The organism is Caballeronia cordobensis (assembly GCF_001544575.2).
Classification (GTDB): Bacteria; Pseudomonadota; Gammaproteobacteria; order Burkholderiales; family Burkholderiaceae; genus Caballeronia; species Caballeronia cordobensis.
This window is the reverse complement of sequence record NZ_FCNY02000031.1, coordinates 1-55192: the sequence shown is the minus strand read 5'-3', so window position 1 is coordinate 55192 and position 55192 is coordinate 1. Positions and strand designations below refer to the sequence as shown.

Here is a 55192-nt window from a genome sequence, read left to right as displayed (position 1 = left end):
GGGCCGATGCAGCAATTCTGCCGGCAATATCCCGGCATCAAGGTAAATCTCGATCTCGGCGGCACCAATGACGTGATCCGCAAGATCTCGGAAGACGAAGGCGAGATCGGTCTCGTCTATAACCCGCCGCAGGAACCGAAGCTCGTGTCGCGCGCCATCAAACGCCAGCCGATGATGGCGATCGTCGGCGCGAGTTTTCCGCGCAAGGAACACAAGTCGATGACCGTGCACGAGCTTGCGCGCTATCCGCTCGCGGTGACGCACGCTTCATACGGCACGCGGCAGATGTTGCAGGCCGTCGAATACGCGGAAAAGCTGCGGCTCGACCCGGTGGTGACGACCAATTCCATCGCCATACTCAAGCAGTTCGTAAAATCGGGGCTGGGCATCACGGTGCTGCCCGCGTTCGCCGTGACGAGCGAAATGGAAGCGGGCGATCTTTTCGCGATCGACATCACGCATCCCATTCTCGCCGATGCTGAAGCGCATCTCGTCACGCGCGCGGGGCGCAGGTTATCGGTTGCATCGAACAAGATGCTTCAGTTCATGACCGCGCAGATGCGCGCGTTTCGCTAACCCGTCACAGGAGGACATAGCATGATCGACGATATCGACCGGAAGCATTTGCTACGCTGCATCGAACTCGCGCAGGAAGCGCTCGACGATGGCGACGAACCCTTTGGCTCGATGCTCGTCGCGAAAGACGGGCGCGTGCTTTTCGAAGATCGCAATCGCGTGAGCGGCGGCGATCACACGCGGCATCCTGAATTCGCAATCGCGAAATGGGCGGCGGAGAACGTGCCGGAAGCCGAGCGCCGCGACGCGGTCGTGTACACGTCCGGCGAGCATTGCCCGATGTGCTCGGCGGCGCACGCGTGGGTCGGTCTGGGGCGCATCGTGTACGCGGCATCCACGCAGCAGTTCACGCGATGGCGAGCCGAACTCGGCGCGCAGCCCGGGCGCGTGCGTGCTCTGGCGATTCAGGACGTCATCGACGATACCGTAGTCGAGGGTCCCGTCGAGGACTTCGCCGAACGCGTGAAAGCGCTGCATGTCGCGCACTATCGCAAGGCGAAGGCCTAGCGAGTGGCAACAGGTCGTCGATGCTCGCTCATCTATGGCGTGCCGTATCGATGAATCTTATCGCTGCGCAAGCGCAATGCAACGCAAAAAACCCGGCGGGGAATGTCCCGGCCGGGTGAAAAGCACGCCCTCGGATGGTTTAGAAGTTATGCCGTATGCCAAGCGTCACGGACAACTGGCGGTCGCTGTTCGAGTTCGGCAGGTTCGGAATCTGCGCGTAATTCGCCGGCCCGCCCGTTGCGGGATCGATGCCGAGTCCCGCGCCCACCGCCTTCTGCATGATCGCGACGCCATACAGCGCCGTACGCTTGGACAACGCGTAATTCGCGCCGAGGTTCACCTGGTGAAAGCGCGTCGATGAACCACCGTCCGGCTTCGCGTTGTTATAGATATACGCAAGGCCCAGTTGCAGGAATGGCGTCGCCGCATACGTGAGATTCACTTCGCCGATGTCGAAGGCAATATCGCGGCCCTGCGGATTCGCGCTGTCGGCGAAATACTGGCTATGCTCCAGGCGGCTGTGCGTATAAGTCAGCGCAATGGTCGCCGGCCCGATCGCATACGATGCGCCCGCGCCATACGCCTTCAATGCTTCCGCGTTCTGCAACTGGCAATACAGCGCCGTCGGATTCGAGCAGGCGAAATCGCCGATATAGCCATTCGTGCCGCCCAAAGCCGCATCGAGCGGATTATGCAAGTTCAGATAGCCCGCGCTGATCGACACGGGCAACCGCGTATAAGCCGCGGCAATCGCATAGCCGCGCCGTTGCGAGAAGTCCCCTGCCACACCGCCGAGACTATACGTGCCGCCGACCGAGAAGCCATTCCAGTCCGGGCTCGTGTACTTGATCGCGTTATTGAAGTTGAAGGCTTCGTTGAGGTTATCCACGTCGCCGATATGCGATCCGTACAGCGTCGCCCATGAATTGCTCGACACATACATGCCGAGGAAATCCGAGTACGAATCGTACTGACGTCCGAAGGAGAGCGTGCCGAATTGCTCCTGCGCCAATCCGACCCATGCCTGCCGGTTGAATAGCGCACCGCCCTGAACGAAACCGCCGCTACCCGTATAGAAGCTGTTTTCCAGGTTGAACTTCGCCTGCAGGCCGCCGCCCAGGTCTTCCACGCCGAGAAAGCCGAAGCGCGAAGGCACCAAATTGCCGCCCGAAAACGCGATGTTATGCCCCGAGCCGACGCTGCCGTCGGCGTTGGTGAACTGCTGATTGGTCGTATATGTCAGCCCGGCATCGACGGTGCCGTACAGCGTCACCGTGCTCTGTGCCGATGCGCTCGCGCATACGGCGAGCGCCGCCGTGGACAGCAACTGACGCGAGATCGTTCTAGTTATCATGCGAGCGTCCTCACGCGTAGTTGATCAGCACCGACTTGGTTTCGGTGTACATGTCGATCACCGCGCGTCCGAGTTCGCGCCCGAAGCCCGATTGCTTGAAGCCGCCGAAGGGCATGGCGTTATCGAGCAGCGAGTGGCAATTGACCCACACCGTGCCCGCCTTGATGCGCGGCACGAGCTTGTGAATCGCCGAAAGATCGTTCGACCAGATGCTCGCGCCGAGGCCATACGGCGTGTCGTTCGCCTTCGCGACCACGCTGTCGATATCGTTGAACGGCATTGCGACCAGCACCGGCCCGAAGATTTCCTCGCGCACGACCTTCATCGAATGATCGGTATCGACGAGCACGGTCGGCTTCACGAAATAGCCCGCGCCTTCCTTGCGCGCGCCGCCCGCGATCGCCCGCGCGCCTTCGTCGCGGCCCGCTTCGATATAACTCAGCACGCGATCCATCTGCCGTGCCGATACCAGCGGCCCGATCTGCGTCGATGCATCGAGGCCCCGCCCCATCGGCAAGGATTGCGCGATCGCCGCGACGCGCTCCATCACGCGATCGAATACCTTGTCGTGCACATAGACGCGCGAGCCTGCCGTGCACACTTGTCCCGAGTTGAAGAAGATCGCATTGGCGACGCCTTCCGCGGCCTTGTCGATATCGACATCCGGCAGCACGATCACCGGCGACTTGCCGCCGAGTTCGAGCGACATGCGCGTCATGTTATCGAGCGCGGCGTGACCGATAGCCTTGCCGGTAGGGGTCGATCCCGTGAACGCGATCTTGTCGATGCCGGGATGACGCGCGAGCGCCGCGCCCGCCGTGCGGCCAAGGCCCGTGACCACGTTCACGACGCCCTTTTCGATGCCCGCTTCCTCGATCAGCATCGCAAGACGCAACGCCGACAGCGGCGTGTCTTCCGCGGGCTTGAGCACGACCGTGCAGCCGGTTGCGAGCGCGGGCGCGAGTTTCCACGAAGCCATCAGCAAGGGGAAATTCCACGGAATGATCGCGCCGACGACACCCACCGCTTCCTTGCGCGTATAACCGAAGAAATCGTTCGAGGGGCTATACGGAATCGAGGCTTCGAGCGTGCTGCCTTCGATCTTCGTCGCCCATCCCGCCATGTAGCGGAAGCATTGCGCGGCCATCGACACATCGAGGCCTTGCGCGACCGTCACAGGCTTCCCGTTGTCGAGCGATTCGATCTCCGCGAGTTCGCGCGCATTCGCTTCGATCAGATCGGCGACGCGCAGCAGCAGACGTTCGCGATCCGTCGGCTTCATGCGCGACCATGCGGAATCGTCGAATGCGCGGCGCGCGGCGAGCACGGCGCGATCCACATCCGTTTCGTCCGCGCTCGGCACGCGTGCGAGCAATTCGCCATCGGCGGGATCGATGACATCGAGCGTCTTGCCGCTTGCGCTTTCGACCCATGCGCCGTCGATCAACATCTTCTTTTTCGACGCGAGAAACGCGCGCGTCGAATCGAGCATCGCAGGATGCTGGCTGTCATTCATGTTCTTGTCTCCTAGTAATGTTCCGGGACGGCGTTCACGCCGTTCTCCTGCAATTCCTTCACGAGCTTCGTGCGGGTGCGCGCGACATCGGTGAGCGCGGGACGGCGGTGCGCCGCGATCTCTTCCGCCGTATAAGGCCTGAACGATGCGGGCCGCGATTGCTCGTTCATCGTCGTGAGCAGCCAGTTCAGAACGTTCGCGAGGTCCGCGTCGTTCAATGCCGAATTGGCCGCGCCGGGCACGCGCATCACGAACGTCCGGCCTTCCGGCAGCGAGACGAAATGCCCGAGCGATTCGCGCAATGGCGGCACCTTGCCGGGAATGCCCGAGCCATCGGCGGTATGGCATCCCATGCAATTGAGCACCCAATCCTGACGCGCACGCGCCGCGTCCTGCGCCTGTGCCTGCGAAGCAGCCGCCGAGCCGAGCGCGGCGAGCATCGCGGCGGCGATGACCGCGCGCGGCTTCATAGCCCGAGGCCCTTCACGACCGCGTCGCGCCGCTGATGCACCGCGGTCTGATCGAGCGGCGCCGCGCGCCATGCCTTCACTTCGGCGGCATCGAAAGGCTTGGCCGAACCGTGCTGCGCGTTCAGATCGAACACGACGTAATTCAGCACATCGGCGATCTCTTCGTCCGACAGCGACGCGAAACTCGGCATCTTGAAGTTGTAGCTCTTCTCCTTGACCTTGATCGGGCCGAACATGCCGTACATCACCGTATGGCCCAATTGCGCGCGGCCCTCGGGTGAACCCGCATACTTGCCCGGATAGTCGACGAGCGGCGGCGCAAGTCCGTCCATGCCCTTGCCGCCCGCCTGATGACAGACCGCGCATTTGCCGTCGAACGACGATTTGCCGCCGGGATAATGCACCGTTTGCGCGAATCCCTGCGATGCGAGACTCATGGCGCCCGCGACGAGCGCCGTCATCCATACACGTGCCGTCTTCATTGCGTTGCCGCTCCCAACAGGACCGATACCGAGCAGTGGTAATTCGAATTGCCGTTCGCCATGCACCAGTTGATGTCGTTATTGAGCGACAGCTTGTAGAGCGGCTTTTCGCGTTCGTTGCGATTGCAGAAGCAGCGTCCGCAACTCGTCTTGCCGCAGCAGTCGTTGTACGACACGATGTAATCGGAGCCGTCGTGCGGATTGCGGCATGTGCCGATCCACGTGATCGGCGAAGGCGTCGTGCCCGGCGGGCAACTGCTCGACGTGCCGCCGCAACAGCTGCAAAGCCAGCCGTCGATCGCGCAATACTTCCAGTAATCGCAGCTCAGCGGATCGTCGCTTGCCGATGACCCCGGCTTCTTCGGTTCCGTCGCATAGGCGGTGCGGTCCACCGGCAACAACGGCACCATCGCCGATCCGACCAACACCTTGCCGAGCTTCGCCATCGCGCTGCGCCGCGAGCTGTGCTGCGCGACACCGCGCGCTTTATGTTCGAAGAATGAATCCAGCCATTTCATGGACGCTCACCTGTAGGAATGAATGATTTATCGGCGTCTTCAGGCGTGCTGCCCGACTTGGCCTTCATGGTCGTGATGGTCGTGATGGTCGTGATGCGCGTGATCGTCGTGCTTGCCGTGCACGAATTCCTGCAGCGATGCAACACCGCGCTCCTTCGCTTCGAACAGGCTTTCCAGATGCTCGCGCGTATTCACGAGACCCTTCGCGCGCACTTTGCCTTCTTCGTCGAGCAACACCGCATAAGGCAGCTTGCCGATCTGATAAGAGAGGCCGAGTTCCTGCGACAGCACATACGGGTATTGCGAGAGGCCCGCCTTGCGATAGAACGCGGCATGCTCCGCGAAATCGCCATCGCTCGCGAGCACGATGTCGGTCGCGCCTTCGCGTGCCTGGATCGACGGCAGCAAGGGCAGCAGCTTCTTGCACACGGGGCAGCTCGGCGACAGGAAGAACACGAGCGTGTTGCGCTTGGAGTTGGACAAGCCGCCCACCTTCACGGCGCGGCCGGCGATATCGCCGAGCTCGAAGACCGGTGCAATGGTGCCGACGGCCGGGCCTTTGTCGATCATGAGCGCGCCCGCGGGCATCATGCGTTCATAGAGAATGCCGACTTGGCGAACGAGTGCGAGACAGATCGCGCCGAGCGCGAGCAAAGCGGCCCACGACAATGCGGCCGAAATCATCAGGGCGGTTTGCATCATGAATTCCTCAGAGAATCGAGCTTGGGAAGATTGACCAGCAGCACGTCGAGCGTGAACCACGCGGCGACGGCGAAAAGCGTGCAGGCGGCGGCGCTCATATAGTCGAACCACACGAGCGAGCGCGTTGCTTCAGGGATAAGCGTGAGCGCGGTCAGCGCGGCAAGCGCGAAAGCACGCGCCACATGCCACCAACCGATCGATTTCGGCGTGCGTGCCGAGGCGATGAAGCCCGAGCAGCCGCAATCGATATCCGTATGGCCGCGCATCACGTTGATCGCGAGCGCCGCGCCGAAGAGCGTGAACAATGCGATCAACGCGATGGCGCTCGGCATGCGCGTATCGGCGAACAACAAGCCGAGCGCACCGGCGGTCTCCACGGCCGGAAACGCAAACGACAGCGGCGTGAGCGCGAACGACGGCAGCAATGCGAACGCTTCGAGCGATGCACGGAAGCGCGACGGATCGCGCCATTTGGGCGCTGCGCTCGCGAGCGAGACGATCGCCGCCGACGCGATGCTCACCATGAGAATGACAGGATCGATCATCGCGTCACCTCAAGGATTGAGCAGCAACGTCGACGTCGTGCCGAGCTGCTTTTCGACGTGCTGGCGCTTGCCGGTCATCGCATCCAGCACGACGAGATCGGAAGTCGGCGTGAGGCCGTAGAACAGCGGCTTGTCGTCGGTGCTGACCTGAATCGCAAGCAGCGGATCGATCTTTTGCTTCGCGAGATCCCAGCGCGCGACCCGCTTCTTGCTCTCGGTGTCGTACACCCAGACTTCCGTGCCCGGTTCCTTGTGCGAACCGTCGACGCCCTTATGCATCGCGACGTAAAGACGATGGCTCGCCACGTGCAGCGCGGTCTGCTGCAAGCCGCCCGGACGCCATCCGGCCTTGCGTTCCTGATCGCTCAACAAGGACCACGAAGCGCCGAACACCGGCGCATCGCCCGAGAAATCCGCCGTGCGCGCGTTGCCGTTGAAGGTGACGAAGAGATATTTGTTGCCGTCGCGCACCGCATTGACGAACGCGGGATCGCGATCGACATCGATGAACGCATCGGAGAGCTTGCGGCTCGCTTCCTTGCCCGCCGCATCGAGCCTGATCGTGAGCGCCTTGCCGCTCTCGCACAGCGCGGAGAAACGATCGTTGCCGCTCGGGTAGGCAAGCACGCAGGCATCGGTGTCGATCTCGCTCACGACCTTCTTCGCGGCCGTATCGATCACCGTCACCGATGTGGACGGCGTGATGTTCGATACATACAGACGGCTACCGTCTTCCGACAAGATCGTGTTGTACGGCGTCGGCACAGCCTGGCCGTGCTTGGCCGGAATGACGATTTCGCCGGTCACGTCGAGCGTCGTGTTGTCGATGATCTCGACCACGTCCGTGCGCGCGCCGTGACCGCCGCGCGCGAAGTAGGTCGTCGCGACATAACTCGTCTTGTGATCGGGCGAGATCGCGAATCCCGGCGCAAAGCCGCCGTCGATCTCGCCGACGAAGCGTTTCGTATCGCCATCGAAAACATGAACGCGCGCATCGGTCATGCTCGCGAACGATACGTCCGCCACGAACACGCGATGCGGGTTATACGGCGGCAACTTCGCCACCGTCAGTTCTTCCGGCTTCTCGGCCGCGTGCGCCTGACACGCAAGCAGTCCATACAGTAAGGCCCCCATCGCGGCGGCCAGCCGTCTCAGCTTCATCTGTGCTCCTCCTTGTTTATCGTCGAATTGACTCTAAAGACGACAATAAAAAAGAGCACTTCGGAACCGGCAGCGCGTGCGTGCCGAAATGGAGCATTCGAAAGCAAGCCGACAGAGAGACGCTTTTACGCTGGGATCGACAGGCGATAGCGATCCACGCCGCGCCAATGCGGCTTGCATTCATTTAGAAGGAAAAAGCGCGCCGCTTATCGGGCGCGCTGTGTTTGAGAGGGCAGCTCGCCGAACAGGCTTTTGTAATCGCTCGCGAAATGGCCGAGATTGGAGAATCCCCAGCGCATCGCGGCTTCGCGTACCGGCACTTCGTTCGGCGATGTCGTCGTCAGCACGCGTCTTACCTGCGCAAGACGCACGGCGCGCAGATAACTGACCGGATTCATCTGCGTGACGGATTGAAAGCTGTTTTGAACGGTCCGGCGGCTCACGCGCAGCTTCTCGCACAGGTCCAGCACGGATATCGGCTGCTCGGGGCGCGCGAGCACGAGATCGTGCGCGCGCTTGACGACATCGGCGCGGCACGCATAAGTCAGCCGGTCCTCGCGCGTCGGCACATGAAATGTCAGCAGATCGATCAGGCTTTCCGTGACGGTTTGCGTGAAGCGGTGCGCGCCATCGCCGGAAACGAAAGGATCAGGATCGGCCAGCACCGATTCGACCGCCGCGATGATGCGCTTGCCCGCGCGCGCGCCCGCCGCGCTCGGGATGCTCAACACGTGCCGGTGAAGAATTTCGTCCTGGACATCGACGCCTGCGATATCCGCCGCCGCGGACAGCAGCTTCGCATCGACGGCGACGCCGAGCATCGACATATTCGGCGGCGAATGCAACAGGAATTCCCGCGATCCGGGCGCGACGACGAGCGCGTTCTCGTCGACCTTGACGCCCTGAAATGAAAACGGCGCACCGCCGCCGAGCACGAGCCCGAAGGTAACGAAGCCCGCCGGCAACTGCCCGCGCTGAACAATGCGAACGTTCGCGGATTCCTGAAATACCTGCACGCCCGCGATCGAAACCTGCTTCACCGTGCTGCGAAAAGCGCCCTCGCCGACCTGGTCGTAACGCTGTTCCCAGCCCGTCAGCGCATGCGCGTGGCGGTCGGCGTCTTCAAAGGTTTCGAAATTGGCGTACATCCCTCCTCCTGCTACTTGCGTCGCCACTGATGCGACTGCTTATAGATTTTCATTTTCATGGCGTCAAGCTTCTCAATTCTTCTCCGGCAGCGGTTCGTTGCGCAATGCTAGGAATGCACGATTGAAAAACATGCGCGAGCGTGCATAGGCGCGAGTTGAGACATTACTTTAAGTTGAAGTTGACGAACATTTGCCGCACTGATGACCGCTGCCCTTTTCGGCGAATTTGACGCGGATTTACGCCGCATCGACACTGCGCACGTCGAAAAACCAGCATTCATCGGAGACGCACGATGCATTCATCCAGCACCACGAAGCCCGAAGGCAAGCGCTACAGATACGAGTGGTATGTCGTCGTGATCTGCATGCTGGCCTACGTCTTTTCGTTCATCGACCGCCAGGTGCTCGCGCTCATGATCGAGCCGATCAAGCGCGATCTCCATCTCACGGATACGCAATTCAGCCTGCTGCACGGGTTCGCGTTCTCGCTCTTTTATGCGGTGATGGGCATGCCGATCGCCTATCTCGCCGACCGTTTCGCGCGGCCGAGAATCATCGCGGCGGGCATTGCCCTGTGGAGCATCGCGACGGCGACATGCGGCCTGAGCCAGAGCTTCGTGCATATGTTCGCGTCGCGCATGAGTGTCGGCGTGGGCGAAGCGGCGCTGTCGCCCGGAACCTACTCGATGCTCGCGGATTACTTTCCCAAGGAAAAGATGGGCCGCGCGATCGGCATCTATTCGCTCGGCTCGTTCATCGGCGGCGGCATAGCCTTTCTCGTCGGCGGCTATGTGATCGCGCTGCTCAAGCATGCAAGCGCGTTCACGCTGCCGCTCGTCGGCGAAGTGCGCGCGTGGCAGCTTACGTTCTTCATCGTCGGATTGCCGGGTCTGCTCGTCGCGCTCGTCTTCATGCTGACGGTGCGCGACCCCGCCCGCAAAGGACTCGCGCAGGACGGCACGGGCAAGGTCAAACGCGTGGCGATGAGCGACGCGCTGCGCTTCATCGCGAGCCATCGAAAGACATTCTTCTGTCATTACGCCGGCTTCTCGTTCTATGCCATGGGCCTCTACTGCCTGATGGGATGGACCCCCGCATTCTATATGCGCCGCTTCGGTCTGACGCCCGTCGAGACCGGTTATATGCTCGGCATCGTGATGCTTGCCGCGAATACGACGGGCGTGTTTTGCGGCGGCTGGCTCAACGACTGGCTGCTGCGCCGCGGCCGCACCGATGCGCCGATGCGCGCCGCATGGATCGGCGCCGCGTGCATGCTCGTACCGGCTATCGCGTTCACGCAGGCTTCGAGCCTCGGCGTATCGCTTGCATGGCTCGTTGCGGCGATGTTCTTCGCGTCGTTCCCGCTTCCGACTTCCGCCGCGGCAATGCAGGCGCTCGCGCCGAATCAGATGCGTGCGCAGATATCGGCGATGTTTCTGCTCGTATCGAACCTGATCGGCCTGGGTCTCGGCACGACGCTCGTCGCGCTCGTCACGGACAAGGTGTTCGCCTCGCCGCTCGCGGTCGGCCACTCGATGGCGATCATCAACGCCGTGGCCATCGTGCTCGCCGCCGCACTGCTCTTCGCCGGATGCAGACAGTACCGGGCAAGTCTCGAACGCGAAGCGCGTGAAGCGCGCACGACGGTCGAGCCGGCATCCCCACGCGAATCGGCGCCCGCAGCGGCGGCGACGACCGCGTGAAATATCCGTCGAATTGATATCACGGGTTCTTTTTAATCTATTTTGTTTATCCGAGAAGGGACGATACGCTAGACACATCGTCCCTTGATCACTTCGGAAAGGCATCATCATGCAAGCTCAAATGTTCAAAGTTCGCGTCGATGCACTGCGCGAGGAAGCACACGGCATTCGCTCGTTCAGCGTCTCGCGGCTCGACGGCCTGCCCTTCGACAGCTACGAACCCGGCGCGCATATCGATGTCACGGGTCCGACCGGCATCACGCGCCAATACTCGCTGTGCGGCGATCCGTCTTGCCGCGACTCGCATGTTTTCGCGGTCAAGAAGGAAGACGAGTCGCGCGGCGGCTCGCGTTCGCTGCATGACGAAGTGCGCATCGGCAGCGAGCTGTCGATCGGCGCGCCGCGCAACCTGTTCCGGCTCGAAGAAACCGCGAGCGAGCATATTCTGATCGGCGCGGGCATCGGCATTACGCCCTTGCTTTCGATGGCATACCGTCTCGTCGCCATCGATGCGCCCTTCACGCTGCACTATTTCGCGCGCAGCGAAACGCATGCGGCATTTCTGCCCCTTCTCGCGCGCGCGCCGTTCGACCGCCATGTGAAGCTGCATTTCGGCGTCGGCCGCGAGGCGCTTTCGGATGAACTCGACGCCTTGCTGCGCGATGCGAACGAGCGCGCGCATGTCTACACGTGCGGTCCCGCGCCATTCATGGACGTCGTGGTGGCGTCGGCGCAGAAACGTCTTCCCGCCGATGCCATCCATCTCGAACGCTTCAAGGCCGAGCCGCACGCTCAGCCGGAAACATCGCTCGATACGTTCGATGTGAAAATCGCAAGCAGCGGCGAGACCGTGCGTGTCGATGCCACCACATCGATCGTCGATGCGCTCGCTTCGATCGGCATCGAAGTGGATACGTCATGCGGCGAAGGCGTCTGCGGCACCTGCATGGTGGATGTCGTGAGCGGCGAGCCCGAGCATCGCGATCATTGTCTTTCCAAGGCCGAGCGCGCGAGCAACAGCGTGATCTGCTGCTGTGTATCACGCTCCCGCTCGCCGGTGCTCGTGCTCGATCTCTGAACTCACCGTTTCCCGAAGCTTGCGAGGATATCTGCGATCAGGCCGCGCATCCATGCGATGCCTTCGTCTTCGTGGAAGTGCTCGTGCCAGTGCATCGTGACGGCGGCCGTGGGCAACTGCACCGGCAGCGCATAGATGCGGAAGGCGTCGTTGCGATTGAGGATATGCGCGAGGCGTTCGGGCAGGGTCGCGAACAAATCCGTCACCGAGAGCACGCCGGGCACGGCGACGAAGTGCGGCAGCGCAAGCGCGATATTGCGGCCGACGCCCTGCGCGCGCAACGCGTCGTCGAGCGCGTGATGGCTATGTTCGAGCGAACGCACCTGCACATGGGACGCCCGTAGAAAATCATCGAGATTCAACGTCTCGCCTGCGGGCAAGTCGGCGCGCTTTCTCGTCATGCAGACATACGCTTCCTCGAAAAGCAGTGCGTGACGCGTGCGCGGCAACAACGACGGCAGATTGCCGATCGCGAAGTCCAGGCGGCTCGAACGCAGCGCCTCTTCGATTTCCTCCACGGGCGAAGGCTCGATCAACAGCTTCACGCGCGGCGCGGTCTCGTGCAGCGCCTGGCAAATCGCCGGCAAATACGCCATTTCTCCCGCATCGGAAAGCGAAAGACGAAACGTGCGATTGCTCGTAGATGCATCGAAGCGCTCGGCGAAGCGCAACGCTTCGCGCACGGTATCGAGAGCGCGTCCGACGATCTCGGCCAGTTCCAGCGCGACGGGCGTCGGCTGCATGCCCGCGCGCGTGCGGATAAAGAGCGCGTCGTCGAAAAGCGTGCGCAGGCGGCCGAGCGAATAGCTCACCGCGGGTTGCGATAGCGCGAGCCGCTCACCCGCCTTGGTGAGGCTGCGCTCTTCCACGATGGCCTGAAAGACACGCAGCAGATTGAGATCGACATGGTCGAGGGAAGTCATTGCGGAACTCTCAAGATATCGGCCGCATTTATCGGGCAACCGTTTTTTAATCGATTTGACGCATGATCTTCGCAAAGCGAGACTGATGTCAACGAGAGGATGTGCCGATCCGCATCGCGCGCCTCTTAACCGATCAACCTCACCCCACAACGAACGATGAGTACATCGACCACCCACGTCATCGACACGAGCGCGCTGCATATGCGCGCGCAAGCCGATCGTATCGCGCCGTCGCTCTATTACGACGCCGATCTCTTCGAAGCGGAACTCGAACGCATCTTCTATAAAACATGGATCTGGGTCGCGCATGAAAGCGAATTGCCGAAACCCGGCGATTTCGTGACGACGACCATCGGCCGCCAGCCGGTTATCGTCGTGCGCGACAAGAGCGGCGCGGTGAACGTGCTGCAAAACCGCTGCCGTCATCGCGGCGCCACCGTGTGCGAAGAACACAAAGGCAATGCGAAGGGCTTCACGTGCCCCTATCACAGCTGGTCTTATGCGCTCGACGGCACGCTGCGTGCATTGCCCTACGGCGACGGCTACGAAGGCGTGTGCGAGAAAGGCGATCTGCCGCTCAAGAAACTGCGCGTGGGGATTTATCAGGGCTTGATCTTCGCGAGCTTCAACGAAGCGATCGAACCGCTCGAAGACTTTCTCGGCGGCGCGAAGTCGTGGATCGATCTGTTCATGAAGCAAGGCGCGGGCTATCCGATCAAGGCCAACGGCGAGCACAAGTTCAAGTTCAAAGGCAACTGGAAGATTCAGCTCGAAAACACGACCGATCTTTATCACTTCCCCGTGGTCCACAAGTCGTGGATGAAGTCGATCGACGATGAAACCGCCGCCGCCATCACGAGCTTCATGACGAGTGAAGACGCCTTCTGCCGTTCGCTCGGCAACGGCCACAGTCTCGCGGTGCTGGTGCCCGAGATCGTCGATCTCGACGAGGACGACGGCGCGCCCTTGCCCGAACGCTTCAGCGAACTCGCCGCGCAGCTCGCAGAAAAGCACACGCCCGAGGAAGTGCGGCGCATCGTGCGCTCGCTGATGGGCGTCGGCTTCAATCTGAATCTCTTTCCGAACCTCGCGCTTTCCATGGCGTTCTTCCGCGTGCTGCGCCCCATTTCCGCGCAGGAGACCGAGATTCGCCACGTCGCGCTTGCGATGGACGGCGGGCCGGAAGAAGCCAATCGCGTGCGCTTGCGCATTCACGAGCATTTCCAGGGTCCGTTCGGCTTCGGCAGTCCGGACGACGCCGAAGCATGGGAACGCGTGCAGCGCGGCTCGTATGCGGGCCCCGATGTGCCGATTCTCGTGAATCGCGGCCTGAATCGCGAGACCACCGCACCGAACGGTGAAAAAACCGCGCACGCCACCGACGAAACCGGCATGCGCGAAGCCTACAAACAATGGCGCGCAATGATGGAGCATGCATGATGGACGATCGCAACGCACTCTTCTCTCAACAGACCTTCGCGCGCGCGATCGAATTCATCTGGCGCGAAGCCGAACTGCTGGATCGCCGCGACTATGCCGCGTGGCTCGACTTGTGGGAGCCGTCGGGCTTCTACGTGGTGCCGATCGATCCGGAAACCACGGACTATGCCGCGACCCTGAACTATGCCTACGACGATCACGACATGCGCGAAAAGCGCGTTCAGCGCATGATGTCGGGCTACTCGGCTTCGGCATCGGATGCGGCGCGCACGGTGCGCACGGTATCGCGCTTCACGCTGTCGAGCGATAGCGCCGATCGTGTCGAAGTGAAATCCGCGCAGGTGATCGTCGCTTACAAGCGCGGCGTAGCGACGATCTTTGCCGCCGATCTCACGCACAAGATCAGCATGACGAGCGGCGAACCGAAGCTCGTCGAAAAGGTGATTCGCCTGATCGATTCGACCGAAGCACTGAGCGCAATCGGCTTTCTGCTCTGATCATTGGTGACGCATAAGCCTTCATGCAGGACGAGACAGCGGCAGCGCGAAGCGGCATTCGAGGCCGCCGCCTGCCGCGCGCCGCGCCCAGATGCGTCCTTCGTGGCGCGACACGATGTTCTTGCACAGCGACAAGCCGATGCCGTTGCCGCCCGCCTTCGACGAAGAGAAGCCGTCGAAGAGGCGTTCGAGCGCATCGTCGGGCACGCCGGGACCATTGTCGATCACATGCAGTTCGGCCATCTCTCCATTCATCGCGGTCGCAAGCGTGACGATGCCCGTCGATGGTGTCGCGCCCGTCAACGCTTCGACTGCGTTGAACGCGAGATTGAGCACGACCTGACCGATGAGCACACGCTCGCAACGTATCGGCAAGGGCTTCGCACATTGCTCGATCCTGACCGTCACGCCCTCGTCGCGCGCACGCAACTGGATGAAGTACGCGACGTCCGCGAGCACGTCGCGCAGATCCGCGTGCGCTTCGATAGGCTCGCGCTTGACGACGAACTCGCGCACGCTCTTGATGATGTGCGCCGCGTGCTCGGCCTGGCGATCCGCCGCGCGCAGGCCCCATATCGCGCTTTCGACGGCATCCGGTTGAGCGAGCCGCTGTATCGCGCCTTCGATGAAATTGCGCACCGCGGCGAGAGGCTGGCTCAACTCATGCGCGATTGCCGTCGCCATCTCACCCATCGCGTTGTAGCGCCCGGCGTATTCGAGCATGCGCGCTTCGTTTCGGCGCGCTTCCTCGGTCGCGACTTCATCGCTGACATCGCGAAAGTGCACCAGCGTCCCCTCTTCGATATCGATACGTCTGCACGTAATGCGAAGCCATCGCTTCGCCCCGTCGCGGCGCGTGATCGCATAACGTTGCGCGGGCGTCGAATGCAGGCGATCCGCGCTGCGCAACTGCGCGATCAGACGGTCGCGGTCTTCTCTCGTGCAATAGTCCAGCGCGACGCCGAGCGGCCCATTGCTCGCGACGCCGAGCACGCGCCGTCCCGATTCGCTGATGAAACTCACCTTGCCGCGCGGCGTAATGACGGCGACACCCTCGCCCAGATCCTGCATGTATTCGCGCAGGCGCGCTTCATAGCGGCGCAGTTTGCGGCGCATCGCGTCTTCCTCGCTGATGTCGCGAAACTGCACCATCACCACCGCGCGGCCGGAAAGCGGCACATAGGTCGCGATCGCTTCGGAAAGCATGTCCACGCCCGCGCGCGAGCGATAGCACCATTCATAGCTTTGCGGACCTTCCGCGACCGAGCGGTCCATTGCGCTCACTGCGATCTCGCGGCGATAACGGATGTCGTCGCGCGTCATGTCGTGCGCCTTCAGCGGCAGCAATTCCTCGACCGAAAACCCGAGCGCGACGCATGCCGCGCGATTCGCCCAGACGATCGCTTTCGTTTGCGCGTCGTGCAGCAGCACGCACTGCGTCAATGCGTCGAGCAGACGGCGGAAATCGTCTTCGGCGGGAAAGTCCATAGCGAGGCGCGACAAAGAAAACCGGGTAACGATAACCATAGCATCGGCGCGGGCCGCGCGCCCCTAAAGATTTCTTTAGAAGACCGGGATGCTTCACCCAATCGCGCGCACGCCTTCCCAATTGTGCCGGTCTTTTTGCGTTTCTAGACTGGCATCAACGTGAACAAACGAAAAGGAGACGCCCCATGTCAGCTTCCGCGAGTGCTGTCGCGATCCGCGACGATTTCTCGAATCAACCCGATGTCCTCACGCTCGACGACGTGATTGCGGAAATCGCGCAGCGCCGTGACGAATTCGATCGCCTTTCGCACATTCCACGCGATGTCATCGCGAAGTTGAAGCGCGTCGGCATCTATCGGGCGGCGACCCCTGAGCGCTTCGGCGGCGATGCGCGCGCGCCGGGCGAATTCCTCGAAATGATCGAACGTATCGCCGTGGCTGACGGGTCCGCCGCGTGGGTCGCGAGTTTCGGCTCCGCGAATCTCTATCTCGCCGCGCTGCCGCTCGCGACGCAAGCCGCGATCTATGCGGACGGTCCCGATCAGGTCTTCGCGGGTGGCCTTTTTCCGGTGCAGAACGTGCAAGCCGCGCCAGGCGGTTATCGCGTGAACGGTACGTGGAAATTCGCGAGCGGCTGCAAGGGCGCGGACTGGCTAGGCGTCGGTATCGGCACGGGCAAGCCGGGCGAAGCTCCGGGCAAGCCGCGCACCGCGGTGTTTCGTCCGCACCAAGTTGAGATCGTCGAGAACTGGAACGTGGTCGGCATGCAGGGCACCGGCAGTCACGATCTACGCGTGACGGACGAGTTCGTCGCGGAAGACTGGACCTTCGTGCGCGGCGGCGCATCGACGGTCGATGAACCGCTCTATCGCTATCCGACGATCGCCTATGCGGCGCAAGTGCTCGCCGTCGTGAACCTCGGTCTCGCGCGCGCCGCGCTCGATGTCGCGAATCAGATGGCGGGTGGCCGCAAGACCACCACGGGCGCGCCGCAGCTCGCGGATCGCGCTTATTACCGCATCGAGCTCGCCAAAGCGGAAGCGCAATTGCGCTCGGCGCGCGCGTTCTTCTATGAAGCGACGGACAACGTATGGCGATCGATCATGGCGGGCGATGACGTCACGCCCGATCAGGTCAGCCTGCTGCGGCTCTCAGCGACGCAGATCGCGCGCGAAGGCGCGGACGTGGTGAATCGCGCCTATCGGCTGGGGGGAACGATGGCGATCTACCGCACGCATCCGCTGCAACGGCTGATGCGCGACGCGATGGTCGTCACGCAGCACGCATTCCTCGGCGAGGGCAACTACGACGGCGCAGGCGCGGTGTTCGTGGGCGTGCCGCCGATTCCCGGCTATCTCTGATCATCATCGGCGCATAACAAAAGGAGCATCAAACATGGACGAAAAACGAAACCTTCCGCTGCGCGTGTTGTTCTGTTGCGGCGTCACGCAAAACTTCTTCGACTTGCCGCGCGAACAGATCGGCGAAGTCTGGCAGGCCTACGGCAAGATGCTGGCGGCGATCGAAGCCATGAACGACGTGCGCGTGCTCGGCGTGATGGATGACGACCGGCTGGTCGTGGGCCAGTCCGATGGCGCGCCGTGGACCTTCTACATCATGGCGGACGTCGCCGATTTCGACACGGCCGTGGCCGTATGCAATCTCTATCGCACCACACCCGTTGGCGAATATAACTTGTGGCGGTATGGAAAAATCGAAGCGCGTGTCGGACGTGCGCTGACCGTGCCGCCCGCAGTGAACAATGCGTGACGCCATGACGCAAACCACGATCGATGCCTTGCTCACGCGTCTTGCGATGCTCGAAGCGCAGAACGAAGTGCGCAAGATCGCAGCACGTTACATGGCGTTATGCGACGTGCCCCGCGCCGCGCTCGAAGGCGAAACGCTTGACGCGCTCTTCACCGATGATGCCGTGTGGGAGGGCATCGGCCCGCACTATGCGCACAAGTTCGGGCGGTTGCAAGGCCCCACAGCGATCGTCGACATGCTCCAATGCTATCTGCCGCCCGCGCCGCATTTCGCGACCAATGTGCATTTTCTGACGTCCGAGCATATCGAGGTCATGGGCGATTCGGCCAAGGGCCGATGGATCATGCTGCAAGCGTCGGAGTACGTCGATGCGAATGCCGAACTCATCGCCGCGCGGCTGGAAATCGATTTCTCACGCGGCGCCGATCATGCGTGGCTGATTCGGCACTTTCGTACCGAGCGGCTTTTCGACGCGCCATGGCAGGTGAATCCGCGAAAGGAGACGATGGCATGAGCGCATTCATCAGCGAGTTCGAGCTGCACGCGCGCGACGCCCAAGGCCCGAGCATCGCGATCAAGGACAGTATCGACATAGCAGGTTATCCGACGACGGCCGCTAGCCGCGCACTCGCGGATGCACCCGCCGCGACCGCGCATGCGGAAGTCGTCGAGCGCCTGCTCGATGCGGGCTGGCGCATCAAGGGCAAGGCCAACATGCACGAGCTCGCGTTCGGCATGACCGGCATTAACGACTTCACCGGCACGCCCGAAAATCCGCAAGACGTCACGCGCATTCCGGGCGGCTCGTCGAGCGGTTCGGCCTCCGCCGTGGGCCTTGCATTGGTCGATGCCGCGCTCGGCACCGATACGGGCGGTTCCGTTCGCGGCCCCGCCGCATGTTGCGGCGTGATCGGACTGAAGCCGACGTTCGGCCGCGTGTCGCGCCGTGGCGTCGCCCCGCTGAACACGACGCTCGATTGCGTTGGCCCGTTCGCGCGTGAAATGCGCGTGCTGATCGACGCGATGCAAGCGATCGATCCGACATTCGATGCGAGCATTGCGCAACGAGACGCATCGAAGATGCGCGTGGGTATCGCCGCCGTGAATGTGGATGCGGACATCAGCCAAGCGATCGATAAGGCCGTGCGCCGTGCTGGACTCGCGTCCTGCGGCATCGCACTCGATTCGATTGGCGACGCATTCAACGCGGGCCTCGCGGTCATCAATGCGGAGACATGGCGAGCGTTCGGTCATCTCGTCGATACGGGCAAGCTTGGCGCAGATCTGGTTGCACGTCTGCGCCTGGCATCGAACACCACGGCCGCCGATCTCGACAGCGCGGAGCATGTCAGAGGCATCTTCACTGCGGCAGTGGATCGTGCGCTCGATGAGGTCGATGTCATCGTGCTCCCTACCCTGCCCGCGTTTCCGATCACGCTGCAAGCCGCGCGCGCGGGATCGTCGGTCATTGCCATGTCGTCGTTGATCAGGCCGTTCAATCTCAGCGGTCATCCCGCGTTGAGCCTGCCGGTGCAGGTCGAAGGCGCATCGCTCAAGGCAGGCTTGCAGATCGTCGGCCGTAAAGGCGACGACGAGACAGTCTGCGCGGTGGCCGCCCATATCGAAGCTGCGCTCGCTCTATAAAGGAACTCGAACATGTCGAACAGAATCGTGCTCGTCACGGGCGCAGCGCGCGGCCTTGGCGCAGTCGTCGCGCGCCGTTTTCATGCTGCGGGCTATAAGGTCGCCCTCGCCGATATCGCAACCGATGCCACGCAAGCGCTCGCGCGTGCGCTGAGCGAAGATCAAAGCAGCGCATGCGCAGTCAAACTCGACGTCACCTCGAAAGCGGATTTCGAACGCGCGCGCGACGCGGTGCTCGAACGCTGGGGCGCCATCGATGTGCTCGTGAACAATGCGGGCGCGTCGAAGGTCATACCCGTGATGGAAATCACCGCCGAGCAATTCGATGACGTCATCGATGTCAATCTGCGCAGCGTGCTATTCGGTTGTCAGGTCCTGGGCCGCTATTTCGCGGATCGCGGCGCGGGACGCATCGTGAATATCGCATCGCTCGCCGGCCAGAACGGCGGTTCCGCGACCGGCGCGCATTATGCGGCAGCGAAAGGCGGCGCGATCACGTTGACCAAAGTATTCGCGCGCGATCTCGCGGCGTACGGCGTGACCGTCAATGCGATCTCGCCGGGTCCGCTCGATCTGCCCGTGGTGCACGAAAGCGTGCCCGCCGACAAGCTCGACAAAGTGATCGCGGGGATACCCGTCGGCCGTCTGGGCTCGGCGGATTACATCGCCGATGTCGCCGTGCTGCTCGCGTCGCCCGATGCGTATTTCGCCAATGGCGCGTGCTGGGACGTCAATGGCGGGCTTTACATGCGTTAGCGCGCGTTCAGGCGAGCCCGTCGTCGGGCGGGCTCCATACTTCGAGCACGTCGCGCACGAGCGTGGCGATGGATGCCGCGCCGAGCTTGTCCTTGATGCTCGCGCGGTGCACGTCGACGGTCTTCACGCTGATCGACAGATCGGCCGCGATGCGCTTGCTCGCCTTGCCTTCGATCACGCCGCGCAAGACATCCTTCTCGCGCGCGGTCAACGATTCGACGCGCTCGCGCAATTCGCGCTGCCGCTGATCTTTTGCGTGACGCTGCGTGGCGAGTTTCATCGCGCGCTGCACGCGATCGAGCATTTGCTGTGAGTTGTAGGGCTTTTCGACGAAGTCGATCGCGCCATGCTGAAGCGCTCGCACCGACATGGGTATGTCGCCGTGACCGCTCACGAAGATGATCGGCAAGGTCGCGCCGCGACGGTTGAGTTCGGCTTGCACATCGAAGCCGCTGGTTTCGGGCATGCGCACATCGAGTACGAGGCAGGCGGGCCGGCTCACGTCGAAGGCACGCAGAAATTCGGCGGCATTCGCGAATCCTTCCGACTTCACGCCGACCGAATCGAGCAGCCATGCGAGCGAGGTGCGCATGCCGTTGTCGTCATCGACGATATAGACCACGGGAGCGGGAGAGTTCATTGCGAGTGCTCGTTCGATGCATGCGTCTCGGACCGTGCGCGCCGGAAGATTCGGCTGTCTCATCGCAGGGGTCTCGTTTTTATGGAGCGTCAATGATAACCAGAGGAAATTCGCCGCGAAAGTCCCTTCTTTTACCCGGATCGAATGGGATAGGTAAAAGCTTTAGTGCGCTCGGTAACGACGCAGGGCAAGTCGGCTGATCGTGCCGATATGTTTTGTGCGGTTGAGCGCGTACGCTTGACTCACAACTTGATATACACAGACTTGAAAACGAATCGAACAGGAGACGCCGATATGTCCGCGATGCCCCGCCCCGACTATACCGACATCGAACAGGTGCGCAAGCAGTTTCGCCAGGCCATGTCTCATCTCGGCGCCGCGGTGAACGTCATCACCACAGCGGGCGCGCACGGACGCTGCGGCATTACCGCGAGCGCGGTGTGCTCGGTCACGGACTCGCCGCCCACGCTGCTCGTCTGCATCAACCGGTCGAGCGCCATGCATGCGGCATTCGCGGGCAATCGCAATGTGTGCGTGAACGTACTGCCGGGTCATCAGGAACAGATCGCGCGGCATTTCGCCGGGCTCACTCAACTGTCGATGGAAGAACGCTTCTCCTTGCCGGTGTGGGACGAAGGCGCGAACGGCGTGCCGGTGTTGCGCGATGCATTGGCGAGTCTGGAAGGCACCATCGTCGAAGCCAAGGAAGTGGGCTCGCATTCGGTGATGTTCGTCCAGACGACAGCGATCCGCGTGCGCGACGATGGCGATAGCCTGATTTACTTCGATCGCAACTTTCATCGCGTGCCGCGCGTGTGCGCCGCGCAATGATCTCTTATCGCCGGTTCCGCGTTAATTGATTACAGGAACACCGCTTCCTATACTCCACGCGCAGACAGGCGATTGAAAGGAAGGCGTGAATAACGGCGCGCATCGCCCGGGTCTGCTCGTTCGCCACTTGGAGAGTCGTGATGAACAAGATCTCGAGGCAATGGAGTGCGTGTGTGTTGTTTGTGCTGGTCGCGTCACCGCCGGTCTTCGCGCAAGGCGACAAGGTAGTCGACGATGCGAACACCACCTGGAATGCGGCTTTCAACAAGGGAGATGCCCGGGCGCTCGGCGCCTTGTACGACGAAAAAGTGGTGTTATCGCCGGGGAATGGCACGACGATTCAGGGACGCCCGGATGTCGAGAAGTTCTATAAGGGCTTGTTCGAGGCGGGCTTTCGCGATCATACGATCGATGTCGTCAGCGCGAAACGCGTCGGCAATCTGATCTATCAGACGGCGAACTGGACGGCCGTTGCCGAGAAGGACGGCAAGAAGACGCCCTATAAGGGCGTGGTGCTCAAGGTGCTCACCAAAGGCACGGACGGCAAGTGGCGAACGACCGCGCAGACATGGAACGCGGCGCCATCGCAGTAATGATATTGCGAGCCCGAATGGGGATCGGGCCCGCGAAATCGCGCCTCAGTTCAATGCGGAAAGCCGCGCATTCAGCCGTGCGCGCGTGATCGCCGCGATCTGCGCCAGCGCCTCGTCCAGCTCTTGCTGCGTGCTGCGTCCGATACGGCGCTCCAGCGCGCTGAAAATGCCTTCACGCGTGTAATTGCGCACACAGATGATGAACGGAAAGCCGTGGCGCGCAAGATAGCTTCCATTGAGGCGATCGAGCGCAGCTTCCTGATCCACAGGCATCGTGTCCAGGCCGGCGCTCTTCTGTTCGGCATCGGAATCCGCCGTCATCGTTCCCGAACGAATGTTCGCTCCGGACAAGAGCGGATGCTGATTGAGAAAAGCCCGCTGTGCATTGGCGTCGAGCTTCCGGATGACGTCCATCATCGCGTCGTGCAGCGCAGCTTCGGATGCGAAAGGACGCGCGCTCCATGCGCCTTCCGCTGCCTGCGGAAAATGCTCGAATACGCTTGCGAACGCGCCGACGAAAGCCGTGCGATCCAGCGCGTTGACCGGCTCGAAATTGATCGACTGTGACATGAACTCCTCTCCTATAAGGCACGCCGAATTCGCATGGCGTCGATGGCGATTCGTGCCGAGTATAGGAAGCGCGCGAGCGCGCGGCGAGGCATCCGATCCTATTGACCGCATAACAGAACGCGATAGCGCTACGTGCGATTCATATCGCGCAGCGCGCGCAATTCCTGCGCAGCCGCCGTCAGCATGCCGCGCAGCCACACGTGCGAGGCCGATCGATGCCGCGACGGATGCCATAGCTGATAAAAGCGCATGAACGGAAATTCGATCGGCGGTTCGAGCACCGCGAGCGGCAGATGCTGCGCGTGATAGTTGGCGAAATGCCGGCCCGTCGTGAGAATCAGATCGGTGCCCGGAATCAGGCTCGGCGCGAGGTTGAAATACGGGCAGCTCACGCGATTGTCGCGATGCACGCGCATGGTGCTGAGCCCCGTATCGACCACGCCTCGCTGATCGCGCGAATACGGCGCCGGCACGATATGCGACGCGCTCAGATAATCCTCCGCATCGAACTTGCCGGACTGCGCATACACGCTGTCGCGCGCGACGACGCATACGACCTCGTCTTCCAGCAGGACCGACAAATGCAAATGCTCCGGCGGATTGGGCCAGTTGCCGATGACGATATCCGGCGAGCCTTCCGATAGCCCCTGTTCATAGTTGAACGATGCCGAGAGCGGCACGGCGACGATGCGCGCGTGCGGCGCAGCACGCCTGAATTCGCGCACGACATGCGCGAAAAATGGCGGCGCCAGATAGTCGGGCATGCCTACGGTGAAGGTTTGTTCGGTCGTGGCCGGATCGAAATGATCGTCCGATACGAGCAGGTTATCGAGCGCGCTCAAGGCGGCCTGCGCGCTCTGCGCGAGCTGAATCGCGCGTTCCGTCGGCACCATCGCGTTTTTTTCGCGCGTGAGCAGCGGATCGTTGAAGATCGCGCGCAGCCGCTTCAGCGCCGAACTGATCGCCGGTTGCGACTGGTTCATACGAATCGCCGTGCGCGACACGCTGCGCTCGCCGATCAGCGTGCATAGCACGCGCAGCAGATAGGTATCGAATGGATCGTCGGTGCGATTCATGGTGAGTTCCGTGTCTGATAAGTTCGCGTCGCCGCGCCGCTATTTTGACAGCCGCAATCGCCATAACCGCTTCGACGGGGCCGCTCTAGGGTAATCCATAGGTCACGGAAAGCGGCATGGAAAATCGCGCACAGCCCCACCGTATAAGGCTTCGCAACCCATACAGGTGTTGCTATGGGGCTTATTGGCCCGCCCGCCGTTCCCCTATTCATGGCCGTTTCTATACTTGCTTCCAACCGGACGCACGGCCGTCACCGCGCGACGCAAACCGACAGGAAAGGAGACACCATGTCGCTCATCAAACAGGAGATGCCGGTATTCGCGAGCGAGGCCGAAAGTGCCGAAGCGAGCGTGTATCGCAAAGTCTCATGGCGCTTGCTGCCGTTTCTCGGCGTGTTGTGGGTGCTCGCGTGGCTGGACCGCGTGAACATCGGCTTCGCCAAATTGCAGATGCTGGACTCGCTGCATTTCAGCGAAGCGGTGTACGGCCTCGGCGCGGGTATTTTCTTCATCGGCTACTTCCTCTTCGAAGTGCCGTCGAACATGCTGCTGCAGAAGATCGGCGCGAAAAAGACGATCATGCGCATCACGATTTGCTGGGGCGTCATCTGCATGCTGCAAACGCATGTCACGACGCCCACGCAGTTCTATCTACTGCGCTTTCTGCTCGGCGCATTTGAAGCCGGTTTCTATCCCGGCGTGATTCTCTATCTCACGTACTGGTATCCGTCGCAACGGCGCGCCCGCGCGTTCGGCACGTTCATGTCGGCATCCGCGATTGCGGGCGTGCTCGGCGGCCCGCTCGCCGGCTGGATCATGACGTCGATGGGTGGCGTGCAGGGCATGCACGGCTGGCAATGGCTCTTCATTCTCGAAGGCATTCCGTCGGTGCTGGCCGGCATCTTCGCGTGGTTCTACATGACCGACAAGCCCGAGCAGGCGCGCTGGCTGTCCGACGATGAAAAGCGTGTCGTGCTCGACGCACTGCAACGCGATAACGCGGCGATGGGCGAACGCGGCCACGACTGGCGCTCGCTCTTCACGAACCGCAAGGTGTGGCTTCTCATCGCGATCTTCTTCTGCCTGCTGTGTGCGAATTCCACGCTGACCTTCTGGATTCCGACCGTCATCAAGGACGTGGGCATCAGCACGCCGATGGCTGTCGGCTGGATCGCGGCGGTAGCGTATCTGTGCGGCGCGGCCGGCATGATCCTCAACGGCGCGCATTCCGACCGCAGCAACGAAGTGCGCTGGCATTTCAGCGGCGCGGCGATCGTGGGCGGCGTGGCAATGGCCGTGCTCGCGATCCTGATGGGCTTCGACAAGCTGTCTCCGGTGGTGGCGTTGCTGGCGATGACGGTGTCGCTCGTCGGCACCATGAGTGCGATCCCCGTGTTCTGGCAGTTGCCTAACCGCTATCTCGCCGGCAGCGCGGCGGCGGTCGGCGTGGCGCTGATCAACTCGGTCTCCAATCTCGCGGGCTTCGGTGCGCCGTACGCGATGGGGCTCATCAAGAATGCGACGGGCAAGGTCACGACCGGCCTGTATATCGTCGCCGTGATCGAAGTGATCGCCGCGGTGCTCGTGCTCATCGGCATTCGCAAGCTCGGCAACAAACAAGGGGCCTGACATGCGCGACAAAGACCTTTCCCCCGCATTCGATGCGAGCCGCCGTCGTTTCGCGCTGCGTTCGGTGGCACTGGGCGGCAGCATGCTCATGGCCAATGCCGCGCTCGCCGCCGATCCTCAGTCGCCGGTGGCGCCCAATCAGACGACCGGGCCGACGCAACAGGACGGTCTGAGCCCGCGCCTCACGATGCACGCGCTCGACACCTGGCACGGCACGCCCGGAGCCGGCATGCGCGTGGATCTGTTCGCGATAGAGGATGGCCGTTCGAAGCTACTGCAGACCATCACGCTTGCCGCGAGCGGCCGCAGCGAGCCGCCTCTTCTGATCGGCGACACGTATCGCGCGGGCACGTATGAATTGCTGCTTCACGCGGACGACTACTTCGCCGCGCGCAAGGCGAATCTGCCGCAGCCGCTGTTCCTTTCGAAGATACCGCTGCGCTTTCGCATTACCGACGTCAATCAACGCATTCACTTGCCCGTGTTGTTCGGACCGTGGAGTTATAACTATTACCGCGGCAGTTGAGCAGAAATCGAACGGCAAACGAGATCAGGAGACACATCATGGCCGCAGGCATCACCACGCATGTACTCGACGTCGCGCTCGGCAAGCCCGCTGCGGGCATGCAGATCGAATTGTTCGATGTCGGCACTCAACCGCCGACGCTCATCGCCCGCACACGCACCAATCGCGACGGCCGCACGGACTCGCCGATCCTGCCCGCAGCGCAGGCCCGCGCCGGCGATTTCGAATTGCGCTTCTGGGTCGCGGATTACTTCAAGACGCCTGATGTTTTCGCCGATGTCGTTCCGGTGCGTTTCACACTCGGCGATGCCGCTCAGCACTATCACGTGCCCTTGCTCTGTTCGCCCTGGAGCTTCGGAACGTATCGCGGCAGTTGAGCCGGGTTTGCTTTACATGCCTCGCATCATCAATCAGAATGGAAGCGCGACTGCTTCATCATTCTCGATGATTAAGGGGCATATCGATGGAACTTCGACACCTGAAGATTTTTTGCGCCGTGGCGGAAACCGGCAGCTTCACCGCCGCGGCGGAGAGAGTGCATAACGTTCAGTCGAATGTCACGATGCGCGTGAAGGAGCTGGAAAGCGAGCTCGGTCAGCAATTGTTCGTGCGGTCCAAAGGTGGCGTGGTGCTCACCTCCGCGGGACATACCTTTATCGGATATGCACGGCGCGTGCTGCAATTGATGGACGAGAGCCGCAGCGCCATGCTCGATGTGACCACGCCGAAAGGACCGCTGCGTCTCGGATCGATGGAAACCACCGCGGCGATCCGCTTGCCGAAAGTGCTTGCCGGTTATCACAAGAAGTATCCGCAAGTGCAGCTTTCGCTCATTACCGGCACGACGAGCGAACTCATCAAGGCTGTGGAAACCCATCGGCTCGATGCCGCATTCGTCGGCGGATTTCATCAGAATGCCGCGCTTCATCAAGAAGAAGTGTTTCGCGAAGAGCTTGCATTGCTCAGCAGCATGCAATTCCGGTCGCTTGAACAATTAATGGCGCAGATCTCGAAGCAAACGGTGCTCGTGTTCAGAACCGGCTGCTTCTATCGTTCGACGCTCGAGAACTGGTTTTATCAGTCGAGACTCATTCCGGGACAAATACTCGAACTAGGCACGCTTGACGGCATTATGTCGTGCGTCGCGGCGGGAATGGGCATCACGCTGTTGCCGAAAGCGGTCGTCGAACGTCACGGCAGCCGGCGCTCTGTACGAATCCACGAACTGCCGCCGGATTTTTCGAACGTGACCACGGTTTTCATCCGCAATCAGGATGCGGTCGTGACGCCCGCGTTATCAGCGCTGCTCGCGCTGGCGCATGAGCAGTTCGGCAATGGTTCAGGCCAACCGAATGCCGATAGCGAGCTTTCGCTCGCGAATGCGCCTGCATAAGATCGCAGGCGCATTCACGTTCGAATCATCACGCATAACGAAACTGCAATCCTTCCTCGCAGTCGAACGCCAGCCCTTCGGCGAGTTCGGCCACGCGCGCCGCTGCGGGCATGACGCGATCGATCTTGCCCACCCCTTGTCCCGCATAGAGCGATAGCTTTTGCGCCATGCGCGGCTTGTCGATGATGCGCGCACCGCCGCCGATGAATCGCAGCAGATTCCAGCGGTCCCGGTTTGGCATGACGCGATGCGGGGTGCCGTATTTCCAGCCGAACGAATAACCGGTGCGATACTCGGTATCGTCGACCGTCGCTTCGACGATCTTTTGCTTGTACAGCGCATGCGCGTTGGATTCCTCGCAGGCGACGAACGCCGTGCCCACGAGCACACCGGACGCCCCCATGCGCATTACCGTTTCGACATCGCTTCTATTCGTGATGCCGCCGGCGGCGAGGACGGGCCGCTCTTTTGCGACGGCAAGAATGCCCGGCAACAAAGACAGCAATCCGATCGTGCCGCGATTCAAATGCCCGCCGCTTTCGCTGCCCTGCGCGGTGATGATATCGGCGCCGTTGGCAATCGCCTGGCGCGCCAGTTCCACCGAACCGACCTGAACCATCACGACCATGCCCGCGTCTTTCGCGCGCCGGATCATATCCGGATAAGCTTCCGCATAGAAAAGCGAAAGCATGTTCGGCTTCCTTTCGAGGACAACCTGAAATTGCGCCTCGAATACATCCGGCCCGCCGAACGACGGCACCAGATTCACGCCGAAAGGCTTCTCCGTCAGCGCCCGCGTTTCGTCGATCCAGCGTCGCAATGCGAGCGGCGGCAACCGCAGTCCGCCGATCGTACCCATCCCGCCCGCGTTGGCGACCGCCGCGACCAGCCGAGGCCCCGAGATGGCCGCCATGCCCGCGAGGAAGATCGGATAGCGGACGCCGCATAGCCTGGCGACGGCGTTGGTTGGCCCATTTCTATTGATTGCATTCATGGTTCAAAGCTCCACATGCTTGCCAAGCATTCGCCTGAGCGAATCGTTTTTCAACACGAAGTGATTTTTGAAGGCGCCGAACATGTGCAGGATAAGTCCGCACAAGAACGCGCCAGCGCCGATGTCGAACAGCACGCCGAATACATGCGCAGCGCCGGAATGTGGACGCATGAGCGCCGGCACGATGACGCCGCCCGGCAATTCGATCGGTACGCCCGCGCTCGATTTCGCAAGCCATGCGGCGATCGGCAGGAGCACCATCGCCAGAGCCAGCGCAACAGCGACCGAGCGGCTTACCATCACTTCCACCGGATTCGGCGTGCCGACCGGCAATGGATGCCACGACGTGATGCGAGCCCAGAACCGGTAAATCGAGAGCGGAAAGAGCAATGTTGCGCACAGATTGACGAAGCGCTCGGCGTTGTCCGACGCTGCGAAGAGCGCGACGATTTTCATCGCGATGATCGATAGCACGAGAAACGCAATCAGCCAGTGAAGCACAATGGTGATTGGCGAAAACCCGAGTCCGTTGTCTCTCGTCTTGAAACGCACGGATCCCGGCATGAGGTGAGGCTGAGCTTTGGACATGACGACTCCCTTCGAGGATCAATGACTCACCGCGCCCGATGCGCCCATTCCGGTCTGCGAACGAACGAACTGATCGTTGAATCTGCGCCGTTCTTCATTGGCCTGAGCGCGGCGATCGGTCACGGAGCCGAGCCACATGAAGAAGAACGCGATACTCATGGAGATGAGCGCCGGATAGTCGTAAGGAAAAACCGGCGCCGCATGCCCCAGAACCTTCACCCAGACGGCGGGCGAAAGGACCACGAGCGAAATAGCGCTGACAAGCCCGGCCATGCCGCCGATAAGCGCGCCGCGCGTGGTCAGGCCTTTCCAGTAGATCGCGAGCGTCAGGACCGGAAAGTTCACCGATGCAGCGATGCTGAAGGTCAGCGCGACGAGAAACGCGACGTTCTGATCCTTGAACAGCATGCCGAGCATGATGGCGACCACCGCTATGCCCATCGATGCAATGCGCGATACGCGCTTCTCGTTCTCTGGCGTCGCGCAATTCTTCTTGTAGGCCATCGCATAGAGATCGTGCGAAATCGCGGATGTGCCCGCCATCGTGAGGCCCGCGACGACGGCCAGAATCGTCGCGAAAGCAACGGCGGAGAGAAAGCCGAGCGCCGGGTCGCCGCCAAGCGCCTTCGCGAGATGCATGACAGGCATGTTCGACCCGCCGATCAGCTTGCCGCCTATCACGCCGCCCTCGTAAAAGAGCGGATTGCGCCCGACGATTGCGATTGCCGCCACGCCGAGCAACGCCACCACGAGAAAGAAATAGCCGATAAAGCCCGTCGCAACGAAGACGGACTTGCGCGCGGCCTTCGCATCGCGCACCGTGAAAAAGCGCATGAGGATATGAGGCAGGCCGGACGTGCCGAATACGAGTCCGACCGATAACGAAAGCATCGCAAACGGATCGGCGACGAGTTTACTCGGCAGCATGATCGCGCTTCCGTTTTTGTGCGTTCGAATCGCCTGCTCGAACATCGCATCAAGCGAGAAGCCGAATTGCCTGAGCGCCAGAAATGCCAGCAAGGTTGCGCCGAACAACATCAGCACGGCTTTGATGATCTGAACCCACGTCGTCGCAACCATGCCGCCGAAGGTGACATACACGGCCATGAGCACGCCGACGACGACGATCGCCTGGTTGTAGCTCAGCCCGAACAAAAGATGAATCAACTGCCCTGCCCCGACCATCTGCACCACGAGATAGAAACAGACGACCGTGAGCGAGCCCAAAGCCATCATCGCGCGCGTTCTTTGCTGATCGAGGCGGAAGGAAGCAATGTCTGCAATCGTGACTTGTCCGAGGTTCCGGATGCGCTCGGCGAACAGAAACATCAGCAACGGCCACGCGACGAAAAAGCTCACGGCATAGATCATCCCGTCATAGCCGTTGAAGAAGATCATGCTCGTGAGACCGAGCAATGCCGCCGCCGACATGTAATCGCCAGCCAGCGCAAGACCGTTTTGAAAGCCGGTGATCGATCCGCCCGCGTTATAGAAGTCCTTCATGGAACGCGTCTTCGAAGCCGACCACCAGGTGATCGCGAGCGTGGCGAAGACGAAAGCGAGAAACATCGAGATAGCCGTCAGATTCATTGACCTGCTCCCTTCAGGATTTCGCTCGTGAGCGCATCGAACTCGCCGTTCGCACGGTAAATGTAGAGGCCCGTGAGAAGCCAGGTTCCCGCAATAAGCAACACGCCGACGGTCCACCCCGCCGTCATGACGTTCGCGCCGAAGACCCGCGCGGCAAGCAGATTCGGCGCGAATGCGGCGATCAATACGAAGGCGTAATACGGCACCAGCGTGCCGAGCGTCAGGCGCGCGATGAACTTGCGTTTGCGCGAGACGAGTTGGTGGAAAGCAGGCATCAGCCAGAGGTCCTGGCCAGCAGTCGAGGGCATCGCGGTGTCTCCTGATTTGGAATGTTATGGATGTCGAAGACACGATAGGCCGCGCGATGTCTCATGTAAAATGATGATTGATGATTCCACGCATCATTTTTGATGAACCATCTGCTTGCCTCGCATGGCCTTTCCTTCGCTTCGCCGCCGCTCGCGTGCCGAAGGAATGCAATCGTGAAACGAAAGTTCATCGCAGGACGCTAAAGAAATCTGGAGGGTTTTTTTAAGGCTGCCGTTATGAATGTGCGACGCACCGCCTAACAAAGTTATCCCTTTCATTTGCAACGCATTTATACGAATTACCTCTGGCGTATCGTGCATGCGCATGGCATAGTGCAAAAACCATCAATTAGAGACTCGTCATGTCAACGCTCGAAAGTATTCAGGCACGTATCGAAGCACTTCAGGCGAAAGCCGATGCACTCGTCGCAAAGCAATCGGAAGGCGCATTGCAAAAGATTCGGGACTTGATGTCGCTTCACGGATTGAGTATCTCGGACATCGAACAGTATTCGGGCACGCGTAAGAAAACCGGACGGTCGAAGTCGCTAAAGAAGCAAAGCACGGTGGCTTATCAGGATCCGAAAACCGGAGCAACGTGGAGTGGTCGCGGGCGTGCGCCCGGATGGATCGCTCAAGCGAAAGACCGCAGCAAATTCGCGGTGGGCGCAAGCGAATCGGCTCCCAAGACTAAAGGCAAAGCCGGCGTCGCAGCCAAGGGCAAAGGCAGAGCAAAGGGGCAACCGCGCGGCCCTCAACCCGCCCTCTATCGCGATCCGCAGTCCGGCGCAACGTGGAGCGGACGTGGCCGCGCGCCTGCGTGGCTCGCATCTGTCGAAGACCGCACGCCATTTCTGATCGGCTGATCAAACATTCGCAACCGGTGGAGTTCGTCACTCCCCCGGTTGCGGTCGAAAGCATTCCCTTAGCGCATTGCCTCAGCTAAACACGAGGATCGAAATCGAATTCGATCCGGATGCCGCCCGGCTCATAAATCATCATATGGCGTTTAGGACCGGCGCCTAACAGTTCTGGCGCAAACTCCACCTCGACACCCGGCCAGGCCGACACGCGCTCGAGAATCGTCGCGAGTGCGGCTTCATTCGCTGCGCGAAACGCGAGATGGTGAAGCCCGATATTCTTTCGCCTGTCGAACGCGATTGGCGCCGAGTCATCTTTCACCTGCCATAGCGTAACCAATAGTTTTCCGTCGGAGACGAATACGGCGGGATACTCGGGCCGCTCGCCGACGATCTTCCATTCGAGGCATTGCACGAAGAAGTCTCGCGTCGCTTCCAGGTTACGCACGGTAAGGCCAACGTGGTCGATTCCAGATGTCAGCATCGTTTCCTCCTGTACGGCATCTACGCGCGCCCGAAAAACAATACGGCGTTCGAGCGTGCGCAGAAGGAGCGCTCGAACATTCGAGCGCGCTCAGGCAAGCGTCACTCAGACAAGCGTCAACTTGACATCGATGTTATTGCGCGTCGCATTGGAATACGGGCATACGTAATGAGCCTTGTCGATCAATGCCTGCGCCTCGTTGCGATCCATGCCCGGCAATGAAATCTTCAATTCCGCTTCGATACCGAAGCCATTCGGGATTTGGCCGATGCCCACGCTGCCATCGACCGCGACGTCTTTCGGCAGCGTGATCTTGTCGCGCGCGGCGACGAACTTCATCGCGCCGATGAAACACGCGCTATAACCCGCGGCAAAAAGCTGCTCCGGATTCGTGCCATCGCCGCCACCACCGCCTAACTCTTTCGGTGTTGTCAGTTTGAGTTCGAGATTACTTTCGGGCACGGTCGCGCGGCCGTCGCGTCCGCCGGTGACATGGGCATGCGCACGGTATAAAACCTTTTCGATCGACATCGCCAGACTCCTGTGCATTGTGTTGAGCGGCCTGCGCGGCGCGAACGCGCCGTCCGAGTCCGCTGACATGGATTCCTGATGGGACGCCGTCCCGCAGGGGCCGGATTCCCAGTATCGAAGGATACTCAAGACGCGGCAAGCTCGCTCACGGGCTGCTCGCGTTCTGTAGCCGGCGCAGTTGTTTCCCTCGCAGCGCGTTGACGCACGACGACGCCGCGCTGTAAGCTTGGCGTATTCTGTATCCAGAAATGTAGTGAATACCATGGCCGCCAAACTTCTCAAGCTTCAGGCGCGCACCGACTATGTGGACGAGGTCTACAAAGTGCTGCTCGACGCCATCAGTTCCGGTTCGCTCGCGCCCGGAACGCGCATCACGCAGGAAGAAATCGCCGAGCAGCTCGCCGTCTCGCGCTCGCCCGTCCTTCAGGCCTTGCGCCTGCTGAAAAAGGACGGCCTCGTGGTCGATGCGCCCGGACGCGGCCTGCTCGTCACCCCGCTCGATCCCGCGTGGATCAGTCATCTCTACGAAATTCGCGGCGCGCTCGACTCGCTCGCCGCGCGTCTCGCCGCCGAACGGGGCGCGAAGATCGACAAGGCGCTCATCACCAACGGAAGGCGCGCCTCGAAGAGCGACGATGTGAAGGCGATGATCGACGCCGACCTGGCGTTTCACAACGCGATTTACGCGGCGTCGGGCAATCCGCTGATCGCCGAGACCGCGCAGACGCATTGGGTGCATCTGCGTCGCGTGATGGGCGCGGTGCTGCAGGTATCGGGACAGCGCAAGGCGATCTGGGACGAGCACGCGGCCATCGCGACGGCCGTCAACGAAGGCGACGGCCAGCGCGCCGCCGCGCTCACGGATCTGCACACCGCGAACGCGCGCAAGAATCTCGTCGAACGGCTCGGTCTCGTGCTGAGCGAACAGCGCGAGCGGGAATCGGAAGCCGACGCCTGAATCACGCGGCCTGTCGCGCTCGCTCCTCTTCCAGCATCCGCGCGTGGGCATAGACGCGATCGCGTTCCCGTGCGACGAGCGTGCGCTTGCCCGCGAGCGTCTGTCTGTGATATTTCGGATCGCCCATCTGCGTCACGTATTCGCCATGACGATGCCGCAGATAACGCTGGAAGAACTCCGCTCCGGGCAAGCCGCTGTCCAGCGCCATGAGCACGCCATAGTCGATGTCGCGCACATCGCCGAGCGTCTTGATCGCGGATTCGAGCGCCGCATAGCGCTGAGGCAGCGGCACGCTCTTGTCGCACAGTGCATGAAAGCGCTGATAGGCCAGCACATGTCCGTGCAACGCACAACGCCATAATGCCTTCGCAAGCCGTTGGCTGAGTTCCGTTTCCACGTTCCCTCCCGCATGGTGTGCGCATCCTGTGCGCGTGATATCCCATCGTCATTCGAAAGCGATGACGATAACCCATTGCCTGGAAATCACCTGCAACGCCAAGAGATATGCGCGTCTTATGTCGAAGCGCCGAATTGAATTGCGCGCGCGTTTAAACGTGCTGCGACAAAACCGGCAACATTCGATCCGATTACCTTAAGATTCGGCTAAAGACGCTTCAAGAAAGCGATGCGTTTTTTAATTACCCGCGTTAAACGAAACAGCGCAAATGGCTGTGCACAATGAACGCGCTGAAGATATGCTTATCAGGTTCCCCACGAAGCGACTGCGCCTCGGCAAGATGTGACAAACGAGTGAAGGCCAAGCGCGGACATTACGCGCTTCGATTACTTTTCGCCTCAAAGATCCTTATTGAATCGGCCGCCGGGTGTTGCGCCTCGTGACTCGGAACGAGCGCGTCAGCATGCGGCTCGATTACATGCTAGCAAACATATCGCGGGAAACCAAGGAAAGTTTCCTCATAGAGGAACGCCGCAGGGTTTCACATAGGTGTCACTCGGCACATTTTGCCGTCGAGCACGGCCAGAATCGTGTGTATGCATTCACCACATTGCGAAACAACACGCGCAGAGGCAACGAATAAACGCATTATGACGAAAACCCCGGCGCGGCGTTTCGTGCACCGCACGGTCCTTAAGATTGGTTTAAGCATTGGAGATTAAAACATGACTTAAGGCGCAGGCAACATAGCGGCGCGATGCCGCTACTCGCAGCGCACCGGCTTTCATCCAACGTCCACGCGGATGGTCAGACCGGGCAACGCCACACGCGCTTCCCAACAGCGCGGCACGGCGCAGGCGATGACCATCCCATTCAGCCCGGCATTCACGCCGGGCTTTTTTTTCATTCGTGCCGTCCGCTTATTCGCGGCGCGCCATTGCCTGTCGGCGCGGTGGCGGCAGGAAGGTCGAACTCGAACGCCGTGCCGGTCTCCGTCGTATCGATCAGGCGAATCTGGCTGCCATGCAATTGAAGCATCCGTTGCACGATCAATAAGCCGAGGCCGCCCCGATGCGCGCCGCCGGATGCAAACGGACGCTGAAAGAGCGCGTCGCGCATGGCGGGCGGAATGCCCGATCCCGTGTCGCGGACCGTGACTGCCACGCTCTCGCCATGATTGCGCCCGTGCGCGAGCGACACGCTGACCGTTCCCTGCGCGGGCGTATGACGGATCGCGTTGTCGAGCAGATTGGTCAGCACGCGCTCGATCATGCCCAGATCCGCCATCACATTCGGCAAACGCGGGGCGATCTGCGCATCGAGCCGCACGCCGCGCGATTGCGCGGACAACTCGAACTTTTCGAATACGTCCTGCAGCAGATCGACGAGCGAGAATGGCTCGGCTTCCGGTGCGACCATGCCGTGTTCGAGCTTCGCGAGTTCGAACAGCGACTGCGCGAGATGGCCGACTTTCGCGCTCTGCGCAAGCGCGATCGACAGATAACGGCGGCGCTCGGCATCGGCGAGCGTGTCCGACTTGAGCGACAGCGTTTCCAGATAACCATGCAGCGACGATAGCGGCGTACGCAAATCGTGCGAGATATTGGCCACCATCTCGCGACGCTCGCGGTCCTGCCGCCCAAGCTCGCGCCATTGCTCCGCGATTCGATCCGCCATCTGCGCAAAGGTCCTTTCGAGCACGGCGATCTCGTCGCGTTCATCCGCTTTATCGGCGGGCAGCATCGCGGATAATGGTTTCTCGGCGGGCGCACCGCGTGCGTCGAAGTTGCGCATCGCCTCGGTCAGGCGGCGCAGCGGCCGCGTGACGAGACCGAACGCGACCACGCCCGCGACGAGGCCAAGCAACGTGACAAGGCCCATCGACGCCAGCGTGGTCCGCAATACCGCGCTCGCCGATGCCTTCGCCGCGAGCGCATCGTGCTCTTCGCCGAGCAGCACGACATAGACATAGCCGAATGGCGGCATGCCGGGCGCGGCGAGCGGCGCGGCGCTGAAGACCTTGCGCTTGTCGCCGCTGCGCGGATCGTCGCCGAGAATCGGCAAGGGCTCGCCATCGAGAAACTTGCCGATGGGCGCAAGATCGACGCGATCGCGTTTCAAGTGCCCCGGCGGCGCATCGTCGGCGCGAATATGGCCCGCGCTGTCGAGCAAATACACTTCGACGCTCGGATTCACCACCATCAGTTGATTGAAGAGACGGCGCACGGCGGGCGCGTCGATATCTTTCGCATCGGCAAGCGCGCCGTCGCGCGCGATATGCGCCGCGAGTCCACGCGAAAGACTTTGAATGACCTCTTTCTCGCGCAGATCGCTCGCGCGAATCTGCAGCCATGCCGACGCACCGCAGCACGCGAGCAGCAACACGCAGAACACCGCGAAGAGCCGTTGCGACAGCGTGAGCTTCACGGCGCGGCGTCCTTGTCATCGGGCGCATGCGGCGCGAGCTTGTAGCCGTGGCCCCATACGGTGAGAATGCGCTGCGGATCGGCCGCGTCTTTCTCCACTTTCGCGCGCAAGCGGTTGATGTGCGTGTTCACGGTGTGCTCATAACCTTCATGCCGATAACCCCACACCGCGTTGAGCAGATCCATGCGCGAGAACACCTTGCCGGGATGGCGTGTGAAGTGATACAGCAAGTCGAATTCGCGCGGCGTGAGTTCGATGCGCGCGCCATCGACCCATGCTTCGCGTGCGAGCGGATCGATCGCGATGCCCGCGACTTCGACACGCCCTGCATCGAGCCGCGAATCCTTCGCGACGGCATCGACGCGGCGCAACAGCGCCTTCACGCGCGCGACGAGTTCGAGCACCGAGAATGGCTTGGCGAGATAGTCGTCCGCGCCGAGTTCGAGACCGAGTATGCGATGCACCTCGCTGGAACGCGCACTTGTGATGATGATCGGCGTATAGCGCGTCATCGCGCGGGCGCGGCGGCAGATTTCGAGGCCATCGACGCCGGGCAGCATTAGATCGAGAATCAGCGCATCCCAGCCGCCCTGTTCGAGCAGGCGCAGGCCTTCGGCGCCATCGGCGCTGTGGACGACTTCATAGCGCTCGTCGCGCAGATTGAGGCTGAGCACCTCGGCGATATGCACGTCGTCTTCGACGATCAGAATGCGTTTCGGATGATCCATGAGCGAATGTCGTCGGCAAACGAGGTTTCCTGTGCGCCATTGTGCAGAAAAGCGCGCAGCCAAGTATCACATTTAATTTAACTTTCGGTGAGGACTCGGGGATACGCGCGCGGCTACGATGCGGCCAATCCAGTCGAAAACGAGGATCGCATCATGCAGACACGCCGCCGTTTTCTCGTGACGGGCGCCGCCGCGGCCGTCGCCACCCTTGCCTTCGGCGGCCGCCTGCGCGTGCTGGCGGCGGGCTCGCCAATGAAAGCGCCATCGCAGGAAAGCTTCGAGATCGTCCATAGCGACGACGAGTGGCGCCGCCTGCTGAATCCCGCGCAATTCGACGTGCTGCGCCGCGAAGGCACCGAGCGCCCTTATACGAGCCCGCTGAACGGCGAGCATCGCGCGGGCCTGTTCAATTGCGCGGGCTGCGCGCTCGCGGTGTTTTCGTCGCGCACCAAGTTCGACAGTCACACGGGCTGGCCGAGTTTCTGGGCGCCGCTCGATCATGCGGTCGGCACGCGCATCGACGGTTCATTCGGCACGGTGCGCACCGAAGTGCATTGCCGCCGTTGCGGCGGTCATCTCGGCCATGTGTTCGACGACGGTCCGAAGCCCACGGGCCTGCGCTACTGCATGAACGGCATCGCGATTAATTTCACCGCTGGCGCGGCCTGAATCGCGCCAGCTTTCCTCTCACTCACGACACGACATCATCATGTTGCTCATCGTTCTTGCCTATCTCGGCGGCGCGCTGACGATTCTCAGTCCGTGCATTCTGCCCGTGCTTCCTTTCGTGTTTTCGCGCGCGGATCAGCCGTTCGTGAAGAGCGGACTGCCTCTGCTCGCGGGCATGGCGCTGACCTTCGCCGCGGTCGCGACGCTCGCCGCCGTCGGCGGAGGCTGGGTCACGCAGGCCAATCAATATGGCCGCTGGGCGGCGATCGTGTTGCTGGCGGTGTTCGGCCTCACCTTGCTGTTGCCGAGCCTGGCCGAGCGCGTGATGCATCCGCTCGTCAGCGCGGGCAATCGTCTGACCGCATTCGCGCAACGCGGCGACGGAACACCGGGGACCGGCAGCTCGTTCGTGCTCGGCATCGCAACGGGCCTGCTGTGGGCGCCGTGCGCTGGCCCGATTCTCGGCCTCGTGCTGACGGGCGCGGCGCTCAATGGCGCGAGCGTCGGCACGACGCTCCTGCTGATCGCCTATGCGGCGGGCGCGGCCACGTCGCTCGCGATTGCGCTGCTCATCGGCGGACGCGTCTTCACCGCGATGAAGCGCTCCTTGGGCGCGGGCGAATGGGTGCGGCGCGGCATCGGCGTGGCGATGCTCGCCGGCGTCGCCGCGATTGCGCTCGGGCTCGACACCGGCGTGCTCGCCCGCGTATCGACGGTCGCGACTTCGGGCATCGAACAGCATCTCGTCGATAAGCTGTCGAATCGAAACGACGGCGCGATGATGAAAGCCGCCAACACGTCCAACAATGCGTCCAACGATGCACCCGCGATGATGCGTGCAAGCACCGAACCGCCGAACGCCGCCACGCTTCCCGTGGAAGGCGCGCTGCCGCCGCTCGACGGCGCCGTGCAATGGCTCAACTCGCCGCCGCTCACGAAGGAAGCGTTGCGCGGCAAGGTCGTGCTCGTCGATGTGTGGACGTATTCCTGCATCAACTGCCTGCGCACCTTGCCTTATCTGAAAAGCTGGGCGCAGAAGTATCGCGATCAGGGGCTCGTCGTGATTGGCGTGCATGCGCCGGAATTCGCATTCGAGCGTAATGTGGATAACGTGAAGCAGGCGGTTCACGATCTCGGCATCGATTATCCCGTCGCGATCGACAACAACTATGCGATATGGCGTGCGTTGAACAACCAGTATTGGCCCGCGCACTATTTCATCGATGCGCAAGGCAATATCCGTTATCACCATTTCGGCGAGGGCGATTACGCGCAGTCCGAGCGTGTGATTCAGACCTTGCTCGCCGAAGCGGGCCACGGTGCGCAGCCGGCCGCTGCGATGACCTCGCACGACGACAAGGCCATTGGCCAGGGCGCGATGATGCAGGCCGATAACGCGGACATGCGTTCGCCGGAAACGTATATCGGCTATGAGCGCGCGCAGCAGTTCATGTCGCCGGGCGGCGAGCGGCCCGATCGCATTCACGACTATGCCGCGCCGAAAGCGCTGGATGTCAACGACTGGGGGCTTGCGGGCGCATGGAAGGTCGGCGCGGAGAATGCGACGCTCGAAGGCGGGACGGGCCGCATCGTGTATCGCTTCCATGCGCGCGATCTGCATCTGGTGCTCGGGCCGTCGAAGGATGGCAAGCCGGTGCGCTTTCGCGTGAGCATCGACGGCGCCGCGCCGGGTGCATCGCATGGCAGCGACGTGAATGCCGATGGAAGCGGCACCGTCACCGGGCAACGCCTTTATCAACTCGTGCGGCAAACGGGACAGGTAGCGGACCGCACCTTCACGATCGAATTTCTCGACCCTGGCGTCGAAGCCTACGCATTCACGTTCGGTTGAACCCGAGGAGCAAACATGTCGAAGATCACCAGCAGGACTTTCAAAGCCGCGAGCGTGGCCGTGCTGTTCGCGGGCGCATTCGCCTTGCAGCGAGCCGCGCATTCGAGCGAGGAAGCCGTCAGGATTCCCCCGCCCGCGCATGATGAAACGGCAGGCGCCGTGCACACGGAAACCGCAGTATTCGCAGGCGGCTGCTTCTGGGGCGTGCAAGGCGTGTTTCAGCACGTGCGCGGCGTGAAGGAAGTGATGTCGGGCTATGCGGGCGGCGCGGCGAACACTGCGCAATACGATCGCGTCAGCGAAGGCGACACGGGGCACGCGGAATCGGTGCGCATCACCTATGACCCGGCGCAGGTCACGTACGGCAAGCTCTTGCAGGTCTTCTTTTCGGTTGCGCATGATCCGACGCAACTGAACTATCAGGGACCGGACCACGGCACGCAATATCGTTCCGCTCTGTTCCCGACCAACGCGGCGCAACGCGATATCGCCGATGCGTATATCGCGCAGCTCGATAAAGCGCACCTCTATCGCGGCAAGATCGTCACGAAAGTCGAGGATTACAAGGGCTTTTATCCGGCGGAAAGCTATCACCAGAACTACTTGACCGAGCATCCGGAAAGCCCGTATATCGCGATCAACGACCTGCCGAAGGTGGCGAACCTGAAGCGGGTGTTTCCGGATGCCTACCGTCAGGATGCGGTGCTCGTGGCGGTCGCGTCGAGATAGTCCGCTACCACGGCGAGCACCTCGGGCATGTTGCGCCTGCCGAAGCCAAGACGGACATGCGCGTCGCCATGATCGATCAAGGTCGAAGGCAGCAGCAACACGCCCGTGCGTTCGAGCAGTTGCGCGCAGAACTGCTCGGCGCGCCCGTGCTTCAAGCGCACGAAGCCGATCGTGCCCGCACGCGGACGATGCCATGTGAAGCGATCCGCGTAACGCGCGAAGAATGCGTCGAGCAGCCGCAGATTGGCGCGCACGATCGCCACGTTGCGTTCGATGAGCGCATCGCTGTGACGCACCGCGATGGTCGAAAGATACTCGCTCGGCGCGCTGTTGCTGATGGTGAGATAGTCCTTGAACGTACTCATGCGCTCGATCACTTGCGCGCTTTTCGACGTGATCCAGCCGAGGCGCAGGCCCGCGAGTCCATGCGTCTTCGATAAAGCGCCGAGCGAGATCGCCCGCTCGTAGACGTCGCAGGCGGCGGGCAGGCGATCGGCGGGATCGTGTTCCAGCCCGCGATACACCTCGTCGCTGAAAAGCCATAAACCGTGCTTGCGCGCGAAAGCGACGATCGCATCGAACACGTCGCGCGACGGCAGATAGCCGGTCGGATTGTGCGGCGCGCAGAGCACGATCGCGCGCGTGGCGGGCGTGACGAGCGCTGCCAGTTCGTCCGGATCGAGCGCCCAGCCCGCATCCTCGCGCGCCTTCCAGGGCGACACCTTCACGCCCATCGCCTCGGCAACCGAATAGTGCGACTGATAGCCGGGCATATGCACGATCACGTGATCGCCCGGCGCGAGCATCGTGTTCATGAACGAATAGATCGCTTCCTGCGCGCCCGTGTGCACGATGATGTCGTCCGCCTCGATCTTCTCGTATCGCGATGCGAGCGCGCGCCGCAGTTCCGGCGCGCCGGGATACTCGGTGTAGCCGAGCCAGGTCTCGCGCAATCCGTCGATCGCGTTCGGCTCGTAAGCGAGCAATTCGCCTACCGACATCGATTCGGGATCGGAACTGCAGAGCAGATGGCGCGCGGTGAATTCGTGCCGCGCGAAGTAACGTTCGAGTTTGAAGGGAGTCGGTTGCATGGCGCGCTTGATCGCAATGAAAGAAAGCCGTAGTCTGCGCTCATGCTCGTCATTCAAACAGCTAAACTTTCTAATTTGAATTAAGCAACGCTAATGCTCGATTATGCCCTGCTCGATGCCCTTCTCGCCGTCGTTCGGACCGGTTCGTTCGAACGCGCCGCGCGCGATCTCAACGTCACGCCTTCAGCCGTATCGCAAAGGGTGAAGCTGCTGGAAGAACGCGTGGGCAGTCTGCTCGTCAAGCGCGGCCAGCCGTGCGAGGCGACCGCGTCGGGCGCGCTTTTGTGCCGACACACCGAACGCGTGCAATTGCTCGAAGCGGAACTCGGCGGGCGCATGCCGACCTTGCCCGGCACGCCGAGCGAACGGCGGGCGAAATTGCGCATCGCCGTGAACGACGACAGCATGAGCACCTGGTTCATCGACGCCGCGGCGGACTTCTGCATCGAACGTGAACTCATGCTCGATCTCGTCGTGGACGATCAGGACCACACCGCGCAGCGCGTTCGCGAAGGCGACGTGCAAGGCGCGATCACGACGCAAGCCGAGCCCGTTCCCGGCTGGCGTTCGCTCAAGCTCGGACGCATGCGCTATCGCGCGGTGTGCTCGCCCGCCTACTTCGAGCGCCATTTCGCGCACGGCCTCACGCGCGACGCGCTGCGGCGCGCGCCGTGTGTGAACTTCAACGAGAAAGACGAATTGCAGAAGCGCTTTATCAAGCGTGTGAGTCGCGTGGATATCGAACCGCCCGCGCATATCGTGCCGCACGGCGAAGGCTTCGTGCGCGCGTGCACCTCGGGACTGGCGTGGGGCATGTGTCCGCAACGGCTCGTCACGCGGCAGCTCGAAAGCGGCGAGCTCGTGGAAGTGCTTCCCGGCTCGCGCTTCGACGTGGATCTCTACTGGCAGAGCTGGCGTCTCGCGCTCGGCTGGCTCGATGACTTCAGCGCGATGCTGAAGCACCGCGCCAAATCGTTCCTCGATTGAAGCTCAGGAGGCTTCGTGCGTTTCGAACGAATCGACGCGATCGCGATAAAAAGCGAGATGCTCCTTGATGTCGGCGACGGCGTCGTAAGGCGACTCGTACGTCCACACCGCATTGGCCGCCTTTTGTCCACCGGAGGGAATGCTGTAATAGCTGCATTCGCCCTTGTAAGGACAATACGTGCTGTGTGACGTGCGAGTCAGTTGCGACATGTCCACGTCCTTGCGCGGGATATATAACACTTCGGGATACGAGGCCTCGTGCAATGAAAGCGCCTCGGTGGTATCGGCGATCACGCGCCCGCCTGCTTTAACGATCACGCGCAGCGGACTGCGCGCAATCGTGATCGGATGATCGGCACCGGGAATCTTTACGGCTTTGTCCATGAGTGTCTTCCTGCGCTTCGCGCTTGGGCTAAACGAGAAACGATGGTAGCGCCGTTGCGCGCAATGCGCAGGATCGAACAGCCGCCAGGATCATTAATGCCCGAAATACAGGGGCTTGCTGCCGTCGTCGTTCATCGGGCGCATCGTGCGCATGCCCGCTGCAGACCGGCCGGCTGCGGCTCCGCCGTATGCGTTCATGTTCGCGTTGTCGGTATTGTCGCCCTGCCCCGAGGCACGGCGTTCTGCGGCCTGAATATCCGACGGATACGAAGTCTGGTCGGAGCGCGTCGGATCATAGCCCGCGGCTTCGACCCGCCGCAGATCATCCTTCACCTGGCCGCGCGTGAGCGACGAATCGGTTTGCGCAAACGAGAGCACGGGCGCCACCACTACGGCGGCGACGGCGATTGCCTTGACGATCGATTTCATGGTGAACCTCCGGTTTGTTGGGCTACGCACGGTGTTTTCTGTGCGTGCTGCATAAAATCAGCATCGCCCGTGCCCGCCCTTTTCCGGAGTGCGTCCACGTGTGTCGATCAAGCGCTATGCGGCTTTGCTTTCGATTGCCTTCACGAGCACATGCAGCATGCGGTTCGCAGGAGTAGGCACGCCGAGCGCCTCGCCACGCCGCACGACCAGCCCGTTCAAGTGATCGATCTCGCTCTTCTTGCCGCGTGCGAGGTCTTGCGCCGTCGATGAATACTGGTTCGGCATCGTTTCGGCGATGCGCCGCACGGCGGTATCGACGTCACCGGGAATCGTCACGTTGTCGGCCTTCGCCACGGCAAGGCATTCGTCGACGACATCGCGCATGGCCCGCGTCACGCCCTCGCCCTGCACGAGCTTTCCATACGGCAACTGCGTGATGGCCGACAGCGCGTTGTAAGCGCAGTTCAGAACGAGCTTGGCCCACAGCGCGCCGCGCACGTTATCGGAGATCTCGGTCGGCACGCCCGCCTCGACGAGCGCGCGCGCCACGTTCTCGCTTTGCGCCGACGGCTCGATCACGAGTTCGCCGCGACCGTTGTGCTTCACATGGCCCGGCCCCGCCATTTCAGCGGCGACGTACACGACCGCAGCCGCGGCTTCTTGCGGCAGGAGCTCGCGCAGACGCTCCGCGTTTTCCACGCCGTTTTGCAGCGAAAGAACCAGCGCGTCGCGTTCGAGATACGGCGCAAGCGACTGGGCCGCGCTATCCGTATCGGTGGATTTCACGCAGAAGAGCACCAGTTGCGCGCCCTTCGCTGCACTCGCTTCGGTGCTCGCGGCCACGCGCACACGCTCGTCGAAATGCTGGGTATCGAGACGCAAGCCTTCGCGCTCGATTGCCTCGACATGCTGCGGCCGCGCGATCAGCACGACCTCGTGACCCGCGCGCGCGAGCATGCCGCCGTAGTAACAACCGACCGCGCCTGCTCCCATGACAGCGACTTTCATGTTTCGCTTCTCCTCGTTGCGTTGCTATGGCACGCAAAGGTAACACACGGGCATGCATCGAAACGATGCGTGCGATGCTTCGCATAACCGATGACGCGCAAACGCTTGCGCACCTCGAGCGCTATCACGCGGCGTGCCGCGGCCGGCGGATTTTGTGGGCCGACGCACGATAGTCAGTCGAATTAGCGGTGGACCATATTGTTAAAACGGGGCACGCGGATATACGCTTCCTTCAGCGGATCGACGATGCAGTCCAAACAAAAGCCGGCCGCTGCGGGGTGTGCGGCTGTCGCCGCATCGGTAGCTGAAAACCTGGGGACCAAATACACGGCGTGCCGGAAGGGGAAGCGCTTCGCAGAGATGCAGACGCGTGCGCACCGAGGCGCCGTGATCTTAGACAAACGCTGGCTTCGCCGCTCCTGACCGGGCGGCGAAGCCGCAAGCGTGGGCGTTATCACGAGAACAAGAAAATGAATCATGGATATGAAGCATCGCTCGTCAAGCGCGTGGTGAATCAACTCGTCGCGGGCATCGTGGGCGGCGAATACCAGGACAACGTGCTGCCGCCACAAGTCATTCTGTCGAAGCAGCACGGCGTGAGCCGCACCATCATGCGCGAGGCCCTGAGCATCCTCATATCGCGGCGCATGCTCGACGTACGACCCAAGACGGGCACGCGCATCAAGCCCGCGCGCGAATGGCTCATCATGGACCCGGAAGTGGCCGAGTGGCGCCTTCGCGCGCTGCACGATCCCGATTGCATACGCAGGCTGATCGAGTTCCGCTCGCTCGTCGATCCGCCCGCCGCAGGCCTTGCCGCGACGCGCGCGAACCGCCACCAGCGCATCGCCATCAACGCGGCTTATCAGCGGCTCGTGCACGCGAGTCCGTCCGAGCCGTTACAGTCCGCCGCCGAAGATGCGTTGCAGGCCGCCATCGTCGATGCGAGCGGCGACGAACTGCTCAGGCAGATGGGCAGCGTCGTGCGCGTCGGCATCAGGACGATGAAGGCCGCGCTGCGCACACAGCCTCATGCGCTGCCGCGCGTGCCCGATTCACAGCTCGGCGACTACGGCAGGGTCGTGCGCGCGATCGAAACCGCCGATGGCGACGGCGCGCGCACGGCGATGTCGCAGGTGCTCTCGCGCACGGCGTCGATCTGGATAGAGGAAATCGCCTGAGCGCATGCCGCCGGCGCGGCCACGAGCCGCCGCGCCGCACCCGCCTTCCCCACCCCTTCGAGCCGGGAGCGTATCTTGCGCGCCCCGACGCCGCAGTTTCGCCTCGCATGCGCCGCTCACGTGACTACAATGAGTGAAGCCGCATGCGATTAAGCGCCTGGCGTTGAAAATACGGAGGCTGGAATGGCAGAGCTCGAAAAGGAAAAGGTCGTCGCCGTCCTGAACAAGATTCTCGAATCCGAACTGGCCGGCGTCGTGCGTTACACGCACTATTCGTTTCTCGTGTTCGGCTTCGGCCGCATTCCGATCGTCTCGTGGCTGCGCGCGCAGGCCGACGAATCGCTCGTGCACGCGCATCAGGCCGGCGAATGGATCACGACGCTCGGCGCGTATCCGTCGCTGGAAATCGGCCCGCTGCTCGACAATCACACGTTCGACATCGCAACGATCCTGCGCGAATCCCTGCAGGCGGAGACGGTTGCGCTCGGTCTTTATCGCGACTTGCTGAAGGTCGTGGAGGACCGTTCGGTCGCGCTCGAGGAATACGCGCGGCAGATGATCGAGGTCGAGGAAATGCACGCGGGCGAAGTCGACAAGATGCTGCGGCGGCCCGGTGAAGTCGATACGTCGCCCGAGCGCCGCACGGGTCACGCCGAGCCGAAATGACAAAGCGCCGGTCCGCATTGCGCGGGCCGGCGCCGCATCGCACGAAAAAGCGCGTTACTTCGGCTGCGCGACGGTGCGCAGATAAGGCTTCAGCGTCTTGAAGCCGTCGGGGTACTTCTTCTTCGCGTCGTCATCCGACACCGAGGTCGGGATGATCACGTCGTCGCCCGGTTTCCAGTTCACCGGCGTCGCGACCGTGTGCTTCGCGTTCAGTTGCAGCGCGTCGAGCAGGCGCAGCACTTCGTCGAAGTTACGGCCCGCGCTCATCGGATACGTGAACGTGGCTTTCACTTTCTTGTCCGGACCGACGATGAACACTGCGCGAATGGTCGCGTTATCGGCCGCGGTGCGCGGGTTCGCGCCGCTCGCGTTCGGGTGGATCATGTCGTAGAGCTTCGCGACGTTGAGGTCGGCGTCGCCGATCATCGGATAATTGACCGCGGTGCCCTGCGTTTCCTCGATGTCCTTCGCCCACTGCGAGTGATTCGTCACCGGATCGATCGAAAGGCCGATGACCTTCGTGCCGCGCTTGTCGAACTCGGGCTTGAGCTTGGCCATGTAACCGAGTTCGGTCGTGCAGACCGGCGTGAAGTCCTTCGGGTGCGAGAACAGGATGGCCCACTTGTCGCCGATCCACTCGTGGAAGCGGATCGTGCCTTCGGTCGTCTCTGCCGTGAAATCGGGAGCTTCATCACCAATGCGTATAGCCATATCAAATCTCCACGTGAGGGAAAGTCCGGGGAACGTTCCGCCGTCGCGGCAAAACGGTTTCCGGGATTGAGAAACGCAACTATGAGTTCGATTATAGTGCGCGGCGCATCGGTGCCCGAAGCGGCCCGTTTTTGCCCTTGAGCGCCGTGGGGTCTTGCGTTCTCATGGCCTTTCAAGGCGCATCGGCATGCAAGGCACGCTTCGTGCTGCCGCATCGTCCTGCCGTTCGCCGCTGAACGAGCGTACGCTTAAAAATGCCCTTGCCATACGGATCGCGCATCGGGTCGCGCTCGAATTCCGCTGCAAAATCTGCTATCACGAAACGACATCAACTCAGAACCAACGTGCGGCCGTAGCGCACAGGAGGCGATCGTGACCGTCATGCAAAGAAAATCCGTCGCTGCGCTGCAGAGCGAAGCGGCCGAAACCGAAGAAGTGCTTCAGGAACACGGCGGCCATGCGCTCACCCGCTCGCTCACCGGGCTCGATGTCACCCTGCTCGGCATCGGCTGCATCATCGGCGCGGGGATCTTCGTGCTGACCGGTCACGCGGCGGCGACCAACGCCGGTCCCGCCATCACCATTTCGTTCGTGCTGGGCGCGATCGTCTGCGCGCTCGCGGGCCTCTGCTACGCCGAAATGGCCTCGACGGTGCCGGTCTCGGGCAGCGCCTACACGTATGCCTATGCGACGATGGGCGAACTGATCGCCTGGCTCATCGGCTGGGATCTGATTCTCGAATATGCCGTCGGCGCGACGACGGTCGCGATCGGCTGGTCGGGCTATGTGGTGAGCTTTCTGCATTCGCTCGGCATCGACATACCGGAGCAGTTGTCGAAAGCGCCCTTCGCTTACGAGCCGGGACATGGCTGGAGCCACGCCGGCGCGATACTCAACGTGCCCGCGATGGTTGTCGTCGGGCTCATCACGATGCTGCTCGTGATCGGCATACGTGAGTCGGCGCGCGTGAACAGTGTGATCGTGGTCATCAAGGTGCTGATCGTGCTCGCGTTCATTGCCGCGGGCTTCGCGTATGTGGACAAGGCGCACTGGGTCACCGCGCAGAACCCCACGGGCGCGTTCCTGCCGCCGAATACGGGCGAATCCGGCGTGTTCGGCATGAGCGGTGTGCTGCGCGGCGCGGCGGTCGTATTCTTTGCCTATATCGGCTTCGATTCCGTGTCATGCGTGGCGCAGGAAACGCGCAACCCGAGGCGCGACATGCCCATCGGCCTGCTCGGCTCGCTTACGATTTGCACGATTCTCTACGTGCTCGTGGCGTATGTCCTGACGGGCATCGTGCCGTACGACAAGCTCAACGTAGCGGACCCGATCGCCGTCGGCGTCGATGCGATCGGCATGCGCTGGCTCTCGCCCATCGTGAAGCTCGGCGCGATCTTCGGCCTGACTTCCGTGATTCTCGTGCTGCTCCTTTCGCAGCCGCGCATCTTCTATACGATGGCGAAAGACGGCCTTTTGCCGCCGTTCGCTTCTAAGATTCACCCGCGCTTTCGTACGCCGTACATCACGACGATCGTCACCGGCATCATCGTGATGATTCTCGCGGGGACGCTGCCGATAGGGCTCGTCGGCGAGCTCGTCAGCATCGGCACGCTGTTCGCGTTCATGGTCGTGTGCGTCGGCGTGCTCGTGCTGCGCATCACGCAGCCGAATCTGGAGCGCGCGTTCAAGACGCCCGCCGTGTTCATCGTCGCGCCGCTCGGTGCGCTGTCCTCGCTCTTTCTGATGTCAGGCTTACCCGCCGATACGTGGATACGCCTCGTCATCTGGATGGCGATCGGCGTCGTGATCTACTTTGCGTATGGCATACGCCATAGCAAGCTGCGCAATCGACGCGACGCATCGTGACGGCGCCAAGGCCCGTTGCTTTCACTCGGTAGCGCGCTTCGATTCGTGGTCGCGCGCTTCTTCCGGGCTTTCATAAATATACGGCGCGACGCCGCGGCGCTTCAATGCATCGCCCAGTTTCAGGCGCAGGAAACTGCTCGTCGTATAGCGCGTCACGCGGTCGTAATGACCATCGACGAGTTTCGTCACCATCTCCGAATAGGCGTCGAGCATATCGGGGCGAATGGAAAAGTTATCGTAATTCACGATCGCGTGTGGCCGTGTCTTGGCATCGGCCAATTGCTTTTCGACTTCGCGGCGAATCGCTTCGACATCGCTCAGGCTCTTGACTTCGAGCCCTTCGAAGTTGATGAAAAAGAGATGCTTCTCCGCGTCGTAGCTGAAGCGTTCGGACAGGTCGAGACTCAGCAGGATCTTGCGCAGGCCCATCGGTGCATCGCGGAAAATGCGTTCGTCCATGAGACGCGGCGGCGTGTCCATGACCGGCGCGAAACCCATTTGCGCGACGATGTCCCGCTCGATATCGATGCCGGGCGCCACTTCCGTCAGCGCGAGTCCTTTAGCGGTGAGCTCGAACACGCAGCGCTCGGTGATATACAGCACGGGCTGTCCGCGCTCGGCGGCGTAACGGCCGCTGAAGGTGCGATGCTCGACCGCATCGACGAACTTGCGGCAATCCCCTTCGCGATTGATCCTGAGCAGGCCGTCTTCGATCGTCACATCCAGCTTGCCCGCATTGAACGTGCCGACGAACACGACCTTTTTCGCCGCCTGGCTGATGTTGATGAAGCCGCCCGCGCCCGCGAGCTTCGGGCCGAACTTGCTCACGTTGAGATTGCCTTCGCGGTCCGCCTGCGCGAGACCGAGGAAGGCGATATCGAGGCCGCCGCCATCGTAGAAATCGAACTGATACGGCTGATCGATGATTGCCTGCGTATTCGTCGCCGCGCCGAAGTTGAGGCCGCCAGCCGGAATGCCGCCGATCACGCCGGGCTCGGTCGTCATCGTGAAGAGATCGATCACCTGCTCTTCGTTCGCCACGCTCGCGATGCCTTCCGGCATGCCGATGCCGAGATTCACGATGCTGTTCGCCATCAACTCGAAGGCGGCACGGCGCGCGATGATCTTGCGCTCGGTAAGGCCCATCGGCGGCACGGAGCTCGCGGCTACGCGCAATTCGCTCGAAAACGCCGCGCTGTACTGCTCGCCGAACGTCTGCCAATGGTTGTCGGGTTTCGCGAGCACGACGCAATCGACCATCACGCCAGGAATCTTCACCTGACGCGAATTGAGCGTGTTCGATTCGGCGAGCCGCTCGACTTGCGCGATCACGATGCCGCCGGAATTGCGCGCGGCCATGGCGATGGAAAGCGCTTCGAGCGTCAGCGCCTCCTTTTCCATCGTGACGTTGCCGTTGAGATCGGCCGTGGTGCCGCGCACGATCGCGACATCGATCGGGAAGGTCTTGTAGTAAAGATAATCCGTGCCGTCGATGGGCATGAGCCGCACGAGGTCTTCCGTCGTGCGCGCATTGAGCTTGCCGCCGCCGTTGCGCGGATCGACGAAGGTGCCGAGCCCGACCGTCGAAAGCTGCCCCGGCCGGTGCGCGGCGATATCGCGAAAGAGCTGCGAAATCACGCCTTGCGGCAAGTTATAGGCTTCGATGAGGTTATCGATCGCCATCTTCTGCAAGCCCGGCACGAGGCCCCAATGGCCGCCGATCACGCGCTTCACGAGGCCTTCGTGCGCGAGATGATTCAGGCCTTTCGTGCGGCCGTCACCCTGACCGGCCGCATACACGAGCGTCAGTCCGGCAATGGGGTCCGCGCCTTCGACGAACCGTTCTTCCAGCGCGATCGCGACTTCCTCCGCGAAGCCGATGCCGACGAAGCCGCTCGTCGCGATCGTGTCTCCCGAGCGGATCAGGCGCACGGCCTCGCGCGCCGACACGATCTTGCCGCGCTCGACCAGACGCGTGGTGGAGGGAAACGGATGGCGGGTCGGCGTGCTGCTGGCGGTCATGGCGTCTCCTGTGCGCGGCGTTGTCTTGTCGTCAGTCTCGCTCCCCGTCGCGTGGCATGCTTGCGTCCAAAGCACGCAGATCAGCCGATTTGCGCAGTCATATCTCGACACGCGCGCCAAGCTCGATCACGCGATCGGCGGGCAGGCGCAAATAGGCCGCGACGTTCCCCACATTGTGCAGCATGATCGCGAACAGCCGCTCGCGCCATAACGCCATGCCGGTGCCCGGCGTCGGCACGACGGTCGCGCGCGACAGGAAATACGAACTCGTGGCGCGGTCGAATTTCACGCCCGAGGGCCGGCATTTTTCCAGCGCGGCGGGCAGATCCACTTCGTCCTTGAAACCGTAGTTCACCGTCACCTGAAAGCAGCCCTCGCCGAGCGCCTGCAAGACCACGCGGCGGCCCTCGTCGACCCACGGCACGGGTTCGGTCGCGACCGTCAGAAACACCGTATGCTCGTGCAGCACGCGGTTATGCATGAGGTTGTTGATCAGCGAATGCGGCACGCCTTCGGGATCGTTCGACATGAAGATGGCGGTGCCTTCCACGCGCGCGGGCGAATGCGCGATCAGATTCGCGAGAAACGGCTTGAGCGGCGCCGCGCCCGCGCGCGCGCGCGCTTCCTGAATCATCATCTGCGCGCCGCGTCCCCAGGTCGCCATGATCGTGAACATCACGAGGCCGATCACGACCGGAAACCAGCCGCCCTCCCTGATCTTCAGGCAATTCGCGGAGAAGAACATCGCGTCGATGATGAAGAAGAACGAAGTCGCGAACAGGCATAGCGCCCAGTTGTAGCCCCAGGCGTAGCGGATCACGAAAAAGGTCAGCACGGTCGTGATGAGCATCGTGCCCGTCACGGCGATGCCGTATGCGGAACCGAGCGCGGTCGACGAGCCGAAGCCGAGCACGGCGGCCACGACCGCGAGCAGCAGCGTCCAGTTGATGCCCGGCACATAGATCTGACCGATCTCTCTCGCCGACGTGTACACCACGCTCATGCGCGGCAGAAAGCCGAGCTGCATCGCCTGCTTGGTCATCGAGTAAGTGCCGGAGATCACGGCCTGCGACGCGATCACGGTCGCGATGGTGGACAGCACGACCATCGGATAAAGCATCCACGACGGAAAGAGCCGATAGAACGGATTTTGCAGTGCGCTCGGATCGGCGATCAGTAGCGCGCCCTGCCCGAGATAGTTCAGCGCGAGCGCGGGAAAGACGACGGCGAACCAGGTCAGGCGAATCGGCCGCGAGCCGAAGTGGCCCATGTCGGCATAGAGCGCTTCCGCGCCCGTGAGCGAGAGCACGACCGCGCCGAGCGCGACGAAGGCGAGCCAGCGATGATGCAGGCCGAACGCGAGGCCTTCGAGCGGATTCAGCGCGGTGAGGATATGCGGCGCATCCTTGATGTTCACGATGCCTGATACCGCCAGCACGATGAACCACAGCACCATGACCGGCCCGAACACCGCGCCGATGCCCGAGGTGCCGTGCTTCTGCATCACGAAGAGCGCGATGAGCGCGACGAGCGTCAGGGGCACGACATACGGCTGCAGCATCGGCGCGGCCACTTCGAGGCCCTCCACCGCGCTCAGCACGGAAATGGCGGGCGTGATGACGCCATCGCCGTAAAAGAGCGCCGCGCCCATCACGCCGATGAGCAACAGCACGTGCTTCAGCCGCTTCTTCGATTCCACCGACGACGCCGCCAGCGCGAGCAGCGCCATGATGCCGCCTTCGCCATGATTGTTGGCGCGCAGGATCAGCGTGACGTACTTGAGCGAAACGATGACCGTGAGCGACCAGAAGATCAGCGAGACGATGCCGATGACGTTCGCGGGCTGCAACGGCAGGCCGCCCGCGGGATCGAACACGGTTTTGAGCGTATAGAGCGGGCTCGTGCCGATATCGCCATAGACGACGCCCAATGCCGCGAGCGAAAGCCCCAGCAATGCCGGATGGCCGTGCGGCTCGGGCGCGTGCTTGTCGTCGGCCGGCACGCCGGGTGCAGTCGATCCCATGATTCCTCCCTGCATTGTTCAGGCCGCCGAGATTCGCGAGCCACCTATTTGTCAGAGGATGAGCGTCTGCGTTGCTGTGTCGATAAGAGTATAGAAACGGATGCGCGTTCGAGAAGCTTTACGCGTACTTGATTTGCGCGACGGCGCGCAAATCGTCGGCGGTGGCGGTGCCGTAGCCGAAAAACTCGAGATACGCCGGGATCATTTCGAAAAGCATGTCCGTGCCGACCTGCACGGCGCAGCCCTTTTCCTTTGCCGCGCGCAAAAGCGGCGTGTACTCCGACTTCATCACGACTTCACCGACGAACGTGCCCGGCGCGATTCGATCGATATCGAACGGCAGCGGGTCGCTGTCTTTCATGCCGAGGGGCGTCGCGTTCACGATCACGTCGAAGCCGTCGGGGTCTTTCGTGTCGGTCCTCACGACGAGTGCGGGATAATGCTCGCGCAAGCGCGACGCGAGGCCATCGACGGAAGCCGTATTGGTGTCGAAGACCGCGAGTTCGGCGACGCCCGCGGCCGCGAGCGATGCGGCGATCGGCGAGCCGACGCCGCCGCTGCCGAGCACGAGCACGCGCGTGCCCGCGAGCTTGCGGCCTTTGCGTTCGACGCCGCGCACGAAGCCCGCGCCATCGAACTGGTCGCCGACGAGCGTGCCGTCCGGGCGCTTCAGGATCGCATTGCAGGCCCCGGCGATGCGCGCGGTCGGGCTCACTTCGTCCATCAGGCCGACGGTCGTGATCTTGTGCGGCATGGTGACGAGCGCGCCGCGGATGTTGGTCAGCTTGAACAGATGCGGCAGGAACGCGACGTAATCCTCGGGTTTGACGCCCATCGGCACGACGACGGCGTCGATGCCCTGCTTGTCGAACCATGGGTTATAGATCATCGGCGCCTTGAACGCTTCGGTCGGGTAGCCGAGATGAGCAATCAGAGTGGTCTTGCCGCTGATCATGGCAGCTCCTTGTGAGGATGTCGGACAGGCGTCTTCGCGCCTTCACCATGATAGAGCGTATTGTTTCGTTCCTTTTGCGCAGTGCGGCAATCAGTGACTCGCGCCGAGATACGCCGCCTTGACGGAGGGATCGTTGCGCAGTTGCTCGGCGGGGCCGTGCGTGGCGACGCGGCCGTTTTCCAGCACGTAGCCGTAATCCGCGACATTCAGCGCGGCGGCGGCGAACTGCTCGACCAGCAGCATCGTGACGCCGTCGGCTTTCAGGCGCTCGATGATGCGGAACACTTCATCGACGAGAATGGGCGCGAGGCCCATCGACGGTTCGTCGAGCAGGACGAGATCGGGATTGAGCATGATCGCGCGCGCCATGGCGAGCATTTGCTGTTCGCCGCCGGAGAGCGTGCCCGCGAGTTGATTGCGGCGTTCTTTCAGGCGCGGGAATAGCTCGATCGCGCGTTCGAGATCGCCGTTGATGTCGCCTTTCGGTCTTGACCAGGTGAGGCGTGGGAAGGCGCCTAGCAGCAGGTTATCGGTGACGGACATCGTGGCGAAGACGCGTCTGCCTTCGGGGGAATGGGCGAGGCCCAGGCGCGCGATCTTGTGCGAGTCTAGCGAGTCGATGCGCTTTGTTTCATTGCCGAGGCCCATGGTGATCTCGCCTTCTGTTGGCTTGATCATGCCGGAGATGGCGCGCATGGTCGTGGTTTTGCCTGCGCCGTTGGAACCGATCAGGGTCACGACTTTTGCCTTCGGCACGGTTAGCGAAATTCCGTGGAGGACTTTGACTTTGCCGTAGCCGGCGTGGAGGTTTTTTATCGTCAGCATGTTTGTTTTTTGATGTCGTGGAAGCCTGAATTCTTGTCGGTCTATTTGCACTGCCCCTCCCCGGGGCGGGGGTAACTTTCTTTGCTGCTGCAAAGAAAGTCACCAAAGAAAGCAGCTTTCTCACCGCCCGCGGTCACACGCACGTTGGCCACTCTTCTCCTCCGGGAACGGCCCTCGCCTAAAGAGTGCCCTCACAAGACCCATCGGGCTTGGATCGCGCACGGTCCGTCGCTTCGCGCCGCTTAGCGAACTGGTGCAGCCATTTCAAGCTCCGGCCCGCTTCGCGGCCGATGGGTTTCCCTTGCATACCCGGCGGCAGCGCGTAGCGCTGTGCCGAAGCTATTTCGTGCTGAACCAGCGCGCTTCGCGCACTGGCTTGTCAGACCGTGC

60 protein-coding genes (1 of these 60 cut by a window edge) are annotated in these 55192 nt (G+C 62.0%); 26 read left to right on the top strand and 34 right to left on the bottom strand.

Annotated elements, in window-relative coordinates:
* Together AWB70_RS35205 and AWB70_RS35200 are read left to right on the top strand one after the other, a co-directional pair.
* On the top strand, nt 1-576 hold the 3' portion of the coding sequence (locus AWB70_RS35205; protein WP_014250856.1) for a LysR family transcriptional regulator. Its footprint begins 333 nt before the window's first position; only the last 576 of its 909 coding nucleotides appear in the window; its start codon lies beyond the left edge, outside the window; its stop codon occupies nt 574-576.
* Between the two features lie 21 nt (nt 577-597).
* Nucleotides 598-1083 (top strand): nucleoside deaminase, encoded by a 486-nt coding sequence (locus AWB70_RS35200; RefSeq protein WP_053569250.1) that lies wholly within the window; start codon nt 598-600, stop codon nt 1081-1083.
* Between the two features lie 139 nt (nt 1084-1222).
* Here the strand turns inward: AWB70_RS35200 and AWB70_RS35195 are convergent, their stop codons facing one another.
* The 9 genes from AWB70_RS35195 to AWB70_RS35155 all read right to left on the bottom strand — a co-directional run bounded on the left by AWB70_RS35195 (nt 1223) and on the right by AWB70_RS35155 (nt 8979).
* Complete coding sequence (locus AWB70_RS35195; protein ID WP_200826461.1) at nt 1223-2437, bottom strand: porin; 1215 nt, start codon at nt 2435-2437, stop codon at nt 1223-1225.
* A 10-nt stretch (nt 2438-2447) separates the two neighbouring features.
* The gene (locus AWB70_RS35190) at nt 2448-3953 is read right to left on the bottom strand and encodes an aldehyde dehydrogenase family protein (RefSeq protein WP_053569248.1); all 1506 of its coding nucleotides are present in this window, start codon (nt 3951-3953) and stop codon (nt 2448-2450) included.
* An 11-nt stretch (nt 3954-3964) separates the two neighbouring features.
* On the bottom strand, nt 3965-4423 hold the full coding sequence (locus tag AWB70_RS35185; RefSeq protein ID WP_045453951.1) for a c-type cytochrome: 459 nt from the start codon (nt 4421-4423) through the stop codon (nt 3965-3967).
* On the bottom strand, nt 4420-4905 hold the full coding sequence (locus tag AWB70_RS35180) for a c-type cytochrome (protein ID WP_045453948.1): 486 nt from the start codon (nt 4903-4905) through the stop codon (nt 4420-4422). Before AWB70_RS35180 ends, AWB70_RS35185 begins: the two co-directional genes overlap by 4 nt.
* On the bottom strand, nt 4902-5423 hold the full coding sequence (locus AWB70_RS35175) for a methylamine dehydrogenase light chain (protein ID WP_053569247.1): 522 nt from the start codon (nt 5421-5423) through the stop codon (nt 4902-4904). The genes AWB70_RS35180 and AWB70_RS35175 overlap by 4 nt, the downstream gene beginning before the upstream one ends.
* Nucleotides 5424-5462: 39 nt before the next feature.
* Nucleotides 5463-6125: a methylamine dehydrogenase accessory protein MauD gene (gene mauD, locus AWB70_RS35170; protein WP_053569246.1), complete on the bottom strand. Its 663-nt coding sequence runs from the start codon at nt 6123-6125 to the stop codon at nt 5463-5465.
* Nucleotides 6122-6670: a MauE/DoxX family redox-associated membrane protein gene (locus AWB70_RS35165; RefSeq protein ID WP_053569245.1), complete on the bottom strand. Its 549-nt coding sequence runs from the start codon at nt 6668-6670 to the stop codon at nt 6122-6124. The genes mauD and AWB70_RS35165 overlap by 4 nt, the downstream gene beginning before the upstream one ends.
* Before the next feature lie 9 nt (nt 6671-6679).
* Nucleotides 6680-7831 (bottom strand): amine dehydrogenase large subunit, encoded by a 1152-nt coding sequence (locus AWB70_RS35160; RefSeq protein ID WP_053569244.1) that lies wholly within the window; start codon nt 7829-7831, stop codon nt 6680-6682.
* A gap of 206 nt (nt 7832-8037) precedes the next feature.
* A complete protein-coding gene (locus tag AWB70_RS35155; RefSeq protein WP_014250846.1) occupies nt 8038-8979 on the bottom strand; it encodes a helix-turn-helix domain-containing protein in 942 nt (313 codons plus the stop codon).
* Between the two features lie 293 nt (nt 8980-9272).
* Here AWB70_RS35155 and AWB70_RS35150 point away from each other — a divergent pair, with 293 nt between their 5' ends.
* Together AWB70_RS35150 and AWB70_RS35145 are read left to right on the top strand one after the other, a co-directional pair.
* On the top strand, nt 9273-10682 hold the full coding sequence (locus AWB70_RS35150; RefSeq protein ID WP_053569243.1) for a spinster family MFS transporter: 1410 nt from the start codon (nt 9273-9275) through the stop codon (nt 10680-10682).
* Nucleotides 10683-10791: 109 nt separating this feature from the next.
* Nucleotides 10792-11760 (top strand): PDR/VanB family oxidoreductase, encoded by a 969-nt coding sequence (locus tag AWB70_RS35145; protein ID WP_053569242.1) that lies wholly within the window; start codon nt 10792-10794, stop codon nt 11758-11760.
* A 2-nt stretch (nt 11761-11762) separates the two neighbouring features.
* Here AWB70_RS35145 and AWB70_RS35140 read toward each other — a convergent pair whose 3' ends face one another.
* On the bottom strand, nt 11763-12683 hold the full coding sequence (locus tag AWB70_RS35140; protein ID WP_053569241.1) for a LysR family transcriptional regulator: 921 nt from the start codon (nt 12681-12683) through the stop codon (nt 11763-11765).
* Between the two features lie 156 nt (nt 12684-12839).
* Between AWB70_RS35140 and AWB70_RS35135 the strand changes: the two genes are divergently transcribed.
* Nucleotides 12840-14123, top strand: a complete 1284-nt coding sequence (locus AWB70_RS35135) for an aromatic ring-hydroxylating oxygenase subunit alpha (protein WP_053569240.1) — start codon at nt 12840-12842, stop codon at nt 14121-14123.
* Nucleotides 14120-14620: an aromatic-ring-hydroxylating dioxygenase subunit beta gene (locus AWB70_RS35130; protein ID WP_045453929.1), complete on the top strand. Its 501-nt coding sequence runs from the start codon at nt 14120-14122 to the stop codon at nt 14618-14620. Before AWB70_RS35135 ends, AWB70_RS35130 begins: the two co-directional genes overlap by 4 nt.
* Before the next feature lie 21 nt (nt 14621-14641).
* Here the strand turns inward: AWB70_RS35130 and AWB70_RS35125 are convergent, their stop codons facing one another.
* Nucleotides 14642-16108, bottom strand: a complete 1467-nt coding sequence (locus AWB70_RS35125) for a PAS domain-containing sensor histidine kinase (protein ID WP_053569239.1) — start codon at nt 16106-16108, stop codon at nt 14642-14644.
* Between the two features lie 185 nt (nt 16109-16293).
* Between AWB70_RS35125 and AWB70_RS35120 the strand changes: the two genes are divergently transcribed.
* Genes AWB70_RS35120 through AWB70_RS35100 form a run of 5 tightly spaced genes read left to right on the top strand, consistent with a single transcriptional unit; the run spans nt 16294 to nt 20278 of the window.
* Nucleotides 16294-17469, top strand: coding sequence for an acyl-CoA dehydrogenase family protein (locus tag AWB70_RS35120; RefSeq protein WP_053569238.1), 1176 nt, complete (start codon nt 16294-16296; stop codon nt 17467-17469).
* Nucleotides 17470-17503: 34 nt separating this feature from the next.
* On the top strand, nt 17504-17878 hold the full coding sequence (locus AWB70_RS35115) for a hypothetical protein (protein ID WP_053569237.1): 375 nt from the start codon (nt 17504-17506) through the stop codon (nt 17876-17878).
* 4 nt (nt 17879-17882) lie between these two features.
* Complete coding sequence (locus AWB70_RS35110) at nt 17883-18392, top strand: nuclear transport factor 2 family protein (RefSeq protein WP_053569236.1); 510 nt, start codon at nt 17883-17885, stop codon at nt 18390-18392.
* Nucleotides 18389-19522, top strand: coding sequence for an amidase (locus AWB70_RS35105; protein WP_053569235.1), 1134 nt, complete (start codon nt 18389-18391; stop codon nt 19520-19522). Before AWB70_RS35110 ends, AWB70_RS35105 begins: the two co-directional genes overlap by 4 nt.
* A 12-nt stretch (nt 19523-19534) precedes the next feature.
* Complete coding sequence (locus tag AWB70_RS35100) at nt 19535-20278, top strand: SDR family NAD(P)-dependent oxidoreductase (protein WP_053569234.1); 744 nt, start codon at nt 19535-19537, stop codon at nt 20276-20278.
* Between the two features lie 7 nt (nt 20279-20285).
* Here AWB70_RS35100 and AWB70_RS35095 read toward each other — a convergent pair whose 3' ends face one another.
* A complete protein-coding gene (locus AWB70_RS35095) occupies nt 20286-20918 on the bottom strand; it encodes a response regulator transcription factor (protein WP_041731677.1) in 633 nt (210 codons plus the stop codon).
* A 294-nt stretch (nt 20919-21212) separates the two neighbouring features.
* Here AWB70_RS35095 and hpaC point away from each other — a divergent pair, with 294 nt between their 5' ends.
* Complete coding sequence (gene hpaC / locus AWB70_RS35090; protein ID WP_014250833.1) at nt 21213-21749, top strand: 4-hydroxyphenylacetate 3-monooxygenase, reductase component; 537 nt, start codon at nt 21213-21215, stop codon at nt 21747-21749.
* Nucleotides 21750-21889: 140 nt separating this feature from the next.
* A complete protein-coding gene (locus tag AWB70_RS35085) occupies nt 21890-22342 on the top strand; it encodes a YybH family protein (protein WP_052485673.1) in 453 nt (150 codons plus the stop codon).
* A 45-nt stretch (nt 22343-22387) separates the two neighbouring features.
* Here AWB70_RS35085 and uraD read toward each other — a convergent pair whose 3' ends face one another.
* Together uraD and AWB70_RS35075 are read right to left on the bottom strand one after the other, a co-directional pair.
* The gene (gene uraD / locus AWB70_RS35080; protein WP_053569233.1) at nt 22388-22912 is read right to left on the bottom strand and encodes a 2-oxo-4-hydroxy-4-carboxy-5-ureidoimidazoline decarboxylase; all 525 of its coding nucleotides are present in this window, start codon (nt 22910-22912) and stop codon (nt 22388-22390) included.
* Between the two features lie 128 nt (nt 22913-23040).
* Nucleotides 23041-23988, bottom strand: coding sequence for a LysR family transcriptional regulator (locus AWB70_RS35075; RefSeq protein WP_053569232.1), 948 nt, complete (start codon nt 23986-23988; stop codon nt 23041-23043).
* Between the two features lie 288 nt (nt 23989-24276).
* Between AWB70_RS35075 and AWB70_RS35070 the strand changes: the two genes are divergently transcribed.
* The 4 genes from AWB70_RS35070 (at nt 24277) to AWB70_RS35055 (ending at nt 27536) form a co-directional block, all read left to right on the top strand.
* Nucleotides 24277-25617, top strand: coding sequence for an MFS transporter (locus AWB70_RS35070; protein WP_041731674.1), 1341 nt, complete (start codon nt 24277-24279; stop codon nt 25615-25617).
* Between the two features lies 1 nt (nt 25618).
* Nucleotides 25619-26143: a hydroxyisourate hydrolase gene (locus tag AWB70_RS35065; RefSeq protein ID WP_053569231.1), complete on the top strand. Its 525-nt coding sequence runs from the start codon at nt 25619-25621 to the stop codon at nt 26141-26143.
* 38 nt (nt 26144-26181) lie between these two features.
* A complete protein-coding gene (gene uraH / locus AWB70_RS35060) occupies nt 26182-26520 on the top strand; it encodes a hydroxyisourate hydrolase (protein WP_014250827.1) in 339 nt (112 codons plus the stop codon).
* Nucleotides 26521-26606: 86 nt separating this feature from the next.
* Entirely contained in the window at nt 26607-27536 is a 930-nt protein-coding gene (locus tag AWB70_RS35055) for a LysR family transcriptional regulator (protein WP_053569230.1), read from the top strand.
* Nucleotides 27537-27564: 28 nt separating this feature from the next.
* On the opposite strand, the gene AWB70_RS35050 is transcribed toward AWB70_RS35055, so the two are convergent.
* The 5 genes from AWB70_RS35050 to AWB70_RS38580 all read right to left on the bottom strand — a co-directional run bounded on the left by AWB70_RS35050 (nt 27565) and on the right by AWB70_RS38580 (nt 31343).
* Entirely contained in the window at nt 27565-28530 is a 966-nt protein-coding gene (locus AWB70_RS35050; protein ID WP_053569229.1) for an NAD(P)H-dependent flavin oxidoreductase, read from the bottom strand.
* A gap of 3 nt (nt 28531-28533) precedes the next feature.
* Nucleotides 28534-29118 (bottom strand): cytochrome b, encoded by a 585-nt coding sequence (locus tag AWB70_RS35045; protein WP_053569228.1) that lies wholly within the window; start codon nt 29116-29118, stop codon nt 28534-28536.
* 18 nt (nt 29119-29136) lie between these two features.
* Complete coding sequence (gene actP, locus AWB70_RS35040) at nt 29137-30708, bottom strand: cation/acetate symporter ActP (RefSeq protein WP_053569227.1); 1572 nt, start codon at nt 30706-30708, stop codon at nt 29137-29139.
* Complete coding sequence (locus AWB70_RS35035; RefSeq protein WP_053569226.1) at nt 30705-31016, bottom strand: DUF485 domain-containing protein; 312 nt, start codon at nt 31014-31016, stop codon at nt 30705-30707. The genes actP and AWB70_RS35035 overlap by 4 nt, the downstream gene beginning before the upstream one ends.
* A gap of 93 nt (nt 31017-31109) precedes the next feature.
* Nucleotides 31110-31343 carry a hypothetical protein gene (locus AWB70_RS38580; protein ID WP_143281740.1) on the bottom strand — a complete coding sequence of 78 codons (234 nt, stop codon included), beginning with the start codon at nt 31341-31343 and terminating at the stop codon, nt 31110-31112.
* A 35-nt stretch (nt 31344-31378) separates the two neighbouring features.
* On the opposite strand from AWB70_RS38580, the gene AWB70_RS35030 reads away from it, so the two are divergent.
* Nucleotides 31379-31882: an H-NS family nucleoid-associated regulatory protein gene (locus AWB70_RS35030; protein ID WP_014250821.1), complete on the top strand. Its 504-nt coding sequence runs from the start codon at nt 31379-31381 to the stop codon at nt 31880-31882.
* 76 nt (nt 31883-31958) lie between these two features.
* Here the strand turns inward: AWB70_RS35030 and AWB70_RS35025 are convergent, their stop codons facing one another.
* Entirely contained in the window at nt 31959-32360 is a 402-nt protein-coding gene (locus AWB70_RS35025) for a VOC family protein (protein WP_053569225.1), read from the bottom strand.
* Nucleotides 32361-32465: 105 nt separating this feature from the next.
* Nucleotides 32466-32891 (bottom strand): organic hydroperoxide resistance protein, encoded by a 426-nt coding sequence (locus AWB70_RS35020; RefSeq protein ID WP_053569290.1) that lies wholly within the window; start codon nt 32889-32891, stop codon nt 32466-32468.
* Between the two features lie 262 nt (nt 32892-33153).
* Between AWB70_RS35020 and AWB70_RS35015 the strand changes: the two genes are divergently transcribed.
* On the top strand, nt 33154-33849 hold the full coding sequence (locus tag AWB70_RS35015) for a GntR family transcriptional regulator (RefSeq protein WP_053569224.1): 696 nt from the start codon (nt 33154-33156) through the stop codon (nt 33847-33849).
* A gap of 1 nt (nt 33850) precedes the next feature.
* Here AWB70_RS35015 and AWB70_RS35010 read toward each other — a convergent pair whose 3' ends face one another.
* From AWB70_RS35010 to AWB70_RS35000, 4 genes are all read right to left on the bottom strand, one after another.
* Nucleotides 33851-34246, bottom strand: coding sequence for a hypothetical protein (locus AWB70_RS35010; protein WP_014250817.1), 396 nt, complete (start codon nt 34244-34246; stop codon nt 33851-33853).
* Between the two features lie 784 nt (nt 34247-35030).
* Nucleotides 35031-35153 carry a hypothetical protein gene (locus tag AWB70_RS39600; RefSeq protein ID WP_268760571.1) on the bottom strand — a complete coding sequence of 41 codons (123 nt, stop codon included), beginning with the start codon at nt 35151-35153 and terminating at the stop codon, nt 35031-35033.
* Nucleotides 35150-36673 (bottom strand): sensor histidine kinase, encoded by a 1524-nt coding sequence (locus tag AWB70_RS35005; RefSeq protein WP_053569223.1) that lies wholly within the window; start codon nt 36671-36673, stop codon nt 35150-35152. The genes AWB70_RS39600 and AWB70_RS35005 overlap by 4 nt, the downstream gene beginning before the upstream one ends.
* Complete coding sequence (locus AWB70_RS35000; RefSeq protein WP_053569222.1) at nt 36670-37401, bottom strand: response regulator transcription factor; 732 nt, start codon at nt 37399-37401, stop codon at nt 36670-36672. Before AWB70_RS35000 ends, AWB70_RS35005 begins: the two co-directional genes overlap by 4 nt.
* Before the next feature lie 153 nt (nt 37402-37554).
* Here AWB70_RS35000 and msrB point away from each other — a divergent pair, with 153 nt between their 5' ends.
* From msrB to msrA, 3 genes are read left to right on the top strand one after another with little or no spacing between them, the layout of a single operon-like run.
* Nucleotides 37555-38070, top strand: coding sequence for a peptide-methionine (R)-S-oxide reductase MsrB (gene msrB, locus AWB70_RS34995; RefSeq protein WP_053569221.1), 516 nt, complete (start codon nt 37555-37557; stop codon nt 38068-38070).
* A 40-nt stretch (nt 38071-38110) separates the two neighbouring features.
* Complete coding sequence (locus AWB70_RS34990) at nt 38111-39922, top strand: cytochrome c biogenesis protein DipZ (RefSeq protein ID WP_053569220.1); 1812 nt, start codon at nt 38111-38113, stop codon at nt 39920-39922.
* A gap of 15 nt (nt 39923-39937) precedes the next feature.
* Nucleotides 39938-40651: a peptide-methionine (S)-S-oxide reductase MsrA gene (gene msrA, locus AWB70_RS34985; RefSeq protein ID WP_053569219.1), complete on the top strand. Its 714-nt coding sequence runs from the start codon at nt 39938-39940 to the stop codon at nt 40649-40651.
* Here msrA and AWB70_RS34980 read toward each other — a convergent pair.
* Nucleotides 40615-41742, bottom strand: a complete 1128-nt coding sequence (locus AWB70_RS34980) for an aminotransferase class I/II-fold pyridoxal phosphate-dependent enzyme (RefSeq protein ID WP_053569218.1) — start codon at nt 41740-41742, stop codon at nt 40615-40617. The genes msrA and AWB70_RS34980 overlap by 37 nt on opposite strands.
* 93 nt (nt 41743-41835) lie before the next feature.
* Here AWB70_RS34980 and AWB70_RS34975 point away from each other — a divergent pair, with 93 nt between their 5' ends.
* Entirely contained in the window at nt 41836-42729 is an 894-nt protein-coding gene (locus AWB70_RS34975; RefSeq protein ID WP_053569217.1) for a LysR family transcriptional regulator ArgP, read from the top strand.
* Nucleotides 42730-42732: 3 nt separating this feature from the next.
* On the opposite strand, the gene AWB70_RS34970 is transcribed toward AWB70_RS34975, so the two are convergent.
* The 3 genes from AWB70_RS34970 to AWB70_RS34960 all read right to left on the bottom strand — a co-directional run bounded on the left by AWB70_RS34970 (nt 42733) and on the right by AWB70_RS34960 (nt 44550).
* Nucleotides 42733-43113: a DUF427 domain-containing protein gene (locus AWB70_RS34970; protein ID WP_053569216.1), complete on the bottom strand. Its 381-nt coding sequence runs from the start codon at nt 43111-43113 to the stop codon at nt 42733-42735.
* A gap of 93 nt (nt 43114-43206) precedes the next feature.
* Nucleotides 43207-43542, bottom strand: a complete 336-nt coding sequence (locus tag AWB70_RS34965; RefSeq protein ID WP_053569215.1) for a DUF4148 domain-containing protein — start codon at nt 43540-43542, stop codon at nt 43207-43209.
* 114 nt (nt 43543-43656) lie between these two features.
* Nucleotides 43657-44550 carry a ketopantoate reductase family protein gene (locus tag AWB70_RS34960; RefSeq protein WP_053569214.1) on the bottom strand — a complete coding sequence of 298 codons (894 nt, stop codon included), beginning with the start codon at nt 44548-44550 and terminating at the stop codon, nt 43657-43659.
* Between the two features lie 470 nt (nt 44551-45020).
* On the opposite strand from AWB70_RS34960, the gene AWB70_RS34955 reads away from it, so the two are divergent.
* Entirely contained in the window at nt 45021-45731 is a 711-nt protein-coding gene (locus AWB70_RS34955; RefSeq protein WP_014250806.1) for a FadR/GntR family transcriptional regulator, read from the top strand.
* A gap of 183 nt (nt 45732-45914) precedes the next feature.
* Nucleotides 45915-46397: a ferritin-like domain-containing protein gene (locus tag AWB70_RS34950; protein ID WP_014250805.1), complete on the top strand. Its 483-nt coding sequence runs from the start codon at nt 45915-45917 to the stop codon at nt 46395-46397.
* 54 nt (nt 46398-46451) lie between these two features.
* Here AWB70_RS34950 and AWB70_RS34945 read toward each other — a convergent pair whose 3' ends face one another.
* Complete coding sequence (locus AWB70_RS34945; RefSeq protein ID WP_014250804.1) at nt 46452-47108, bottom strand: peroxiredoxin; 657 nt, start codon at nt 47106-47108, stop codon at nt 46452-46454.
* 381 nt (nt 47109-47489) lie between these two features.
* Here AWB70_RS34945 and AWB70_RS34940 point away from each other — a divergent pair, with 381 nt between their 5' ends.
* The gene (locus tag AWB70_RS34940; RefSeq protein ID WP_053569289.1) at nt 47490-48977 is read left to right on the top strand and encodes an amino acid permease; all 1488 of its coding nucleotides are present in this window, start codon (nt 47490-47492) and stop codon (nt 48975-48977) included.
* Nucleotides 48978-48998: 21 nt separating this feature from the next.
* Here AWB70_RS34940 and AWB70_RS34935 read toward each other — a convergent pair whose 3' ends face one another.
* The 4 genes from AWB70_RS34935 to AWB70_RS34920 all read right to left on the bottom strand — a co-directional run bounded on the left by AWB70_RS34935 (nt 48999) and on the right by AWB70_RS34920 (nt 54802).
* Nucleotides 48999-50999 carry an acyl CoA:acetate/3-ketoacid CoA transferase gene (locus AWB70_RS34935; RefSeq protein ID WP_053569213.1) on the bottom strand — a complete coding sequence of 667 codons (2001 nt, stop codon included), beginning with the start codon at nt 50997-50999 and terminating at the stop codon, nt 48999-49001.
* Between the two features lie 97 nt (nt 51000-51096).
* Nucleotides 51097-53022, bottom strand: coding sequence for a potassium transporter Kup (locus AWB70_RS34930; RefSeq protein ID WP_045453856.1), 1926 nt, complete (start codon nt 53020-53022; stop codon nt 51097-51099).
* A gap of 118 nt (nt 53023-53140) precedes the next feature.
* Nucleotides 53141-53977: a shikimate dehydrogenase family protein gene (locus AWB70_RS34925; RefSeq protein WP_014250800.1), complete on the bottom strand. Its 837-nt coding sequence runs from the start codon at nt 53975-53977 to the stop codon at nt 53141-53143.
* A 90-nt stretch (nt 53978-54067) separates the two neighbouring features.
* Nucleotides 54068-54802: an ABC transporter ATP-binding protein gene (locus tag AWB70_RS34920; protein ID WP_045453853.1), complete on the bottom strand. Its 735-nt coding sequence runs from the start codon at nt 54800-54802 to the stop codon at nt 54068-54070.
* Nucleotides 54803-55192: the final 390 nt, after the last annotated feature.

Bases quoted from the DNA above. Each gene is read 5' to 3' on its own strand.
- AWB70_RS35200 (WP_053569250.1), top strand. From the start codon at position 598: ATGATCGACGATATCGACCGGAAGCATTTGCTACGCTGCATCGAACTC.
- AWB70_RS35195 (WP_200826461.1), bottom strand. From the start codon at position 2,437: ATGATAACTAGAACGATCTCGCGTCAGTTGCTGTCCACGGCGGCGCTC.
- AWB70_RS35190 (WP_053569248.1), bottom strand. From the start codon at position 3,953: ATGAATGACAGCCAGCATCCTGCGATGCTCGATTCGACGCGCGCGTTT.
- AWB70_RS35185 (WP_045453951.1), bottom strand. From the start codon at position 4,423: ATGAAGCCGCGCGCGGTCATCGCCGCCGCGATGCTCGCCGCGCTCGGC.
- AWB70_RS35180 (WP_045453948.1), bottom strand. From the start codon at position 4,905: ATGAAGACGGCACGTGTATGGATGACGGCGCTCGTCGCGGGCGCCATG.
- AWB70_RS35175 (WP_053569247.1), bottom strand. From the start codon at position 5,423: ATGAAATGGCTGGATTCATTCTTCGAACATAAAGCGCGCGGTGTCGCG.
- mauD (WP_053569246.1), bottom strand. From the start codon at position 6,125: ATGATGCAAACCGCCCTGATGATTTCGGCCGCATTGTCGTGGGCCGCT.
- AWB70_RS35165 (WP_053569245.1), bottom strand. From the start codon at position 6,670: ATGATCGATCCTGTCATTCTCATGGTGAGCATCGCGTCGGCGGCGATC.
- AWB70_RS35160 (WP_053569244.1), bottom strand. From the start codon at position 7,831: ATGAAGCTGAGACGGCTGGCCGCCGCGATGGGGGCCTTACTGTATGGA.
- AWB70_RS35155 (WP_014250846.1), bottom strand. From the start codon at position 8,979: ATGTACGCCAATTTCGAAACCTTTGAAGACGCCGACCGCCACGCGCAT.
- AWB70_RS35150 (WP_053569243.1), top strand. From the start codon at position 9,273: ATGCATTCATCCAGCACCACGAAGCCCGAAGGCAAGCGCTACAGATAC.
- AWB70_RS35145 (WP_053569242.1), top strand. From the start codon at position 10,792: ATGCAAGCTCAAATGTTCAAAGTTCGCGTCGATGCACTGCGCGAGGAA.
- AWB70_RS35140 (WP_053569241.1), bottom strand. From the start codon at position 12,683: ATGACTTCCCTCGACCATGTCGATCTCAATCTGCTGCGTGTCTTTCAG.
- AWB70_RS35135 (WP_053569240.1), top strand. From the start codon at position 12,840: ATGAGTACATCGACCACCCACGTCATCGACACGAGCGCGCTGCATATG.
- AWB70_RS35130 (WP_045453929.1), top strand. From the start codon at position 14,120: ATGATGGACGATCGCAACGCACTCTTCTCTCAACAGACCTTCGCGCGC.
- AWB70_RS35125 (WP_053569239.1), bottom strand. From the start codon at position 16,108: ATGGACTTTCCCGCCGAAGACGATTTCCGCCGTCTGCTCGACGCATTG.
- AWB70_RS35120 (WP_053569238.1), top strand. From the start codon at position 16,294: ATGTCAGCTTCCGCGAGTGCTGTCGCGATCCGCGACGATTTCTCGAAT.
- AWB70_RS35115 (WP_053569237.1), top strand. From the start codon at position 17,504: ATGGACGAAAAACGAAACCTTCCGCTGCGCGTGTTGTTCTGTTGCGGC.
- AWB70_RS35110 (WP_053569236.1), top strand. From the start codon at position 17,883: ATGACGCAAACCACGATCGATGCCTTGCTCACGCGTCTTGCGATGCTC.
- AWB70_RS35105 (WP_053569235.1), top strand. From the start codon at position 18,389: ATGAGCGCATTCATCAGCGAGTTCGAGCTGCACGCGCGCGACGCCCAA.
- AWB70_RS35100 (WP_053569234.1), top strand. From the start codon at position 19,535: ATGTCGAACAGAATCGTGCTCGTCACGGGCGCAGCGCGCGGCCTTGGC.
- AWB70_RS35095 (WP_041731677.1), bottom strand. From the start codon at position 20,918: ATGAACTCTCCCGCTCCCGTGGTCTATATCGTCGATGACGACAACGGC.
- hpaC (WP_014250833.1), top strand. From the start codon at position 21,213: ATGTCCGCGATGCCCCGCCCCGACTATACCGACATCGAACAGGTGCGC.
- AWB70_RS35085 (WP_052485673.1), top strand. From the start codon at position 21,890: ATGAACAAGATCTCGAGGCAATGGAGTGCGTGTGTGTTGTTTGTGCTG.
- uraD (WP_053569233.1), bottom strand. From the start codon at position 22,912: ATGTCACAGTCGATCAATTTCGAGCCGGTCAACGCGCTGGATCGCACG.
- AWB70_RS35075 (WP_053569232.1), bottom strand. From the start codon at position 23,988: ATGAATCGCACCGACGATCCATTCGATACCTATCTGCTGCGCGTGCTA.
- AWB70_RS35070 (WP_041731674.1), top strand. From the start codon at position 24,277: ATGTCGCTCATCAAACAGGAGATGCCGGTATTCGCGAGCGAGGCCGAA.
- AWB70_RS35065 (WP_053569231.1), top strand. From the start codon at position 25,619: ATGCGCGACAAAGACCTTTCCCCCGCATTCGATGCGAGCCGCCGTCGT.
- uraH (WP_014250827.1), top strand. From the start codon at position 26,182: ATGGCCGCAGGCATCACCACGCATGTACTCGACGTCGCGCTCGGCAAG.
- AWB70_RS35055 (WP_053569230.1), top strand. From the start codon at position 26,607: ATGGAACTTCGACACCTGAAGATTTTTTGCGCCGTGGCGGAAACCGGC.
- AWB70_RS35050 (WP_053569229.1), bottom strand. From the start codon at position 28,530: ATGAATGCAATCAATAGAAATGGGCCAACCAACGCCGTCGCCAGGCTA.
- AWB70_RS35045 (WP_053569228.1), bottom strand. From the start codon at position 29,118: ATGTCCAAAGCTCAGCCTCACCTCATGCCGGGATCCGTGCGTTTCAAG.
- actP (WP_053569227.1), bottom strand. From the start codon at position 30,708: ATGAATCTGACGGCTATCTCGATGTTTCTCGCTTTCGTCTTCGCCACG.
- AWB70_RS35035 (WP_053569226.1), bottom strand. From the start codon at position 31,016: ATGCCCTCGACTGCTGGCCAGGACCTCTGGCTGATGCCTGCTTTCCAC.
- AWB70_RS38580 (WP_143281740.1), bottom strand. From the start codon at position 31,343: ATGCGCATGCACGATACGCCAGAGGTAATTCGTATAAATGCGTTGCAA.
- AWB70_RS35030 (WP_014250821.1), top strand. From the start codon at position 31,379: ATGTCAACGCTCGAAAGTATTCAGGCACGTATCGAAGCACTTCAGGCG.
- AWB70_RS35025 (WP_053569225.1), bottom strand. From the start codon at position 32,360: ATGCTGACATCTGGAATCGACCACGTTGGCCTTACCGTGCGTAACCTG.
- AWB70_RS35020 (WP_053569290.1), bottom strand. From the start codon at position 32,891: ATGTCGATCGAAAAGGTTTTATACCGTGCGCATGCCCATGTCACCGGC.
- AWB70_RS35015 (WP_053569224.1), top strand. From the start codon at position 33,154: ATGGCCGCCAAACTTCTCAAGCTTCAGGCGCGCACCGACTATGTGGAC.
- AWB70_RS39600 (WP_268760571.1), bottom strand. From the start codon at position 35,153: ATGAAAAAAAAGCCCGGCGTGAATGCCGGGCTGAATGGGATGGTCATC.
- AWB70_RS35000 (WP_053569222.1), bottom strand. From the start codon at position 37,401: ATGGATCATCCGAAACGCATTCTGATCGTCGAAGACGACGTGCATATC.
- msrB (WP_053569221.1), top strand. From the start codon at position 37,555: ATGCAGACACGCCGCCGTTTTCTCGTGACGGGCGCCGCCGCGGCCGTC.
- AWB70_RS34990 (WP_053569220.1), top strand. From the start codon at position 38,111: ATGTTGCTCATCGTTCTTGCCTATCTCGGCGGCGCGCTGACGATTCTC.
- msrA (WP_053569219.1), top strand. From the start codon at position 39,938: ATGTCGAAGATCACCAGCAGGACTTTCAAAGCCGCGAGCGTGGCCGTG.
- AWB70_RS34980 (WP_053569218.1), bottom strand. From the start codon at position 41,742: ATGCAACCGACTCCCTTCAAACTCGAACGTTACTTCGCGCGGCACGAA.
- AWB70_RS34975 (WP_053569217.1), top strand. From the start codon at position 41,836: ATGCTCGATTATGCCCTGCTCGATGCCCTTCTCGCCGTCGTTCGGACC.
- AWB70_RS34970 (WP_053569216.1), bottom strand. From the start codon at position 43,113: ATGGACAAAGCCGTAAAGATTCCCGGTGCCGATCATCCGATCACGATT.
- AWB70_RS34965 (WP_053569215.1), bottom strand. From the start codon at position 43,542: ATGAAATCGATCGTCAAGGCAATCGCCGTCGCCGCCGTAGTGGTGGCG.
- AWB70_RS34960 (WP_053569214.1), bottom strand. From the start codon at position 44,550: ATGAAAGTCGCTGTCATGGGAGCAGGCGCGGTCGGTTGTTACTACGGC.
- AWB70_RS34955 (WP_014250806.1), top strand. From the start codon at position 45,021: ATGAATCATGGATATGAAGCATCGCTCGTCAAGCGCGTGGTGAATCAA.
- AWB70_RS34950 (WP_014250805.1), top strand. From the start codon at position 45,915: ATGGCAGAGCTCGAAAAGGAAAAGGTCGTCGCCGTCCTGAACAAGATT.
- AWB70_RS34945 (WP_014250804.1), bottom strand. From the start codon at position 47,108: ATGGCTATACGCATTGGTGATGAAGCTCCCGATTTCACGGCAGAGACG.
- AWB70_RS34940 (WP_053569289.1), top strand. From the start codon at position 47,490: ATGCAAAGAAAATCCGTCGCTGCGCTGCAGAGCGAAGCGGCCGAAACC.
- AWB70_RS34935 (WP_053569213.1), bottom strand. From the start codon at position 50,999: ATGACCGCCAGCAGCACGCCGACCCGCCATCCGTTTCCCTCCACCACG.
- AWB70_RS34930 (WP_045453856.1), bottom strand. From the start codon at position 53,022: ATGGGATCGACTGCACCCGGCGTGCCGGCCGACGACAAGCACGCGCCC.
- AWB70_RS34925 (WP_014250800.1), bottom strand. From the start codon at position 53,977: ATGATCAGCGGCAAGACCACTCTGATTGCTCATCTCGGCTACCCGACC.
- AWB70_RS34920 (WP_045453853.1), bottom strand. From the start codon at position 54,802: ATGCTGACGATAAAAAACCTCCACGCCGGCTACGGCAAAGTCAAAGTC.